This is a genomic window from Paenibacillus sp. Aloe-11 (assembly GCF_000245715.1).
GTDB lineage: Bacteria > Bacillota > Bacilli > Paenibacillales > Paenibacillaceae > Paenibacillus > Paenibacillus kribbensis.
Genome location: NZ_JH601050.1, coordinates 495,566 through 553,236, shown reverse-complemented (window position 1 = coordinate 553,236; position 57,671 = coordinate 495,566). Strand labels below are relative to the sequence as shown.

Below are 57,671 nucleotides of genomic sequence, written 5' to 3'. Positions count from 1 at the left end.
TGGCATCATTGATACGTCGAATCTCCTGTCGCAATCCCTTGTGATCCCATTCAGAAGGCAGCTGTGCTTGAAGTGCTGACAACGAGGTATATCCTGGTTTTACATTCATGTGATCTCCACCTTATTCAAATTCTTGATTAGCATGCTCTACCTACTCTGCTTTTACCTGTACACCTGCGAGTTTTTCAAAATATTGCACGATTCCGCCGTGATCATCCGCTGCTTTTCCATCAACCTTGAGTGTATGGAATATTTCCAGCAGTTGGCTGCTAAGTGGTAACGGTACGCCGATATCATGAGCGGTTTCCATGACATTCGTGATATCCTTGAGATTAATATCAATCCGTCCGCCAGCTACAAAATTGCGTTGTAGGATCAAAGGAACTTTAGCGTCCAGTACCGCACTGCCTGCCAATCCGCCACGGATTGCCTGAAACATTTTCTCAATATTGATGCCTGCCTTAGCTGCAAACACAAGCGCTTCAGACATGGCCGCGATATTCAGATTGACGATGATTTGGTTAGCCAGCTTTGCCGTTGCACCACAGCCGTTATCACCGACTAGAGTTACATCCTTGCCAAGCACATGCAGAACGTCCAGCACTTGCTCAAACACCGACTCCTGACCGCCAACCATAATCGCCAATGTGCCATCAATCGCTTTCGGCTCGCCACCGCTCACAGGAGCATCCAGCATATGCAGACCAGCCTCAGCAGCCTTAACCGACAGCTCTTTGGAGACGACGGGAGAAATAGAGCTCATATCTACGATAACGCTTCCAACAGCAGCCCCTTTTAAAATCCCGTTCTCACCCAAAATGACCTCCTTCACGTGATTGGAATTCGGCAGCATCGTAAAAATGATGTCACTGCGCTCTGCAACTTCCTTCGGTGATGCCGCTGCATACGCCCCTGACGCGACCAAAGCAGCAACGGCCTCCTGATTAATATCAAATACGGTAAGTTCGTAATCCGCTTTCATAAGATTCAACGACATCGGACGCCCCATAATGCCTAATCCGATAAATCCAATTTTCTTTGTCATCATAAATTCCCTCCATCACAAATTCAGATTTAGTTTTCGATTCAGATTTTTGTAAAAATCCATTTGTAAATGCTTTTTATCACTTGTAAGCGCTATTATTTTGTCTTTATGTCTGAAATTGTACACAATAAATTAATTTTTGTATACAAAAATTTAAAAATTGTATCAAATTTTCTTCAATACATAGGATAAACATTGTTTAACCTCCAGCTTTTCGCTAAAGTAGACGTAGAGGTGAATGACATGCAGTACAGCAGCAATAACTCCCGTACAGCGCACCAGCAATCCTATGAAACGCTACGTGACATGATCCTGAACGGAACTATCCCTCAGGGAACCAAGCTGGTCGAGGAAAAGCTTGCCACACAGCTCGGTGTGAGCCGTACACCTATCCGTGAATCCATCCGCAAACTGGAGCAGGAAGGGCTTATCGTGAATAAGCGTGTAGTCAAGCTATCCGAAACTGACCTGCGCAACACCTTTGAGCTGCGGATGCTGCTTGAAGGGCATGCGGCGCGAAGCGCGGCGGCCTACCTGTCCGAGACAGAACTGGTGGCCTTGGAGCAATGTGTAGATATTGGGCGAACTGGCTCGCTGGATGAAGTAATGCAGGCGAACAAAGAGTTTCACGAGATCATTATGAGAGCCAGCAATAACTCGATGATGATTGATTTATTTGACCGAATGCAATCGGTTATTTACTTATTCCGTCATACCGTTGTCTACTATCATCGCCCCTTTCTGATTGACGAGCATCAGCATATTTGTGAGGCTATCCGGGCACATGACGGTGATACAGCGGAACGGCTGATGAAGCAGCACCTTCAAGCCGATCTGGATTTTTGTCTGCATCTGATCAGATAGCCCTTCGCTTTATTCATCTCCATACCATGCCAAAAAAAACCGCCCAAACACTTGGAATCCCTTGTGCTTGGCGGTTTTTTAGTTAAGGCACCAGCATCAGCAATATATGTCTTCGTCCCGAAAACTACTTATGCAGCTGGTTAAGTAGCTTTATAGGCGATAACTCCAAACGATGTATAAGGAAAAAGCCGCCAAACACTCAGAAACCTGGTGTTTAGCGGCTTTACGATGATGAAAACCAAAGGAAGTGCGTTGATGCCGGTTATTTCGCTGCGAGAGTCTTTTTCCACAGTCCCAGAATGAACGCGGATATCACGGAGCCAATTGCCACTGCAAGCAAGAACAGCAAGGCATGATTGGCAAGAGCTGCTACAAAGATACCGCCATGCGGAGCTGGAAGATTGATCTGCCAGAACTGCGTCAGACCACCAGCAATCGCTGAACCTACGATACAAGAGGTTAGCACGCGCAGCGGGTCAGCAGCTGCGAACGGAATGGCACCTTCTGTAATAAAGGACAAACCGAGTACATAGTTCGTTAAACCGGACTTGCGCTCTTGCTCGGTAAATTTATTTTTGAAGAACGTCGTAGCAAGTGCGATTGCCAGCGGAGGTACCATACCGCCCGCCATAACAGCAGCCATCATAGCCCCGTTGGTGTTGCCACTGGAAGTAAAGACACCGATCGAAAATGCGTAAGCCGCTTTGTTGAAAGGTCCGCCCATGTCAATCGCCATCATTCCACCCAAAATGAGACCCAGAATGACTGCATTACCTGTACCCAAATTGTTCAGAACATTGACAAGCCATGTATTAATTCCGCCAAAAATCGGATCGAACAGATAGAACACAATCGCGCCAGCAATAAGGAGTCCAAATACCGGGTATAACAAGATTGGTTTTAAGCCTTCCAGCGCTTTTGGCAGACCTGCCAAAGCCTTGCGCAGGAAGATAACCACATAACCAGCCAGGAAACCTGCTGCCAGACCACCAAGGAAGCCTGCATTCGAGTTAACGGCCATCAGACCACCAACCATACCTGGCATCAGTGCCGGACGATCCCCTATACTCATCGCGATAAACCCGGCCAATATCGGAATCAGGAAGTGGAACGCACCTGTTCCGCCACCAATCGTTTGCAGCAGCTTGACGATCGGATTTTCTGTTCCCAATACCTGTTCGAACAAGAAGGAAATCGCCAGTAAAATCCCGCCGCCTACAACAAACGGCAGCATATGAGAGATACCATTCATTAGATCCTTGTAAATTTTACTTCCGACACTGGTCTTTTCTTCTTTCGTTTCCTGTGCGTTCCCCTTGCCTTCACTACGGTAGATTGGAGCATCGCCGTTGAGCGCTTTGCGGATCAGCTCTTCAGGTTTACGAATACCGTCACTTACCGGTCTTTGCAATACAGGCTTACCGTCAAATCTGGCCATTTCAACCTTTTTGTCAGCAGCAACGATTACACCTTTGGCACGACGAATTTCATCCGCTGTCAGTACGTTTTGCGCACCTTCTGATCCATTCGTTTCTACCCGGATGTTTACACCCATCTCTGTCGCTTTCTTAATGAGAGCGTCTTCAGCCATAAACGTATGCGCGATACCTGTAGGGCAGGCGGTCACTGCAACCACAAACTCATCTGAATTCGGGTTACCCACGATAACATCCGGCGTTTTCTGTGCTTTGGCAGCCTCTTTCTTCGCCTCTTTTGCTTCTTTAGCTGCTTCTTCTTCCGCTTGCTTGGCATCAAACAGCTCCGACACTTCGTCCGGTGTTTGCGTTTTCATCAACTTGTCGATGAAATCGGTATCAATGAGCAGCCGGGAAAGAGCTGCGAGTGTACGAAGATGTGTATTAGCTGCACCCTCTGGAGCCGCAATCATGAAAAACACTTTTGCAGGCTCTCCATCCAGCGATTCGAAATCTACGCCTTTACTGCTCTTGGCGAAAACCACGGTCGCTTCATTCACAGCTTTGGTCTTGGCATGCGGCATCGCAATGCCGCCACCAATGCCTGTGCTCGATTCTGCTTCGCGTTTGTAAATCATTTCCTTGAACAATGCCCGGTCATTAATGCGGCCACTTGCTTCGAGACTGGCGATGAGTTCCTCAATCGCCTCGTCTTTTGTCGTAGCCTGCAAATCCATGATCATCGTTTCTTTAATCATCAGGTCTGTTATTCTCATTTTTCACACTCTCCTAAGTTCGGTCAGCGTGTAGACACACGCATAATAAGCTCATGGTGTAGCGGGATTACCAATTTGAAATCGTGACTTGCGGCCGTAATTGTTCAATTTTCTCTCTAGTAGCCAGATCATCGGAGAACGCGGTTGCGCTTCCGGATGCCACTCCTGTACGGAATGCCTCGATCGGATCGCCAAGCAGAGCCAGCGTACCCACGAATCCAGCAATCATTGAATCACCTGCGCCTACAGAATTTTTAACCGTTCCTGCTGGTACATTTGCGTGATACACTTCATCTGCCGTAATGAACAATGCCCCTTCTCCTGCCATGGAAATCAGTACATTTTTTGCACCTGCTTCCAGCAGCTTACGGCCGTAAGTGACGATCTCCTCCTTTGAATGAATAGTTACGCCAAACAACTCAGCCAGCTCATGGTGATTCGGCTTGATGAGCAGCGGCTTATGAACCAGTGCCTTCATCAGCGCCTCACCTGTGGTGTCGATGACGAATTCAGCCCCGGTTTGCTGGCATACACGAATCAACCGACTATAGAAGTCTCCTCCAAGTGACGGCGGGATACTTCCCGACAAGACGACAATGTCATTTTTCTGGAGACCCGACAGCTTCTGAACCAACGCATTCGCCTCATGCTCATGAATTGCAGGTCCCAAGCCGTTAATTTCCGTTTCGTCGCCATGCTTGAGCTTTATGTTGATCCGCGTATCGTCTTCGATGATTACAAAATCAGTTTTAATGGATTCTTCCCGCAATGTATCATCGATAAACCTGCCTGTGAATCCGCCGAGAAAGCCAATCGCCGTGTTGTCTGCTCCCAATTGGTTCAGTATCCGGGATACATTAATTCCCTTGCCACCCGGCAATTTTAAATCTCGTTTCATCCGGTTCAAATCACCAAGCTTCAAGTCGTCAACTTCCACGATATAATCAATAGAAGGGTTCAGTGTTACTGTATATATCATTGTTATCCCTCGATTATCTTAGTTTTCTGAGCAATGGATCGGCGTGAGCGTTCAGGCACCGATTCGGTAATAAGGATAGCTTCCTTGAGTTCAAATAGTTTGGCGAAGGTAACCTCTCCGATTTTACTGGAATCCGCCAACACATAGGTTTTGCCGGACAGCTGGTGGGCTCGCCGCTTAATCAGCGCCTCTTCAGGATCAGGGGTGGTATACCCCATTTCCACATCTACCCCGTTCGTTCCAAGAAAGCACTTGTCGAATCGAAAATTGTCCAAATTCTGCAGGGCAATACTCCCGATTACCGCTTTGGTATGAGTTTTCATCATCCCTCCCAGTAGATAGCTTCTGATTCGCTTGCTTACCAGTGCCTCTACGTGGGATAGTCCATTCGTCACGACCGTCACGTCTTTAGCTTCAATGTAAGGAATCATCGCCATCGTTGTTGTTCCCGCATCCAGATAAATACATTCGCCATCCAAAATTTCTTTGGCTGCCATACGGGCGACTACATTTTTTTGTTGAACGTTTTTGAATGTTTTTTCGTCCATGCCAGGTTCCTGGCTTTTTTGATTCAGCAAGGTTGCCCCACCATGAATCCGCTTTAGCAACTGACGGCCTTCAAGATCTATCAAATCACGCCGAATCGTTGACTCAGAAGCTCCCAACAGATCAGCTAATTCCTGCAATTTTACAACACCACATTCTTGTAAGCGCTGTATTATCAACTTGTATCTTTCTTCCGTCAGCATCTTCATTCCTCCAACTGTTCATATCGTACCACAAACTCCACAAAAAACAATCATTTTTATTCAAAAAACTTCAAAAAACTTCATCTCAACTTCTTTTTTTTACAAAATGGTGAATTCCTGCTCCTATCATCATGGTTGCGTTTACATTGTAAGGAAAGGATAGCCATTTTTATGTAAATCCATTCTTTTTACATAAGAATTCAGCCATAAACGTTCAGAAACATTCTGAAAATGAACCAGCCCCATTTTACCACGATTTAAAAGCTGTTGTGGATTCCAATGACCAAGCCATCCTATCCTTTGCTCCCTACGGTCCTATGTCTATATGTAAAATGGATTCATACGAGTGTTTTTGGATAGGAAAAGACCCTGGCCGTCAGGCCAGAGCCGATTAAATCTCGTCCTATTTGGAATGATCCGTGCATGTGCGGAAGCTTTGGACTATTCAGCACTGATACCGTCCATCCAGTTAAAGAGCTCATCCAAGTCATAATCTCCTCTGTGTGGCACGCCCCAAGCTAACGCGAAGTCAACGTTCAGGCCGCTGTTCTTCAGATCCGCCGCCAGGATGGTTGGAATAGCCAGGGACGTATCACTGTCCATGGTGCCGAAGCGGATTCGCCAGTTGCTAGCATTGGTAGCCCCCTCTTTACCGATGTAATTCATAGGGTTCATCATCTTTATGATGTCCGCGTCGGCAAGGGTGCCGTTTACTTTGCTATGTGCCACGCCATACTGGGTAAAATGTTGTCCTTTGGTGGTTGCAATACCAAAAAGATCGTTCTCACCATTGCTTAAGTCCAATCCATCGAAGGCCGAAGGGGTCTTCATTCTGCCCATGTATGCCACGCATTGATCAAAGTCGATGTCTGTGACCCTTCCGTCTTGGACTGTAATCCAAGTCAGATTAGAAAGATCCGTACCGCCATCTAGCGCTTTTTGCGCTGATGCGATCAAAAAGGATTTAATGTAATCTTGAAACGTACCGCTACCGTCTGCTTTCAATGTCAACAAACTCCCTCTCGTATCGGTAAGATTCAGACTATTGACATATGCAGGAAACATTTTTTCCAGTTCATTGGAAACGCGGATTTGGTCCTCCGTCAAAGTACCTTCAACCCAAACTCTCTCTGCGTTAAAATCTGTATTTGCGGGCATTTGCAATTTTTTATAAGTATAAATGCCGCTGAACTGCCATTCATAGGCCATGTCCGCATATTCCAGATTCGTGATGGGAGTGTAGGCGGAGACAGCGAAGATGTCGTCACGCTTATCAGCTGCGCCAATTGCTTTCAGATAAGGCTCGTATTCTGCGCTGTTGCCAGTGGCGCCAAGCAGAGCAGAGAGTGCGCCTCCCGCACTGGTTCCATTGGAGATGATCTTCTCGGCATCACCCGGCATGGCCTCGTCATTATAGCGCAGATAGCGAACAGCGGCTTTCAGGTCCACTATGGCCGCAGGTGCTTTGCCGGTATATTGACCGTTCTCGTCCTGCGTCGTTCTTCCGCGCGCACCAGGCGCTGCCACCACATAGCCTTTTGATAGGGCAACCAGCGCCGCATTTGCCTTGCCATCACGTTCTTCGCCTGGGCTTCCTGGACCCGAGGGCATGTAGCCACCGACCGAATTCGGGAAGAAAATGGGGGCCGTGTCCGCAGTATAGCTACCGATGGCTTCACCTTCATAGTAAGCTTTGGGAATATAAATGTTCATGATCTCGTATTTCACATCCACAGGATTCTTTACATAAACAATGTTTTCATAGGCACGGTAGGTAATAGGCTTGCCATCCACTGTTAAGGTCTTTTCCGTGTAGTTGGCCGTGTTGAAATTAAGGCCATATTCCCCGGTTTTATCTGGGGCTGCAGTGGATACAGCGGCAAATGGCATGCTCAACAGAGAAAATATTAGAATAGAGGTAAACCATTTTCGAGTTTTCATTTTTTTGTCTCCTTTTTTTTAAAATTAAAAAAAATATTAGGAAGGATACACTCCCTACGTCATGAACAATAACAAAACATTGTGGCAAAAAAATGGCATTAAACCATTTTTTTCACTTATCTAAAACGCAGAATAATACTCGATTATCTTTCATTAAAATCTCCTAATAGTAAAAAGGAACGTCGTGCCTTCTCCCCATCTGCTTTTGACCTCCAACTTTTCACCTAGCCCATTTACGATTTCTCTAGCAATAGACAATCCAAGACCGCTTCCATTTCCATTGTGGGATTTTTCACTTTTGTAAAACCGTTCAAACATATATGTAAGGTCCTCTTCTGCAATTCCTGTTCCATTATCTGAGACGAAAATGGTAATATACTTGGAATGAATTGTGGCATCCAGGGTAATTTTCCCGTCCTCATGAACAAATTTCATCGCATTATCAATAATGATACTTAATAATTGTATGATTTTGTCCCAATTGGAATAAACATCTGGCAAATTCTTTGCCCGATCGGAAATCTCAAATGCGAGTCCCATTTCATCTGCCAGTAAGGAATACTTTGAGACTATAAACGCAATCAATTCATTGGAACTTAATTTTTGCTTATCCCAAAATTCCTTTTTATATTGCATTTTTGATAGTTCTAAAACATCACCAATTAATCTTTGCAGGCGAGCGCATTCGGTTAAGATTATGCTATAGTAGTTATTTTTTTTCTCTTCGTTTTGAATCATTCCGTCTGCCAACGTTTCTGTTAAAGCCCTTATAGAAGTGATGGGTGATTTTAACTCATGACTGATATTCGTAATATAATCTCTGCGTACATTTTCCAACAGCTTCATTTCTTTTACATACGATGACAAAAAATAGCCGATCACCATCGTCCCCAATAAAAGAGTGGCTGTAAACACCAAATAAAAACCGTTTAGTACAGCTTGGAATTCACTGCTTGGCTCCAATAAAAATACTACGCCGGTCGCTTTTCCGTTACGGACAATCGGAGTACCGACCACTACAGATTTACTTGGCAAGCCGCTAATATTTTTAAATTCGGCCCATTTATTTTCGATTAATACTTGCGGGATATACTCCGTAAGCGCATTTTTAAATACTTCTGGATCAATATCGAACAGAACGGGCCCTTTTTCTGCTTCTGTTTCAAATTCATTGCCATTAAGGTCATAAGCTTTCAAAATAAATGGATCAGCCTTTTTTGAAATCGTATTTTTTGCGCCTTCTGCCATATCAGCTGCTATTATAGACACCAAAGGAAACAGGTCCTTTAATTTATAATTCAAAAAAATTTGCTTAATGGCATAGGTCCCCCCAAGATGCCCTAAAATAAAACAAAGCAGTATAGCAATATAAATCCCTTTTTTGTTCGAGACAAACTTTTTCATGATAAATTCTCCATTCTATAACCCATTCCATAAACAGACTTAATTTCGAACCCGATATTTTCCTGCGGCAATTTTTTTCTCATTCTTTTTATCAGATGATCTACGGCTCTTGTATCGCCAAAATAGTCATAGCCCCATACTTTATTCAAAATTTGTTCTCTTGATAATACTTTATTTTTATTGATCGCAAAAAAAATAAATAATTCAATTTCTTTTGGTGTAAATTCCATTTTCTTACCCCGAATATGTACCTCAAAGGTGCTTTGGTCAATCTTCATTTCACCTATAGTCAAAATCTCTCCTTGTTTCGCTAATGCATAATTCACCCGCTTCAATATGGTTTTTACGCGAGCAATGACTTCCCGGGGTGAAAATGGTTTTGTAATATAGTCATCTGCGCCTAGCTCCAAGCCGAGTATGCGATCAAACTCTTCATCTTTCGCACTTAGCATAATGATAGGAACATCACTCTCCTTACGAATATTCCGACAAACTTCCGTACCAAAAAGTCCTGGAAGCATAACATCCAAAATCACCAAATCGAAACGTTCCTGTTTCAGTTGTATAAGTGCGTCCTCACCGTTGTATACCGATTCAAATTCCATGCTTTCTGCCAGCAAATAAGCAGAGATGCTTTCATGAACAGCTACATTATCATCACAAATTAATACTTTTACTTTTTCAAGCACACCATCACCTCTTTTTGTTATTTATTAGATTGAACAATTGTACACTTCTTTTTTTGTAAAATTCAAACATAATCCATAAAATAACCATAAAAAAAACCGCCAAACGTGATGGGCATATCCCTGTGTTTAGCGGTTTGTTTCTATAATCCAAGTAATTCATTGGAATTTTTATCCGTATCAAGATTGGCCCAATCAGGTTCTCTCCCGTCTCCGGTAGCTGTTTCTGGAACGGTACTGCTGCGGAGCTCTCGCCGGATAACGTGCGGGAAAAGAAAACATATGGACCAGATGGGTAAACGGAATGGAAGCGAACAGAAGAAACGCCAGGATGATGTGAAGCTGAAACACGAAAGGAACCATGGCCATCAACCCGTATTGCGGATTGAAGGTGAATAGGCTGCGAAACCAAGGCCCGATGGTCGTACGGTATTCATAAGTCACCACCGTCGTATTATACACGATGGTCATATAGGTTCCGATGGCAGCGATGATCAGGACTAAACTCACTGCAAAATAATCGCCAAAACCCGCATGAGTCCTTACCCGGCGGTTCAGGATTTTGCGCAGGAGCAGAAGAACCAGACCGACGACGACCATCAGACCGGCAAACCCGCCCCCCGCGATCGCAAATATATGATAGGTCTCATCGGATATGCCGAAGAAATGATAAACACTGCGCGGGATCAACACACCCATGATATGGCCAACAAACGCAAAAATGATCCCGTAATGGAACACAGTCGAACCGATTCTGAGCCATCTCTTTTCAAAAATCTCCGTGGAAGGCGCCGTCCAGCTGACCTGGCGAAAAGCAAACCGATAGAGCAAGCCGAAGATCATCACCGCCAAGGTGAGATAGGGAAACACGACCCACCAAAAGATACCAGTCATCACATTATACCTCCATTCCATTGCACGTTTTGTAGACGGGTAAATCCGAATCGCTACGAGCCGTGCCATCCATGCCAAACAGGATAGGGTAAGGCAGCTCATCCAGATCGGCGCTCTCCCGCTTGCTCTCCAGCATACGAATCTCTTCTTCCGTAGGGACCTCGAAAACATCGGTCATCAGAAAGTTCAACAACCCGGAATAGGGGCTGTCTTCAGACAGATGCTTCCGAATCCGCTCCGTGGCTGCGGCCAGCCGGAGTTCCAGCGCGCGCACATGAACATTGTCGGACCTTACCGCCAGCAGCTCGTACAGCAGCGGAATAAAGTCGCACAGCTCCCCGCTCGGCATCATAAAGCCCGCATCCCGGACAATATGCTGAAGCAGAATCAGAGCTGCCCCACGTTCCCGACTGTCACCCAATTCATGAGCGGTCAGATAGAGTCCGGTCTTTTCCTTCCAATCGAACGTCCACACATAAACTTCCTGAAGCTCCTTGGGAGGAACCGAGAAGATGGCCTCCGCCGCCTGGCCAAACCTGCTCGCCAGCTCATGATCCTTCATTTCCTCTCGGACAGCTGCAAGCAGTTCCTCCTTCATTTCCTGAAAATCCTCACAGGGATATCCAAGCAATCTGGCGCAGGCTGCGAGTAAAACGGGCTTATGTTCCATCATCAGTGATCCTCCCTTGGGAAAAGATGTGACATGACCGCGCTTGACGGGGTAATGGATTCGATGCTGCAGGCCCCTTGCTTGTAGTGAAGCTCTTTCGCGCCATCCATTTCCCTTCGGGCAGTTGGAATCACAAACCTTTCGTTATATTTGGCAACAGCGAACAATCGGGTCATCTCTTCAATTTCCTCCACCGTCATTCCCGCCTCCTCCAAAAGCTGACTGTGCCTGAGATCATCCATGCCGCCAACGGCTCGCTGCCGTCTGTGTACACGCATGGCGGTCATTTTAAGCAAAACCCTGCGGATGACGGAGGTGTCTCCTGCCGTAAGCAGAGATGCCAGATACTCCATCGGAATCCGCATCTGATCGACGGCGGGAATATAGTGATCGGTCTGCAGCTCGTCTTCTTCGATATGGTTCATAATCGGGCTAAGCGGCGGAACGTACCACACCATAGGGAGCGTGCGGTATTCCGGATGAAGTGGCAGAGCAACCTTCCACTTCATGGCAAGCTTATAGATCGGCGAGCGCTGTGCCGCATCGATCCAGGAATCGTTGATCCCGCTTCTTCTCGCCTCCTTGATCACTTCCGGCTCGAAGGGATCAAGGAACACCGAAAGCTGGGATTCATACAGATCCTGCGGATTCTCTACGGAAGCGGCCGCCTTGGCCCGATCCGCGTCATAAAAGACGACACCGATATAGCGGATCCGGCCCACACAGGTTTCCGAGCAAACCGTGGCCAGGCCCGCTTCTGTTCGCGGGTAGCAGAAATTGCATTTTTCCGCCTTGTGCGTATTCCAGTTGTAGTATACCTTGTGGTAGGGGCAGCCATTGGGACAGAATCTCCACCCCCGGCAAGCGTCTTGATCCACAAGTACGATACCGTCCTCCTCCCGCTTGTACAGAGCTCCGGATGGACAGGAAGCCACGCAGGAAGGGTTCAGACAGTGCTCGCAAATGCGGGGCAGGTACATCATGAACGTCTTCTCATACTCCATGGCGATGTGTTCCTGAAGCTGCTTGACATTCGGGTCCAGCGGTACGATCTCGCTTCCGCCGGCCAGGTCGTCATCCCAGTTCGGGCCCCAGTTCGGCTTGTCCATATATTCGCCGGTAATCAGGGATACGGGCCGCGCGACCGGAAGATGCTTCCGCTTGGGGCTATGAATCAAGCTATCGTAATCATAGGTCCACGGCTCATAGAAGTTGTCCAGACTAGCCATATTCGGATTGTAAAAAATATTCGCCAGCTTGGTGATCGGGCCCCCCGCCCGGAGTGACAGCTTTCCGTTTCGCAGCACCCACCCGCCTTTAAATTTCCTCAGGTCTTCCCATTCCCGAGGGTACCCGGGACCCGGACGGGTTTCCACATTGTTGTACCACATGTATTCCGTTCCGGGACGATTGGTCCACGTGTTCTTGCAGGTCACCGAACAGGTATGGCAGCCGATGCATTTGTCCAGGTTCATGACCATGGCGACTTGTGCTTTAATCCTCAAGCCAGTCAACCTCCTTCAGCGGTCGGATGATTGTCATCGTATCTCTCTGACTTCCTGTCGGCCCGTAATAATTGAACCCGTAGCTCAATTGGGCATATCCGCCGATCATATGTGTCGGCTTCATCGTAATCCGGGTCACACTATTATGGGTACCGCCGCGCTGCTTGGTGATGGAGGTGCCCGGCACGCCAAGCGTGCGATCCTGGGCATGGTACATATAAGCGATTCCCTCTGGAATCCGGTAAGTCAGCACCGCTCTTGCAGCGATGACTCCATTCCGGTTGTATACCTCAATCCAGTCGTTGTCCTTGATCCCGATCGAGGCCCCGTCTTTTTCGTTCAGCCAGACGACCTGCCATCCACGGAACAGCGTCGACATTTGATTGGTGTCGGTAAACATCGTATGAATTCCCCATTTTTGGTGCGGGGTCAAATAACGGATCGTCATCGTTTTCCCTTTCGCTGGCACTTCTTTTTCACCCTTAAAAAAAGGAATGTGCTCCAGCGGCGGCAAATAAAGCGGCAGCCCTTCACCAAAATCCAAAATCATCTCATGGTCCAGATAGAAGCTCTGCCGGCCCGTTAAAGTACGCCACGGAATGCTGTACTCCGTATTTAAGGTAAAAGGCGAATATCTCCGATTGTCCTTCTCCAAGCCGCTCCAGACCGGAGTTGAGATCGTATGCCGGGGCTGCGCAGTAATATCCAAAAGCGTGAAGGCCTCTTCTTCCCGCGGTTTGGAGATGTCCTCCAGCTTTTTACCGGTTTTGGCCTCTAGCGAACGCCAGCCTTCCACGGCCCGTTCCCCGTTCGTGGCGCCGGACATCAGCAGAATCGCTTCGATCACCTGTTTATCCCGGAACAAATCCGGCTGTCCTTTGCCAGTCCCCTCATGTTTCGATGCCCCCAGCCGCCCCATAAGCTGGTTGTAAACCTTGTCGCCGGGAATTTTAATCCCCTTTGTTCCATAGCCCTTTTTAATGTTCGGTCCGATGGTAATCATTTTTCCATACACGTTCGGATAGTCACGCTTTACCAATAAAAAACGGGGCATCGTTTTGCCGGGCACTGCCTCCGTCTCCCCCTTGCGCCAATCGCGGATTTTTCCGTGAACCTGGGCGATTTCATCCGGACTGTCATGGCCGAGCGGCGTCATGAGAACATCCTCGCAGGCTGGCAAATGTTTCTCCGCCAATTGGGAGAACGTTTTGGCGATTTCCCGAAAAGCGTCCCAATCGCTTTTGCTTTGCCAAGGCGGTTCAACAGCCGGATTAAACGGATGGACAAACGGATGCATATCCGTCGTGCTTAAATCGTATTTTTCGTACCAGGTCGCTGCTGGCAGCACGATATCCGAAAACAGCCCTGAACTCGTCATTCTGAAATCCATGCTGATGAACAAATCGGTTTTGCCTTCCGGTGGAACATCATCCGTCTTCACCGTCTCCGGCCGCCACGAATGGCTGGGGTCTGTCAACACCTGATTGTCCGCCCCGATCAAATGCTTGGCAAAGTACTCATGCCCTTTACCGCTATCGCCAAGCAGATTGGACCGCCAGTTGAAAAAGACACGCGGGAAATTATTCGGATCATTGGGGTGCTCCACCGCAAAATCCAGTTCTCCCGCTTTAACCATTCTCGCAATTTCCTGCACGGCTTCCTGGTCGTCCGAAAACCCTTTTTCCCGAACCTGTCTGGCCACATCGATGGAATTCTGGCTGAATTGCGGGAAGGAAGGCAGCCACCCGAGCCTTACGGCCAGCGCATTGACATCCGCAGGATGCATATGGTTAAACCGCCCGCCCCAGGATGGTTTCTGCTCCTCATTGGCCTTGGCCTCATAACGGAACTGCTCTGTCGCGAAGTAGAAGAAGGAGGTTCCGTTTTGTAACCGGGGAGGCTTGATCCAGTCTCCGGCAAAGGCGATTTGCTGCCACCCCTCCACCGGCCTTACCTTTTCCTGACCCACATAATGGGCCCAGCCGCCGCCGTTTACCCCCTGGGAGCCCGTGAGCAGCACCAGATTCAGAATGGACCGATAGATTTGATCGCTGTGATACCAGTGATTCGTTCCTCCGCCCATAGCGATCATTGATTTTCCGCCCGTCTTGGCCGCATTTTCGGCAAACTCCCTCGCTACCTGAATGCAATGGGATTTCTTAACGCCGGTAATCGCCTCCTGCCAAGCTGGAGTGTAGGGCTTCAGATCGTTATAATCGACCGGATAATCACCCGGCAGTTGCTGTCTAGGTACGCCCACATGAGCCATCATAAGGTCGTAAACCGTCACGACTTTGAGCGTCCTGCCTTCCTCACTCGGCAAATGTTTTACCGGAACCCCGCGCCGGACCGTCCCTCCTTCCGCTTCCGCAAAATAAGGAAAGTCAACGAGAGCCACTTCATCCGCTTCATCAATAAATGACAACAGGGGGTCCAGCGCTGTCCCATCGGGCTTTTCGAGATCCAGATTCCACCTGCTGTCCTGATCCCAACGGAAGCCCTGGCTGCCGCCCGGAACCGTTGGCGCTCCTGAAGCGGCGTCCCAGACTACCGTTTTCCATTCGGCCAGCTCCTGGGCATCGCCCAAGTCGGAGGCACGAAGGAAGCGGCCTGAACGAAGCGCATCGGCGTGTTCCTCCAGGATCACGAGGAAAGGCAGGTCTGTAAATTTTTTTACATAATTCATAAAATAAGGGACTTGCTGATCCACGTAAAATTCTTTGAGAATGACGTGGGTCATGGCCATGGCAAGCGCGGCATCGGTCCCGGCTTTAGCCGGCAGCCAAATGTCCGCGAACTTTTCATATTCGGAATAATCGGGGCTGACCCCGACCACCTTAGTGCCGTTATAACGGGCTTCCACCATGAAATGCGCATCAGGAGACCGGGTTTGCGGAATGTTGGTCCCCCAAATAATAAAATACTTGGTGTTATACCAGTCGCCGCTTTCCGGCACATCAGTTTGTTCTCCCCAAACCTGCGGCGAGGCAGGAGGAAGGTCTGCATACCAATCATAAAAACTGAGGATAGTCCCGCCAATCAGCGACAGGAAGCGTGTCCCTGCCGAATAACTCACCATGGACATGGCGGGGATCGGGCTAAAGCCAACGACACGATCCGGACCGTATTGCTGAATGGTATGGATAATAGAGCTGGCAATCATCTGACAGGCATCATCCCAATCCGCCCGGACGAAGCCGCCTTTCCCTCTGGCCTTGACATATCTGTCGCGCTTTTTGGGATCACTGACGATGTTTTTCCAGGCCATGACCGGGTCCCCCACAACTGCCAGCTCCTCACGCCACATGTCGTACAAATCGCCGCGGATATAGGGATACTTCACCCGGATCGGGCTATAGGTATACCAGGAAAAGCTTGCCCCGCGCGGACAGCCCCGGGGTTCATACTCGGGGAAGTCATCTCCCGTGGTCGGGTAGTCCGTTTTTTGTGTTTCCCAGGTGATAATGCCGTCCTTGACGTAAACATTCCAACTGCAGGAGCCGGTACAGTTGACGCCATGTGTCGACCGAACGACCTTGTCATGCTGCCAGCGTCCGCGGTATAGGCTCTCCCAATCCCGGGATCTGGGGCTTTCCTCAGTCCATCCCTCGTTAATGGCCTCTCCGCGCTGCAAGTATTTCAACGTTTCAAGCAGCTTGTTTTTATGCTCAGCCATTGTACAGATGCTCCTTTCCTTGCTGGTTTATCGGGTTAAACCTTTCCCCTGTCAGTTTGAAGCTGTCATGTCCCGACTGAAGCTCTTCCATAAACACTTCCCAATCCGCTGCGTTGCAAGCCGCGATCATCAGGCGCTGAAGCTCGTTCAGGTCCTGCAGCCGACAGATTTGTTCTTGCACAGGCTGCGGCACTCCGCCGAATCTCATCTCAAGCAAGGCAAGCAAATCATTCCGATCATCCCGGACAAACTGTTCCGTTTCCGCCTGATTCATCTGGTTCGCCTTCTTTCGTAGCCGTTTTTTTCAACTCATTTCGCCGACCTTTGTCAGAATTTCATCATTTTAAAATAATCGGCAATCATCGATTTCTTAATCTTTTCCGTCGCCTGTTTAAAAAAGGTCAAGATCTCCTCGTCGCCGTCTTCCATCGATGCCCAGGAAAATTTCCTGCTGGTGACCTGCCCCAATTCCTCGCCAAATCGGAGGTAGACGGTGATGCCGTGATCATCGGTCCGGCCACCCGCCTTCACATCATAAGGATGAAGGTGGAGCATCTCGAGCTCTTGTACAAGTAGTCGGTACAGCCTCGGCTCCACGGATTGAAGCGGTTTGTCGGGAAGCATCGCCGCCAGTGTATAGGTCTCATTTTTCATGAAGCAGTCCCTCCACTTCTTTTTCCAGCATGTTCATTTCATCCCGGTTATGCAGTTCATCAACGACAATCAAGGCTTGAAAACGGGAAAGAAGCTCGCCTCCCACCTTGCCTTGCGCCAGCAGTTCCTTAATCTCACCGACAATTTCCCGCATTAATTGATGATCGCGAGTCAGGGAAATAATGACGTTCTTCAACTCCGGCTTGATGCCGATAGCCTCCACATATAATCCTTCCTCTTCGCTGGCTGCGTGCTGAAGCGTGCGCCCCTCCCAATGCTCCACCGTGATGTAGGCGATTTCCTCCGCCTTGTCCAGTTCGCCTTTTTTTATACTTCTGTCCAACAGCTCGGTAAGTTCTCTTGCTTCGCCTAAGGCCGCCTCATGAATCATCGAATGACTGTCCACATGTCTTAGTGCGGGTCCTGACATTACTCCCCCGCCTCCTTTCTTGTTGCTTTTTTTGAGAATTGATTTTCCGCCAGCCTGTCGCCTTCACCTTCCCCGATTACGGAGTCAGCCTGCGAAAGGTCGCTGAATATAGCCACATAATGGGTGGCATTCTGCTCGTTCGTGATTGCCGTTACGGAAAGCCACTCCCGAAAAACCTCCCCGCTGGCCTTGCGGTTGACGATCTTTCCCTGCCATTTTCCGGTAGTCAGCAAGATGTCCCAAAAGGCTTTATAGAAAGAGCGATCATGGAAGCCGGAGCTGAGTATATTGGGAGTTTTGCCGATCACCGCTTCTTTCGGATATCCGGTGACCTCGGTGAAGGCGGCGTTTACGGTATGGATCACGCCCTTGGCATCAGTGACCATCACGGCATCGGCTGTGGACTTGATAATATCCGACGCAAACTCCAGCTTGCTGCTAAAAAATACCCACAAAACAAGTATCAGGCTGGCCAGCGAGGCCTCGGACAAGGCCATAAAGCCGATTGCATAGTGGCCTGTCCACCCAAACAGCAGGGTGAGCAGCAGTGGAGGAAAAAAGCCGCCCAGACCGCCCGCAGCAGAGACGATCCCGCTGGCAATGCCCCCCTGCTTGGAAAAGTAAAGCGGGACCAGCTTGAACACCGCGCCATTCCCGATACCAGCACACACGGCTACCATCAAACAGCCCAACGTAAAAAGAGGCATGGTCAATCCGAAAGAGAGCAAAACTCCTGACAAGGTTAGCCCGGAAAACACGAACATAAGAACGACAAAGGGATTAGACTTGTCGGACAGTATCCCGCCTACCGGACGGAGAAAGGTGGCCAAGGCGATAAAACCCGCTGTCCTGAGTCCGGCATCCACCTTGCTTAATTCAAAATAGCTGACCAGAAAACCGGGGAGATAGATCGTAAAAGCTACGAAGGAGCCGAAGGTGATGAAGTAAAATATGCTGAAAAACCACAGCTTTTCGTTGCGATAAACCTGCTTGAGCTGATCCTTCCATGAGCTTCGTACGCGTTCTTCGCGCTTATCGCCCAAAAACAGATTCAGCAGAGCGAAAAGGACCAGCAGAATCAAAAAAAGCTGAAGGGCTCTTGACCAGCCGATCGCATCAGCCACCCACGGTGCGCCGAAGGTAGAGATAGCCGTACCCAGGTTCCCGATCCCGTATATCCCGTTGATGGTGCCCTGCTTTTCTTTGGGATAATATCTGGGTAGTGAGGTCACACCGACCGAGAACGTAGCTCCGCCTATCCCAAGAAAGAAGCCCCCGACCGCCAAATCCAGAAAAGTATTGGCCTGGCTCAAGTAGTAGACGGGAGCAAGCAGAATAAAGAAGCTGACCGTATTCATCAGCCTTGCCCCGAAGCGGTTGGTCAGAATCCCCGCCGGAATTCGCAGCAAAGAGCCCAGAATTACCGGGATCGCGGTGGACCACGCTCTTTGTCCAGCCGTCAGCGGAATATCCTGACTTATGTAAGAAATCAGGGAAGAGATCAAGACCCAGGCCATAAAGGAGACAACCAGGCTTAAGGTTTGCAATGGCAACTGAATTTTTTTAACCATGTATAGCTCCCCTTTGGAGATTATTCTCATCACAAACATAGGATATAGTACCCATTTTTGACAAATTACTCACCTTTCAAACATGCGATATGGGGAGACGCCAATCATGCGATCCAAACGTTTTACATGTTCGGCTACACGTGGAAAAGTATTTTCGGAGGATGCTGTAGCTGTCGAGGCATAGATCAGGTCAACTTTTTTGGAGACAAAAAAGGACTATTATGGCAGCATCTGACCATAATAGCCCCGTTTTATAGCAACTGATTTATAAATATCCATATACTCAGGCAAAACCTCAAGCGAAATATTTTCAAATCCCTCTTTCATATTCAAACTATAACTCATTATAGTTGATAATTATTCTCACAGGCAATGAAGTGATTTCGTACAGAACCTCTACTTTGTACTATCCATTTTTCGAACCGCGTTCTCCGCAGCTTCCATGATTACTTCTCCCAGTGTGGGATGGGGATGAATGGTTAGAGCCAAGTCCTCCACAGTTGCTCCCATCTCGATAGCCAGAGCAAGCTCTGAAATGAGCGTTGACGCTTCGACTCCAACGATTTGCGCACCCAACACGGTTCCTGAACCCTGGGCTGCTACAATTTTGATAAATCCTTCTGCTGCTCTCAATGCCAATGCTCTGCCGTTAATTGTAAAAGAAGCTTTACCAATGACAATCGGCAGGGCTTTTTCCTTTGCTTCCGTTTCACTTAGGCCGACACTAGCCAGCTCTGGTTCAGAAAAGACAACGAGCGGCAGGGCTTTATAATCCACTTTAGCAGCTTGACCTTCAATCGCTTCTGCCGCAATCTTCGCTTCATAGGAAGCCTTATGGGCAAGCGCTGGACCCGCCGTAATATCTCCAATGGCAAAAATATGCGGAATAGCCGTTCTACACTGCTCGTCTGTCTCGATTAGCCCCCTGCTCGTCACTGGCAAGCCAATGTGCTCCAGTCCTAACCTGCCATCTGTATTGGGTCTTCTGCCTACAGTAACTAATACAAACTCTGCAGTAACATGATGCTGCTCCTGATCTTTTGAATAATGCAGCGTAATAGTATCCTCATTCTGCACGACTTTTTCGGCTGTCGCCCCGGTTACGATATTTACACCATCTGTTTTCAACTGCTTGACAACAGGGGCCACAAGGTCCGTCTCAAATCCCGGCAGCACCCGCTCCCCTCCCTCTAAAATCGTTATTTTTGTTCCAAATTTGGCATACATCTGTCCAAGTTCAATGCCAATATATCCACCGCCTATCACGATCAGACTGGACGGAACCCCGGGGAGTGAAAGCGCTTCTGTAGAGGATAAAATACGCCCGCCGAAGGGAAATGCTTTTAGCTCGATTGGACGGGAACCGGTTGCTAATATGGCATACTTAAAGGAAATGGTTTGTTCCGCTCCATTTTGCTTGATGATGGCTGTATGCTCGTCAACCAAGCTTGCCTCCCCTTCCAGAACACTCACACCTGCCGTTTTCATTAAATAGCCGACTCCGCCTGCCTGCTTATTCACAATCCCCTGTTTCAAAGCCTGAGCATTCACGAAGGACGCTGCTGCATCTGCCTGATTTAACTGCCTGAGTACCTCATAGCGATGTGCTTCGGCAATCAAAGCTTTGGATGGAATGCAGCCAACATTTGTGCAGACTCCACCTAGCTGACTGCGTTCAACAATCGCTGTTTTCATTCCAAGCTGCGAAGAACGCAATGCCGCCACATAACCTCCCGGACCCGATCCAATGACCAGTGTATCTACAGATTCAAGCTTGCTCATAACCTAATACCTCCTGTTAAAATAGCTTGGTTTAAAATATGATGACTATAATATATTATAGTCATCATATTTAAAATGCGTCAATAGTCGTGACCAGCCATGCTGAAGTTATCGTTGCAGGAAGACAAATTGACACGTTTTATTATGATGATTATAATATTTTGATGTTAGCATTATAAATCCATGGAGTGATTACAATGCCTTATCCAAAAGGCCATAAGATAAAAGTGCGGAGTAAGATCGTTGAAAGTGCTGCCCAGGCTTTTCGCGCCAACGGTATTCACGATGTAAGTGTGCCCTTTATTATGAAAGGGGCCGGACTAACTCACGGCGGGTTTTATTCACACTTTGACAACAAGGAACAGCTAGTCGCCGAAGCCTGTCGCTATGCCGTCAGTGATACCCTCGCACTGCTTCAGGAGGCCGTTGACCAAGAAAAGCAAGCTCCCAAAATCAATCTTGTCATAGACTACTATTTAAGCACCCATCACCGTGATCGCACAGAAATTGGCTGTATTATTCCTGCCCTTTCCGTAGAAATAGCCCGTTCTTCCGAAGAAATCCGGCAGATATTCACGCAGGAGCTGGAACGTATGATTACGTTTATCTCCAATTTGGCGGGAATAGATCTATCAAAGGGTCGCGCATTGTTCAGCAGTATGGTCGGTTCTCTTGTGCTTGCACGTTCTGTCAATGATCCTGAACTGAGCGACAGCCTTCTCTCGGCCGGCAAACAACACGCCAAAGCGCTGGTTAATGCCTGAACAGATGCCTTTTCAAAAAAAACCGCTAAACACCAATCACTCCTTGGTATTTAACGGCTTTTTCCTATGGGTCTAAGCTCAAAACGGGGATAGCGATTTGTCAGAGATTCGAAATCTGCACTCGCCAAATGTCCATTAGGTCCCAAATCGTTTACGGTATCCACACTTCCGGCACAGCTCTTCCACCGCTTCTCTCCTGGAGAACCCGTAATACAAACGGTTTGCACGCTCCCCTTCCACAATATCGGTAAAAGATTGCTCGTGCACATTACCCAAATTAATAACGCCTTCGCCATCAAGACAGCATGGGACAACCGTTCCATCCACTAATACCGCCGCCTGGCTGCGAAGCGCATGGCAAAAGCCTTTGCCATCATCCTCCGGGGCACTCAGGCTAGGCCATTCAAATTCGTGATCCTGATTCAAATAAATATTGGGGGCAATTTTAATCCCGCTCCCAGGTATCACCTTTTCCTCAATCCGGTAATCCAGCCCAAACTCCTGCTCCAGCTGCTCAAGTGTCGCCCGGTTGCGCTGACGCTCCACATTGGTCAAATTATCCGGCGTCAGGTTCCAGAGACGGAACGAAATAATGACATTATGCTTCACAGCTTCTCTGACAAACGTGAAAATATGGCCCAGATATCCTTCCCGGTCCACGGAGCCTTCATGCCCGTCAAAGCTGTGAAGAGAAAAGTTCATCTGCCGCAGCGCCGGTTGCCCAAGCAGCTTATGTCCGGTCTTGGGCAGCAAAGTACCATTGGTCGTAATATTGACCTTTAAGCCCTTCTCATGAGCGCTTTCCAACAAAAGATCAATTTTCGGATGAAGCAGCGGCTCTCCTTTTACATGCAGATAAATGTAATCTGTATGCGGCTTGACCTGATCAAGCACATTCCGAAAGACTTCCGGATCAATAAATTTTTTGACACGCTGTGTCTGAGGGCAAAAGCTGCATGCAAGATTGCAGATGCTTGTGATCTCAATGTATACCTTTTTAAAATTTTTCAACATGATTTCCCCATTCTAGCCTTCATCCTGAACATCTTGTTATGCTCATTCATCCAAGTCCTATGATTATAACGGGTTATCATGAACAGGTAAATCATTTATGCTCGTTCAACAGTAACTTTGCTGTTCTCAAATTGCCGTTGACCTTAGGTCTGACCTAAGGTTTATAGTGAAGTTATTCAACTACACAGTAAGGAGTCCTGTCATTGAAAGAACACATTACGATTAGCCAGCTTTCACAGCTTATGAATGTATCTGTACATCAGCTGCGATATTTTGAAGAAAAGGGTATCCTGTATCCGTCATACACAGAAAAAAATCAATATCGAATGTACGGACTTCATGAAATTTATCAGCTATCCCATATTTTATTGCTGCGTAAATTAAATATCCCTGTCGGACAGATTGAAGAATGCCTGACTTCGTACGATGCCGATGATTACAACCAGCTTTTAGAAAATTCGTTGCAGAGGGTACAGGATGAAATAGCTAGCTTGAAGCTGCTCGAACAATTTATTCACAAGGTGCTAAAAGAACATCATAACCTCACCCAGCAGGACAATGAATATCAGATCGGTCTATTAGGCACTCGACATTTAAAGCTGTGGTTTGCATTTGAAAATGATCAAGAGCTCACTGCCAGGGGTCTATTCGAACAACGACCCGCCCCGCCTCAATTATTTGAAAATGATCTGCATTATCTATCTGATTCTGGACAGGTGAAGCTATGTTATGAAACGACAGAAATGACGGATACGGCTGACTATATTCTGGAAGAAGGCAGCTATCTTTATAAACATTTTTCCGTCACTGAAGACGACGTGATTGAGCATGAAATCCAACAACTGGAGCGTTATGCGGCTGAGCAACAATATGAATGCCTAAGCAAAATCATTTTAGTAGAAAAATCCTATCTTTCCATGTTTGACAACAGCAAGCTGCAATATGAGATACAAGTCAAAGTAAAATAAACTTCTTCTTGGAGTCCGGGAGGCCGTTACATGAATCCAGAATCAATTGACATTGTTCCTTATCAAAAGCAAGATTATGAAGCTGTATGTAAGCTCTTAGTGGAATCATTTAAGGCAAAATTTCAAGCTCTTGTTGCACTGGAGGATCAGGATATACAGCAGTTACTCATGAAGGTCTGGCTTCAAGCCCCTAATCCTTCAACGATGAAGCAATTTGTAGTTAAAGAGAATGTGGAAGTGGTCGGTGTCCTCTGCCTCAAATGGAAATCACCCTCCTCTCCGCTCCCTGCAACCAAAAAATCCATTTCCTTGACTCCGCTCATAAAACAGTTTGGCTGCTTCAATGTATTTAAATTTTTGACAGGTATGCATGCGCTGGATTATGAACCTGCCGCAGATGAGTGTTACATTGATCATTTGGCGATTCGCTCAAGTCATCGCAATCAAGGAATAGGACGACGTTTTCTAGCTTTTGCACAGCAATTTACGGTTGATTCCGGCTTTCATGTGTTAACGCTTCATGTAGCGAACAAGAACCAAGGGGCTATCCATCTGTATCACAAACTAGCGTTTGAAATAGAACAGTCCAAATATAATTATTTGCGGCATTTTTGGTTTAAGGAGCCGGTATGGCACCTGATGAGTTGGAACGGAACGAAGTTGCATTCGAGGAGAGAGCATCATTGAAAAAGACATTAATACCTCGCTCTAATTTTTAAAATATTACTGAACTCTCCCAATACTTATTTGCTTAATTTACAGAATACAAAAAACTGCAATCTCCTGATAGTTATAAAGTATCCTATCTCGGAAATCGCAGTTATTGCAACACTTTGAATTCTTGGCTACACATCAGAGCTACTTCCTAAGCAGCAAATAAGCGAAGTAAGGCACACCGATTAATGATACCATAATCCCCGCGGGAATACCGTCGGGATCGACGAGATTGCGGCCAACGGTATCCGCCGCTAACAGCAGCCATCCGCCGAGCAGAACGGCGACGGGAATGAACAACTGATTGCGCGGGCCGACCAGTGCCTTGGCAATGTGCGGAGCCATTAGGCCGATAAACGCAATACCACCTGTGACGGATACCGCCGATGCAGCCGCAGCGACTGCGGTCAGAATGAGAACGAGGCGTTCACGTTCAATTTGCACACCGGCGCCAATCGCCGACGCCTCGCTCAAAGCAAGTAGATTGAGACGTTGAGACTTGTACAGGGTAAACGGGATCAGCAGGATCAACCAGGGAAGCAGAGCCCAAATGAATGGCCAGTCCGTCCCCCAAATATTGCCCGCAATCCATTTTGCGATAAAATCGACCTTTGAGCGTTCTGCCGAGGAGATAATGACGATCATAATCCCCGACAACGCGAGGGAGAATCCAACCCCGACCAACACCATTCGGATGGGATCAAGCCCGCTCGTTCGGCTATACGAGAAGACATAGATCAAAGCTGCTGTTACCAATGCCCCAATAAAGGCGACAAGCGGCAAAGCATACACGAACGATCCTGCGTCGATCGGGAAATACAGGAAGAAGCACGCGATCGCTACGCCCGCACCGGAATTAATGCCGATTAGACCCGGGTCGGCCAAATCGTTGCGGGTGATACTTTGCAGAATGGAGCCTGACAAAGCAAGCGCCATGCCCGACAGCAACGTAATAAAAATCCGTGGCAATCGGACAGAGAACAGGACAAATTCTTCCTTGAACGTACCTTGACCGAACAAAACAGGAATCAGTCTATCAAGCGACAAAGACGAGTATCCCCAAGCCATGCTGGCTATAGCGGTAAGAACAATTAGCCCTAAACTGACCAGCAGAATCAGACGCTGTTTTCGAACGAGCGCGGACAGAATCATAAGCGAGCTTTACCTCCTCTACGCACGACGAGCAGAAAAAAAGGCAGGCCCAGCATGGCCACAATAGCTGCCACAGGTGTCTCGTAAGGTGCATTAATCGTGCGGCCCAGCGTATCTGCAAGCAGCATAAATGCAGCTCCCGCAAAAGCCGAGAAAGGCAGGATATATCGATAATCAATGCCAACCATTTTGCGGACGATATGAGGGATCATCAGCCCTACGAATGCCATGTTTCCGACAAGCGCGACCGATGCACCCGTAATCACAATGACAAGGACGAACAGAATGCCTTTGATCCACACCAGATTTTGCCCCAATCCGGTCGCTACCTCATCGCTCAAGCTGAGAATACTCAGCTGATTGGATAGCATCAGAGCTATTATAATTCCGAGTAAGATCACCGGTGCAATGGCTTGTAGTTGTCCCCACGTCGTTCCGATCAAGCCCCCGGCAGTCCACATGGATACATCCTTGGAAATTTTGAAAGCGATGCTGACACCATCCGAGATGGCATACAGAAACGCAGAAACAGCCGCTCCCGCCAGCACGATTCGGATCGGGGACAAATTGCCTCGGCGCATCGAGCCCAGTAAGATGACCAAACCCGCTCCCAGTGCGGCGCCAAGAAAGCAAGCTACCATGATGCCAAAGTAGTTTATCCCCGGGATGAATACAAAAGCCAGCGCGAGCGCCATATTAGCACCTGAAGTCAGACCCAGCAAGCCCGGATCGGCCAGTGGATTGCGAGTGACCCCCTGCATGATGGCCCCAGACACGGCAAACGCGGCCCCAACCAAAATAGCCGCCAGCTCGCGGGGCAGTCGAATCTCGCGCAGGATGAGAATTTTATCATCCTTGGCACTGGAGGCCAGTGCAAGCCATAGATCGTGTAGTGTCGTTTCTGCTGCACCGAATATCATGGAAATGACGAAACACAAAACGAGCGCCAACGCGCTGCCAAGGAGCTTATACGAAAAAGGAAAAGCACGTTGTTTATTCTTCATGGACTCTCATCTTTTCTTTAATGAAATATGTGAAGGAACTGTTGGATAACCAGTTCCTCCACATCCTACTGACCAAGAAAGTGTTGAATGAAAAATTTCAGCTGGTACTCCATGCTGAGCGGATCGTTAAAGTAGAACGCCTTTGCATCGGCCTCAAAGACACGTTGATTCTTGACTGCTGGAATGTTCCTATACGTTTCGGTGTTCTGGAACGAATTGTCCTCATCCGCGTTTTTACTGAAAATGACGTAATCACCCAGGTAATCTTTCATCACCTCTGTCGATAAAGCAAAATAACCTTCTTTCTGTGTCGCTTCCTTCACTTTTTTCGGCATAGGAAGTCCAAACTCCTGATAGAGAATTTCGGTGCCGCGGCCAAAGTTATCACCATATACATAGAGCTGCTTATTGAACGTCTCGATGACCGAAACTGTTGCATTGGCTCCGATCTTCGCCTTGATTTCTTTTCCGGCTTTTTTGGCCCGAGCATCAAAATCATCAATCCAGGCTTGCGCTTCTTTTTCTTTGTTTAACAATTTTCCAATTTCCCGTTGCTGTGTCAAGAAATCCACTTTGCCATATGTATAAGTGACAGTAGGCGCAATTTGCTTGAGTTTATCGATGTTTTTAATATCTGACAGTCCAATAATAAGATCCGGATTCAGCTCGATGATCTTCTCCAGGCTTTCGTCCGTAACAGCCTCGGCATCTTTTAGCTTTTCTTTAAAATTCGGATTCGTTTTGGACATTTCATCTACGCCAACCAGAGGGACACCAAGTGCCATCACATTACCTGTTAAAAATCGGGTAAGCACAACAACGCGCTGCGGATGAGCCGGAACCTCTACGGGCCCATTCTCGGATTGATAGGTAAATGTGGAAGATTTCGCTTCCGAAGAAGATGCAGGGGACGAACTTTTACCATTGTTGGCATTGTTCGCTTGATTTCCGCTGCATGCACTTAATACAATCACAAGAACAAGTACCAGCGGAATAAAAAGCTTTTTCATAAGATGACTCTCTCCCTTTCCAAACGCTAGGTTTTAATGAATAATCGTATCGCGCAAAGGATGCTATTAGCATCCTTTGATTGATTATGAAATTCATTCTCATTGGTATAAACTATTATATGGGTCAACTATATACCCAACCATGGCTTTTTGTTTGGAAAATGACTTGGATTATTGGTTACTTGTAAATAAATCTACTGCGCGTTGAAGTTGCAAACGAATAGAAACCGGGTTGTAAGGCACCCATTCATCCCGATCCAGCAGATGAACACAGTTTCTTTGTACGGCGGGAAGTCTGCTCCAATAAGGAGACTTGAATATCACTTCCGTATGTGCGGTGGAACCTTTTTCATCTGGAAATATGACAACTAATAATCGGGACCCCGCATAATCTGCGAGTTCTGATATTTCAATCGAAACGGAATGGAATTGATCCCCCAGCCTCTTTATCTCCTGCCCGATCAATTCAGGGGGCTTTAGGCCTAGAGATTGATAGATTACATATCCGACATTCCGCGCTCCATACACGAACAGTCCCTCTGGCTTCATCACCACAATCGTTATGATTTCATTAACCATTGTGCTTTGCTGCACCAGTGAACGGGCTACCCGTTCCTCTTCCTCAAAAGAGGCCAACCACCGCTCCGCCTGCTCGCTCCTCTGAACAGCATGAGCGATACGACGCAGATGCTCCTTCCATCCCAGTTCCATCCATGAAATTTCCACGATAGGTGCTATAACTCGCAAATGCTCAGGATTCAGCCCATATTCATGCAAATGCTGTTTGGCCGCAATGATCAACTCGATGTTGGTATCAAGCAATACCGAGTTCACCTGTTCAGCAGAACAGTTCGTATTGATAAACATCATCGTTTGTGGCGGCTCCAGACCATTCGTCTTCACATATTCGCTGCTCTCCGAAATAGTGACAGCGGGCTCTAAACCAAGCAACAAGAGATGGCTGGCGTAAGGTGTAAGCAATACGGCCACACACTGAAATGGTCTGCGGTTGTAGCTTGAAGGTGATGCTCCCGTATGCTGCTTAAAACGACGGCTCAGATAAAATTCATCCTTGTACCCTACCTTAAGGGCAATTTCCCTGAGCGTGCCTGATCCGCTAATTAATAGCTCCTTGGCTCGGTGAACACGCAGCCGTGACAAGTATTCGTTGGGAGAAAAGCCGGTGAGCTGCTTAAACTGGATCGAATAGTGAGATCGGCTTACGCCTGCAATCGCAGCTAACTGCTCACGCGTTATTTTTTCGCTATAGTGGTTTTCCAAATAAGCAATGCTACGTTCCATGGACGGCTGCTCATCAGCAGCATACTTGGCTTCCATTCGCTCCAACAGTTGGAGAATGATTTGGTGAAATATAATTTGGTTCTGCACATGGCGGGCTTCACCAGCCGGAAAACGATGGATATACAGTTCCTCCACATGGGTCACTATTACAGGTTCACAGGGAAAGAACTGAATATTGGGATTGGAGACCACTTCGCTTTTACGTATCATTGCACTTTCGGGAAGAGTAGTCCTCTGCTCTCGTGTACGAATTGAAAGCTTATAAGCATGAAGGGGTTGCAGGAGATTCGTAATTACAACGGCATGGCTATGCGCCGGGAGCAGCATGACACTACCTTCTACAAGTTCGTAAGTTTGATCATCGACCTGAAGAGTGCCCTTGCCGCTGGCAATTGCAATCAATAGGGTTACATTCTCATGAATAGTGTACATCGGAAAATTCGAGGTGCAGTACAGCGAATAAATGCTGTCAGCAGTATATAAAGGAAAATGGGACTCTGCCCACTCCGAAACAGCGTTGTTCACAACCCAAGCCCCCATTATCATAAAAGTGAGAAACGTTTTTCGTTTTTCGTTCCTCTGCATCTTATTAAGCAAAAAAGCTAATGATTTAGCATAAAAACGATATCTATACTATAAATGATCAAACCTAGACTGGGTATTTTTTTCTATCTCTTCATTTACTCAATAACATGAAGACATAACAAAAAAAACGGCATCTCTGCCGTTTTTTCAAAAAAGATAGACCAAATGGGCTAAAAGTCCATAATCAAAATTTTGGTGGAGTCTAGGGGATACCGACATAGCCACTGACCGCGGACATATTGATGTAACTGCTTTCAACTTAATATAACCCATTTATATAAGCAATGCTCTTGTCGATATCCTGTTCCTTGGTTTCTTCTAATAGAATATTTAGATAAGGTTTCTTATCTTTTAACAATTTCAGTAGAAAATGATAGTTTAATATCCCTGTTCCAACAGGCACGAACTTTATCGCATGATTTTCAATAATTAAATCCTTTGCATGCATAATCACGATTCTGTCGCCAAAAAGATCAAATGCTTCTTGGAAAACAGCTTCCTGGTTTTGATAGTTATTTAGGGAAATAAAGTTAGCCGGGTCAAAGATGACCTGAAGATTATTAGACGGAACACTGTCCAGCAATCTTCTCATCCGCTCCGGTGTATGAATAGGATGATTAATTCCTCCCTCAATTCCCACGATTACACCAAACTTTTCTGCTTCTGCGACAAGCTCTCTGACACTTTCCACTACAGCAAAAAAAGGCTTTTCAGTAAAATTTTCTTCAGTATAGACAATCTCCGGGTTTACATTTCCCGTCTCGGTTCCAACAATGCTGCAGCCAAAATCACGGGCAAACCGGATATGCTCCTTGAATCGATCCAATTCTTTTCTTCTTTGACTTGGATCAGGATGGATCATGTTGATGTAGCAGCCTAAAACCGCTATTTGCACATCTTTTTTCCGAAAAATACTACTTATATAGTGAGCAATGCCAGGGCTAAAACTTCCTAGTTTTGTATTTACATCATGTAGCGATTTACTTACGGCTAGCTGAACGGATGTCAATTCTTTACTTGATATGATATTCACTGCTTCTTGTAAAGGAACGTTTTCAATATCATGTGCTCGAATTCCTAAATTTGCATTCATAACCGTCCTCCATTTGATATAAAGCCGCATCACATGAAATCCATATGATACGGCTTTATTGACTTGATCATTTCAATTCACCCATGTTCACACTTATACAATAGCTTCATGTTTGGTTTTATGATTATCTTTATATTTTACAAGATTTTCATACCCGACCGTGTTATTTCCCCATGTTTTTTCATATTCCCAACCTGTTAATTGTTCAAAAACTTGTCGGGCTTCCGGTGTAACCTCTTGTTTAGAGCCGCCATTTTTCAAGCGTTTAATTTCATCCAACAAAACGACATGATTTTCTTTAGTTAATTTATACCGATAAGAGATGATCAAACCTCCCACCAAAAAGAAGAGCGTACCAAACAGCAAGATCGAAATAATTGCTGTTACAGCTGAAGCCGGTTGTGATGCTTGCCCGGATACAAAGCCTGCTTCTTGCAATGCAACACCTACTAAAAAGACTGCTAACGCCTGTGTCCCTTTTCTGATCAAACTCATTACACCGGCGAACACACCTTCACGTCTTTGACCCGTTAAAGCTTCATCTACGTCTGGAATAAATGCGTAGTTGTTCCAGGGAATATAGTTCAAGCCACCGCGTCCCAACCCGCAAATTCCAATCATAGCAAACAATAAAATGGTGTTATTTAGCGTTCCAGTGACCTTTAATATGATAAATCCGACAACTCCTGCGATAAAGAGAGAAATTGCTGTTCTATACGCCGGGGCAGGATTCAATTTAATCGTTAGGGTAAGAGCAATCCATACGCCAAAAAGCTGCATAACATACATAAAGGTTAATAAGTTGGATGCGGCAACAGCATTTTGCAGGAGAGCAAACACAACAAAATAAGTAAATACGGCGTTGAATACATCCTGACTTAAATATCCACCCAAATACATACCCAGATGGTGGCGGAATGTTTTTACTCGTAAAGTCGAGAATAAATCCGCATAGATCTTATGCACGTTTTGTAAAAAAGTTCTATTATCAATCACTTTTTCTTCAGGTATTTCTTCGAGAGGACGTTCCCATGTATTTTTGTACAGCAGTGACAATACCACTATAAATATGACAGTAAAAATAATACCCGAGTACAGGAATGTAAGAGGATCATCCTTACCCAATGCTTCCACAAGACGGCCAGGAATAAATGCAGCGAATACAGCCGAAGCCTGAGCAACAAACATTCTTGCACCTGTAAACTTCGAACGTACTTTATAATCGTTGCTCATTTCAGCGGCAAGTGTGTCATAAGGAATTAAAATCATGGAGTACACAATTTCAAACAAAATATAGGTTATTAAGTAATACCAGTAAGAAAAACCGGAAACCCAAATGGCTGTATAGACAAGTACAAGTGGAATGGCGGCTAATATAAAGAATTTTCGTCTTCCAAAGCGTCGGCCAAGTTTTGTTTTATGAAAATTATCTGTAATATATCCCATCGTTGGTGCTGCAATCGCATCAACAATCCGGGCAATAGCGAAAATAGAACCTGCTTCAATGGCGGTTAGGCCACAAAAAGTTGTTAAGAAAAAAAGCAACCATGCTGCTGTCAATGCAAACGCGCCTGCCCCTAAGAAATCACCTAACCCATAGGACAAATAATTAATAAATTTGGGTTGTTTAACCACTTTATTCTCCTCCATTTTGTGAATTTAGCAACCGGAGATTTAGATCAGTATTTTGCAAAATCCTCAGATATACGTATGAAGATATTCGGATAGGCAAAGCACAGCCAGCGATTGTCCATAAGGCATGGTCGTCTTTCTGATTTCCTTGTAAAATTCCAAAGTATCTCCCATACCTGTTCCTACAGATACGTTTTGCAATGCTCCTACTTTATTAATTTCATTGATAATTCCGCAAATAGCCCGGTGGGCGACTTCTTTATAGTCCTGACTGATATACCGCTTATGAACGGATTTTAAAATTCCATATGCAAAACCAGCTGAAGCCGAGGCTTCCAAATAAGAGGTCTGATCATTAATGAGTGTATGCCATAATCCGCTTACATCCTGATAGTCAGCAAGAGCTCCAATTTGTCTGTTCAATGTATCAATCAGGAATTCACGGAGAAAATCTCCCTTTTCCAATTCCAATATTTCAATAATCTCGGGAATCGCAATCGTAATCCAGCAATTACCTCTTGCCCAAAGCGCTTCGGCATAATTATGGTTTTCTTCGAATGTCCAGCCGTGGAACCATAAGCCTGTCTTTTTGTCCGTTAAATATTTGATATGGATTAGAAACTGCTTTTTGGCTTCTTCCAGGTATTCAGGTTTGTTGAGCAGCTTACCGATTTTCGCCAAAGGCAGCACGGTCATCATCAAGGTATCGTCCCAAAGCTGATTTTTATTCTCTGGTCCATAGGTCATATGCTGTAACCCATCTTCTTGGGTACGAGGCATATCATACATTACCCATTCAGCCCAATCCTCCAGATAGGGCAAGTATGTCTGGTTTCCGGTATCCTCATATAAAAATGCCAATGTTAATAGCGGCGCCATCGTATTGACGTTTTTCGGCGGTGCGCCTTCTTGGATTCTTGCATTGAACCATTCATTAACAATGTCCAAAGCTTTTTGGTCATTAGTTAATTTCCAATATTTATATATCCCATACAACCCCACACCCTGAGGCCAGTTCCAAACATTCCAGCTTTTATCATCCACAATTAACCCGTCAAAATGGAGTAAAAATTCACCGCTTTGGTCTTTGATTTCTGTGAGATTATTCATTAATAAATGAATACGATCCATGACCTCTTTCTTTTCGAAAGCTTTTACCTCCAACACAGCAATCCCTCCAAATAATGATCTCTTTCTCTTGATTTGTCACCGCTTACACTTATACTGTTATTGTATTGAAAGTGCTTTCTTGAAACCATAAAAAAAACAGTGGATTACGTTTAAAAAACATACTTGTTTCAATCCATTGTTATATCCACGGGATAACTCACGCTGATTGCCAACGCAAAAACACCTCCAAGATTATCTCCATAGCTGACGATACGGAGGAGTTCTCTTGAAGGTGTTTGGATTACTTATTTTTGCCTAAAATCGTTTCAGCTTGTTTTCTAAAGGACCTTGCTCCATCTTCCGGCGTCATTTTCTTAAATAAAATCTGTTCGGATAAATTATCAAGCGCTTTCATTATTTCCGCGTTGCCTAGTGGTTCAATCGGATCTGTGGTGCGTACATTTTGAGACGCTTTTTCAACATAATCAAAGATTTTGGTTTCAGCTTCGGTTAATTCGGGCTTGATTCCTTTGATCACCTTTGAAGATACCGGGACACCTCGATCACCTTTGATCAACTTATTGGCTTCCATATTATTTACAAAGAAATTAATGAACTTGGCCGCTTGTTCCTTTTGTTTTGAACTCTTAGGGATTGAAAAGAACATACTCGGCCTTAAAAATAAAGCCGTTTCGTTCGCGTACTCAGGAGGCAGTTTGATGGATAAGGGTGATTTAGCCGATTCGGCAAATCCTGAGTATTGATTGGACCAGTTCCAACTCATTGCTGCCTTTCCTGCTACGATAAGTTCATCATTAATTCCTGCTATATGCGCTCGAACGTCTGGAGTCGGGAATGCCTTTGCATCAACTAGCCTCAGCTGCCTTTTAAAGTAATCAACAAATAATTGATCGTCTGTATAGGCAAGGCCTGTACCGTTTTCATTATAAAGACGCGAGCCTTGTGTTCTTAAATAGTAAGGGAAAAATACATCGGCAGGGTACATTCCATTTGTACCATACACGTCTGTAGCATTTTTGACCTTGATGGCTTCTTTTTCGAAGTCATCCCAAGTCCAGTTTTCATCTTCAATTTTAATACCGGCTTCTTTTAACAGATTATCATTTGTAATCACAGAAAGAACATTCGATCCAAGGGTGAAGCCATATAATTTACCTGCAATCCTTCCACCCGAAATGGCGTTTTCATCAATGGAGCGAGTGTCAATCATCCCATTTTTTAGATACGGAGTTAAATCATCCAGTCGGCCTTTTTCACCATATTGAAACAGGTAGGCTCTATCCATTTGAATTACATCTGGCAATTGGCTAGCGGCAGCCATGGGAGCAAGCCTCTTCCAATAATCATCCCAGTTGGCATATTCCTCTACAATTTTTACATTTGGATTTTCTTTCTCATACATTTGAATCACTTTTAAGGTATAGTCATGTCTGGATTGGTCACCCCACCAGGCCACGCGCAGGGTCACTTTTTCACTTTCTTCTTCATGATTGCCTTTATCGTTTAAATCGCAAGCAGCGACTGAAAGGAGCATTATAAAAGCTAATAATACCAAGCCAAACTTTTTCAAGCTTTGACCTCCCTTTTACGAGTGAGCTTATGGATTCATGTACCTTTCCGGTATTCAGATGGTGTATAACCAGTATATTTTTTGAAAACCTGACTAAAGTATTGGGGGTTGTCACCAAAACCGATGATTTTGGCCAACGTTCCCACCTTCACATCGTCCATTGTTGAAATGTACTCCACTGCCTTTTCAATTCTTAATTTGGTAAGACAGGTTGAGAATCTCTGGCCAGTCTCCTGTTTGAACAGTTTTCCCAGATAATCTGGATTCATATATAGAATGTCATTAGCTACCATTTTTAGCGATAGATCAGGATTGCCCAGATTCTCGACTAAAATTTCTATTACTCTGCTAATTAAGGAAGACTGCTTTGACTTGAAACGATTATAGTACTCATTGGTCATTTTTTGGGCTGTTGCTTCGATATAATCTTTCATCTGCTGGACCGTTTCCATCTCTAACAGTGCAGATGTTCCCATGAGGTAATCCTGCATGCGGTCTGTATCTACCGTCTGTACAATTGCCATATAGAGCTGTATACAATAGGATTTTGTCAAGTCAATCCCCAGCCGTAAATCCGTCATTTTTTCAAAAATACTGGTAATTCCGTTGCATACATCCTGAATATGCCCGGATTTGATTTTTAGAACAAGTTGCTGCTCATCGATCATAAAATCATGGGGGACGGCTGTATTTGCCGGTAAAATATCTTTTCTCGTTATAATGCTTCCTTCCCCCAAATAAAAGCGATGTTCCAAACACTCCATGGCCTCACGGTACAAGTTCCTGGCGTTTCGGAAATAGTTTCCTTCACTTATGGCAACCGTTGTATCTCTTTTGAAATATTGATGAATGGTTTCTCTTATTTGTATAATTCTTTGATGTAGTTTTTCCGAGTCATGATCATCCTCGATCAGAAACAGTGCATATTCACCAATATTGGTTGTTACCAAGACGGAGTCAAGGATCTCAGCTCCAATATTTTTAATGGCAAACAAATGCTCATAAGAAAAATAACCTTCCATCATAAAAAGAACGATTCTGACCTGCTGATTATTTATTTCAAAATCAAAAAGCTGCTCATAGAATGACAAATCATTGTCCAAGTAGCTTTTACTAGTTAAGAATTCGGTTAACAGATGTGATTTGATATAGGGCTGAGCATTTTGATATTTTTCCTGGAGCTCGCTAATAAAGGTTTCCTGAACCTTTTCTTCGTTTAGTTCATTAACGGTATCGTTAAGCGCAGCTGTGATTTTATCCTCATTGCATGGCTTTAACAAATAATTTTTAACATCATAGTGCATGGCGGTTCTCGCGTATTCAAACTCACCGTATCCGGACAGCAGGATAAATTTTATAGAAGGATATTGCTGATGCGCCTTTGAAACAAGACTAAGTCCGTCCATACCAGGCATTTTGATATCACTGATCACAATATCAGGTTGTAGTTCAACAATTTTCTCATACGCATCGATCCCGTTTCTCGCCGTTGCTACAAGCTCCGTATCCAATGCTGCCCAATCGACCACATTGGAAATACCTTCGACAATAATCCGTTCGTCATCTACCAATAACACTTTATATGACATTCTATCCCCCCGTTTGAACAGGTAAAACTACCGTAATTGCGGTCCCTTTTCCCGAAAGATTTTCAATTCTTAAACCATACTGTTCGCCAGCATAAAGCTTGATCCGATCATCGATATTGTTCAATCCTATTCCAGTACCATTAGGATTTACTTTTCCTTCTTTTACTTTTTGAAGGATTAGGGGATCTATGCCAGGCCCGTTATCTTCAATCCGAATAAATAGCTTGTCCTCTTCCTGATAAACATGCAATTTAATAATTGACAAATAGACGGAAGGCTCAACTGCATGCTTGAACGAATTCTCCAGAAGGGGCTGCAATATTAATTTTGGAATCTTATATTTTGCAACATGGCAGGGGAAGTCTATTTGAACATCAATCCGGTCGTCAAACCGGTATTTTTGGATGGTTAAATAGCTATTCAAAATATCAAGTTCTTCCTTAAGCGTAATAATATCCCGGTTAAAATTGGTGGAGTATCTCATGAGATGACCCAGGGCTTCCACCATGCTTGAAATTTGCTTCTGTTTATTTGTTTTAGCCAACCAATTAACGGACTCCAGTGTATTGTATAAAAAGTGCGGGTTGATTTGAGCCTGCAATGCTTTAAATTCAGTTTCCTTGATCAGCAGCTGCTTGGAAAAGTTCTCCTGGATCAACTCATCAATTCTTTGGATCATGGTTATAAAATTCCGATAAAGAATCCCTATCTCGTCTTCATGAATCATAGAGGGATTTAATTGATTTACGGCGTGAAAGTTCCCCTTTTGGACTTCCTGCATGGTAGATGCTAATTCTTGAATGGGATTTGTAAACTTTCTTAAAAATTTAAAACCAAGGGAAATAAGAAAAACGAACATTAACATAAAAACCAGCACCAAGGTATATTTTGCAGCAGTAATCTTGGAAAACATCATGTCAAATGGAATGATGCTCCAGTATGTCCAGTCTTTAAAATCAGTTGTAATATGGCTGACAAAGCTTCTTTCCCCATGAATGTATTCGATACTATAGCCCTGATCATCTTTTGCATTGAAATGATATTCTTTTAAATTATCTATTTCTTTTTCCGAATAAAAAATCTCATCCTCTTTTGTAATCACAATATTTCCTGCTATTTCTCCGTGAGGCTTTGGTAAACCGCTTACAATCTTGTCTAAATGAACACGAATAAGCAGTTTGCCGATGGTTTCAAAGTTTAAGTTCCCATAAGACTGGATAAGGCGAACAGAAATTAAATCCCCATTGCTCCCTTCCAGCTCCATCCAATGGTTTTTACCCTCATACTTATCCGCCTGACTAAGTGCAAGCTCCTTATCTTTATTCTTTATTGGTTTGCTGCTATCCCCGGCTAAAAACTCCCTTCCTGCTGAATCATACAGATAAATAGAATGAACGTAATTTGCCGGATCTATATATTTTTCCAATTCATCTCCAATTTTCTGTTCAAGACGATAGAAATCATAGCCTTTTACATTTCCTTGAAGATCTAATAAAATTTTTTGAATATACGGGTCGACTGCTATGTTATAACTGACTTCTTCTACTCTTTCAAGCTTCTCTTCTACGTTGTTGGACGACATCATCAGCACTTGTGCGGATTTTGCATAGATTTGTTCATCATAGAGGGAAAAAGCATATTGAAGCCCCCCTAATACAAATACTAGCGTTGTCATCATAATCAATGTAATCGTTAAGAAAAGCTTTACGTTTAGCTTTGAATGTATATAAATATTCGCAAAGTAAAACCATATCTTCTTCATATTTGTTATTCCAAATAAAATACTTCCTTTAAATTTCTTGACACAGGACTGTTATCAGGGTTTGTCTCCATTAAAGGCTCCATATAGGCCCACCATTTTTGGCAAATATCGGTTTGAGCAATTTGTTCCCATTTTTCTTCATCTTCAATTTCCAAGAAAGCAAATAAGCTCCCCGTTTCTTCATCAAGAAATATGGAATAGTTGTGCGCACCGTGCCTTTTTAGCACTTCAGCCATTTCCGGCCAAAGTTTGTCATGGCGGCGCTTGTACTCTTCATAATAATCAGGAAAAACATGCATAATACTCGCTTTTCTAATCACTTTTCAACACTCCAGACTTTAAAAACAATTTTGTCTTTTGCAGTATTTTAGGATGAATTTGTTTATCTTTCTTATTTATCTAAATTACACTAGAATACGATAGATGCCCTATGACGCAATTCACTAAAATATTGTTTTTCACATCTTTTCATTGAAATCAATAATAAACAAATAAGTGGATCATAAATATGGATCAATAGTTGGCCTAAGACTCATTTTGTTACTAATGTTAATATTGAGAACAACAAAAAAACGGCATTTCTGCCGTTTTTCTAAAGGATGGACTCTCAGGGACTCGAACCCTGGACCAATTGATTAAGAGTCAACTGCTCTACCAACTGAGCTAAGAGTCCATAATCAAAATATTGGTGGAGCCTAGGGGGATCGAACCCCTGACCTCATCGCTGCCAGCGATGCGCTCTCCCAGCTGAGCTAAGGCCCCATTTTTTGTAATTAAAAACGTTTCAAGCGACTTCTATATCATATAAAATATTGTACCCTTTGTCAATACTTTTATAAAAAAATTATAATCATCTCCCACCATTACCCAAGATACAGGCAGCGATCAGTCGCTGGCTGTATCTTTGGATAACAGTGTTTTCAGTTCCTTCATAAACATGTTAATGTCTTTGAACTGTCGATAGACGGACGCAAAGCGTACGTAAGCGACTTCATCCACAGGGTAGAGCTGTTCCATGACAAGCTCACCAATCTGCTGGCTGTCCACCTCGGTGGCGGCCGTGTTGCGGATGGCATTTTCCACCTGGGACACGATTAAATCCAGTTGCTCGACCGATACAGGACGCTTCTCACAGGCACGGATAAGACCGCGCAGCATTTTATCACGACTGAACTCTTCACGGCTTCCATCCTTTTTGATAACCATCAAAGGGGTCTCCTCCACCATTTCAAAGGTGGTAAAACGCCTGGCACACTGCTCACATTCACGACGGCGGCGAATGGACTTGTTATCATTCGCAGGCCGCGAATCCAACACCTTCGTCCCATTGTAAGCACAATACGGACATTTCATAATATCATCACTTCCTTTTTCCAGTAAATTCCCGTTACTTTACAGTAATAATTTTGTCGAAACAGATCATAATATGTTTACCACGTCGCGAGGAGGTGAACAACAATGGCACAAGGAAACTCTGGCAACTCCAACAACCTGGTAGTCAACAAAGCCTCCGGCGCTCTGGAGCAAATGAAATATGAAATCGCTCAAGAGCTGGGTATCAGCATTCCTCAAGATGGATACCAAGGTAACATGACTTCCTATGAGAACGGTTCGCTCGGGGGCTATATCACAAAACGCCTCGTAACGATCGCCGAACAACAATTGGCAGGTCAATACCAATAATCTCGGTATCAATGTAGATGTTACCAAAAAGTGTACGGATAGGCTGTGAAGTACAGCCTGTCCTGCGCTTTTTTCATTTTAAAGGCAAAAGGCCCATATTGTCATTCACTTGTCACTCAAAACTCATTATAAATTTTTGTATATTGCCTGTAATAGTAAATGACTCGCTGCACATAATGCCGTGTCTCACCAAAGGGAATTTGTTTAATGGACTCTTCCTTTCCATCCCACACTCCCTTGTTCAGCCACTCTTGAACTTTTCCTGGTCCTGCATTGTAAGCAGCTACGACCGCTACCGGATTATCTTGAAATTTAGTAGACAGATTATGCAAATACCAGGTTCCGAGCTCAATGTTGGTCCCCGGCTCATGCTTTACGTTGTCGAGCGGCACCTTCTGAACCTGAGCACTGTCCATAATCCAATTGGCGGTATCAGGCATAATCTGCATAAGCCCCAATGCGCCTTTGTTTGACTGCTTACTGGTTTTGAAATTCGTTTCGACACGGATAATAGACGCCACCAAGAAAGGGTCTACTTGATACGTCTGCGAATACTGCCGAATTTCATCCTTATACTGAATCGGATAAAACCACGACATCCAATTGGAACTGAAAAACAGAATCAAAACAAAACCGACAAACAAAGCGAGCAGGACTCTTTTTTTACGCAGTATGTTCATGCAAGTCCCTTTCGCTGCCAAAATAGCTCAATTTGCCGTTCTGTTTCAGCCAGTGTTCCACTGTTATCAATGACGATATCGGCCAACCTTCTTTTTTGTTCGATATCCATTTGCGCAGACAATCGAAGTCCGGCTTGTTCCTCTGTCAGTCCATCTCTAAGCATCAGACGCTGGAGCTGGACTTCACGCGGTACATACACAACCATAATTTCCTCGTACAAGCTCTCTAGCCCGGACTCGTACAATAACGGGATATCCGCCAACACAAGCTTGTCCGACTGCTCCCGTTCATAAGCTACCATACGCAAACGCATCTCCTCACGTATCGCAGGATGAGTAATATCATTAAGCGCCTGTCGCTGAACAGGGTCTGCAAATACAATCTCGCCCAGCTTTTTGCGATGCAGAGTTCCGTCGCTGTTCATAACAGCTTGTCCAAAATGCTGTATGACCGCCGCCAGCACCGGATGCCCCGGAAGCATGACTTCCCGGGCAATGGCATCTGCGTCGATCAGCAGCGCACCCTTGGCGACCAAAAGAGCCGACACGGTGCTTTTTCCGGTAGCAATCCCCCCGGTTAATCCGATATTCATGCTCTTTCACCTCATAACAGCTTCAATATGCCCATCATAATCAGTAACAATGCGGGTAACACACCCAGCGCCTTCATAAATCGGAATGCCGACAGGAAGAAGCCTGCCTTCATTCCTACGATCAAAAACGTCCCGCTGAATAATGTAATAGCCATCGCTGTAGATAGGGGTTGGAAACCCAGCATGGCTGCCCCTAACCCTGCTCCAAACGCATCGACCGATAAGGCGATGCCTAGCCAAACCGCTTCCATGGCAGATATACTGCCGGAACGGTCCGTATCTGCCGCAGACGGACTTCGAAGAATACGAATAACAAGGCCCCATTTGCGGAACTCCAGAGAAAATACGGTTCGTTCCTGCTGTATCTCTAAAGTTTCCGAAGGAGCTTCGGCTGTTTCCGTACCCTCTACATTTTTATTCTGGTCCAGAACAGATCCGCTCACAGGATCGTCCGTCAAATCCTCTTTGCGATGCAGGGCTTGAATCAAAGAATAGCAGCCGATACAGATCAGAATAACAGCACCGAGAACAGTCGTATATACAGGAGACAGGACACGGGATAGTAATGCGCCGAGCTGCATCGATAGGCCAATCACCAGACCTGAACATACAGAAATGATGGCAATCGACAACAGTGGAATTTTCATCTTGCGCAGACCATATGTAACACCGACTCCAAAACTGTCCAAACTTAGTGCAAATGCCAGTAACAGCAGGGCCCCCCAATGATTAGGCACTCCAATTCCCTCCCATGCGAAGGAAGGGCCTTACAACACCCGAAGCCCTTCGCAGTATTGGTACTTGGAACAATATATGAGAAGGATGGGCTTGGTGTGACTGTACCTGCTTAACGCAGAGGCTGGCAGACCGGGCAATGATGCGTGCCACGTCCGGCCACGACAGATTTTTCGATCAATGTACCACAGTTTACACACGGCTTTGCATTACGTCCGTAAATTTGCAGCTGATGCTGAAAGCCGCCCGTTTTACCCTGTCCGTTAACGAACGATTTGATGGATGAGCCTCCAACCTGAATCGACGCGCCCAGTGTGGAGACAATAGCTTCATGCAGAACATGAAATTGACTATCAGTCAGGCTTTTTGCCGGCTGTGCCGGATGAATGCCCGCCTTAAACAACGATTCATCTACATAAATATTCCCGATACCTACAACATATGACTGATTTAACAGCGCGGCCTTGATCGAAGTCGAACGAGTTCCGACAGCGTCACGCAGCATTTCCGGTGTAAAGGACTCGTCCATCGGCTCCAAGCCGAGCTTGTTCAGCGGCTTTTCCAGCAAATCCTGTCCTGCTGGAAATAAGTGCATCGTACCAAACTGGCGCACATCCTGATAACGCAGCTCCGTACCATCTTTAAAATGAAAGATGACATGGGTATGCTTTTCCACAGGATCATCCTGTGAATAAAGCCCATAGCGCCCTTCCATTCTAAGATGGGAGACCAGCACCAGCCCGTCCAGCAAAATCCGCAGAAACTTCCCGCGTCTCTCTACGCCCGTAATCCGGTGGCCGGCCAATTCCATCGCAAAAGTATGGATATCATCGGGCTTTTGAATGATGCGCGGCAAATTTACGGTCACATGATCTATATATTTATCAACGATAAGCTCGTTAAGTGTTCGTTTAATGGTTTCTACTTCCGGTAATTCCGGCATGATATTTTCACCTCACCCTATATTATAGCGGAAGTAGCGTCAAAATGGGACTATCTACTCATTGAAAAATCTTACTTCGCTTCATACCAATTGGAACCGTAGCTTACTTCTGCTTTAAGTGGCACAGACAGCTTCAATGCAGCCTCCATTGTAGCCGGGACAAGCTCTTTCATCGTCTCTATTTCCTCAGGCGGGACCTCGAACACAAGCTCATCATGCACTTGAAGCAGCATACGGCTGCGAAGACCGCGTTCTCGAAGCGCTGCATCCATCTGCACCATCGCGAGCTTGATAATATCGGCGGCTGTACCCTGAATCGGCGTATTCATCGCTGTACGCTCCGCGAATGAACGCAGGTTAAAATTGCTGGCGTTGATTTCCGGCAAATAGCGTCTGCGCTCCAGCAGCGTTTTTACGTAACCGTCCCGCTTCGCATCCCTTACAATATCATCCATATAACGGCGAACGCCTTGGAACACGTCAAAATACTGGTCAATAAAGCGAGCCGCTTCCTTGCGCGTAATATTCAGGTTTTGCGACAGGCCGTAGTCGCTGATCCCGTAAACAATCCCAAAGTTAACCGCCTTGGCAGAACGCCGCATATTCGAGTCCACATCTTCCGCCGGAACACCGAACACATCGGATGCAGTCTTGGTATGGATGTCCATATCGTGGACAAAGGCTTCCTTCAAACGCTCATCATCCGAAATATCAGCCAGCACCCGCAGCTCGATCTGAGAGTAGTCTGCTGCCAAAATAGACCAGCCCGGCTCCGACGGCACAAATACTTTGCGAATTTTGCGTCCTTCTTCGAGACGAATCGGAATGTTTTGCAAATTTGGAAATTGACTGCTCAAGCGTCCGGTTGCTGCAACCGTCTGCCGGAAATACGTATGCACTTTACCCGTTTTCTCCGAAATTTCTTTCAGCAATCCTTCGACATACGTCGATTGGAGCTTCGCAATGGTGCGGTACTGCAAAATGTTTTGCACAATATCATGGTAAGGGGCCAGCTTTTCCAGCACCTCCGCATCGGTCGAGTAACCGGTTTTCGTCTTTTTAATGACAGGCAAGCCAAGTTTATCAAACAAAATCTCACCCAGCTGCTTGGGCGAATTTAGATTGAACTCTACACCAGCAATGCTGTAAATCTCACCCACCAGCGTTGCAATCTGGGCTTCAAATTCTTTACCCAAAGCGCGCAGTTCTTCTACGTTCACCATAACCCCCTGCTTTTCCATATCCGCCAAAATGCGGGACAGCGGCATCTCCAGCTCATGGAAAAGCTTGTGCATTTCCGTTTTTTCCAGCTCCGCCTGCTGCACGGGCACCAGCGCTTCGATCACCGCCGCCTTTCGTGCTACATGATCGGACAGTACATCCACTTCAGGAACTTTATATTTAGCGCCTTTACCGAACACTTCTTCATCTGGACGGATGGAGGACAGACCGTATTTGGCTGCCAATCCGCTGAGCGTCTGGTTCGCATCGGTTGGGTCCAGCAAGTATCCGGCCAACTGCACATCAAATTCGGCTCCGGCAAACTCAATTCCGTGCCAATGCAGGGCCAAATCCGTACGATGCAGATCATGACCGCGTTTTTTGCATTCAGCGTCAGCAAGCCATTCGCGTACAGGCGCTGCTGCATCATTTTGCAGTACGTCCAGTGTCATAAAAAACTGCCGTCCCGCTGCGGCAAATATCAGCCCTACGATTTCAGCACTATGCGGATTGTCACCATGCGTCTCAACATGCAGCAGATCCACATGATCCAGTACTTCTATCAATTCGCTCATCCGCTGTTCATCCAGCACGGTCACGTCAGCCACAGCTTCCTCTACGTCTACCCCTGCACTGCCAACCTCACCCGAAAGGGATAAGCGTTCCAGCAAAGACTTGAACTCCAGCTTCGCCAGCGCAGGTCCGGCCGTTTCTGTCTTTAGCCCGCTGAAGACGACATCTTCCAGCTGCTTGTCCAGCGTTACATCTCGATAAATGGTGGCTAATTCCTTGCTCATTCGCGCATCGTCTGCATGCGTTTCAACGCGCTCTTTCATTTTGCCTTTCAGCTCGTCCGTATGCGCCAGCACTTCTTCGACCGATCCATATTGGTGCAGCAGCTTGAGCGCTGTTTTTTCCCCTACACCCGGAATTCCAGGAATATTGTCTGACGTATCGCCCATCAGACCCTTAAGGTCGATAATTTGCAGCGGCTTCAAGCCGTAGCGTTCCTGAATCTGTTCAGGTCCGTACGTCTCCACCTCAGTAACCCCTTTGCGGGTCAAGCCGACTGTAACATGCTCCGAAGCCAACTGGAGCATATCCTTATCCCCGGTCACGACGAGCACATGGACACCCGCTTCGTCCGCTGTTTTGGACAGTGTGCCAATAATATCGTCTGCTTCATAGCCATCCAGTTCGAACTGGGCAATGCCGAAGGCAGTCAACAGCTCTTTCAGCAGCGGAAATTGCTGGGACAGCTCCGGCGGTGTTTTTTCCCGTCCGCCCTTGTAATCCTCGTATCCTTTATGGCGAAAAGTTATTTTCCCGGCATCAAAGGCAACCAGGATATGTGTCGGTTTGTGCTCCTCCAGGAGCCGCAATAACATCGTTGTAAATCCGTACACCGCGTTCGTCTGCTGTCCGCTCGAATTCGTTAACGGCGGCATTGCAAAAAACGCCCGGTATATAATACTGTTGCCATCTATAAGCATGAGTTTATCCATTTTGCACCTCGCAAGTTCATCAATACATTTGAAACGTTCATACGTTTTACGCATTCCTCTTCTATCTTAACATACAAGCCCCCTTTTTCAGAAAAAAAACGGCTGTTTCCTAACCAAATTCGCCTTTGCTCAAAGACAAGTCTGGGTCAGAAACAACCGCTATATACCCGATAGCTTTACTGGTTCAAATCTGGTCGCTCCCCTGTCACGAGATATACAGTGCTTTCACCGATATTCGTAGCATGGTCACCAATCCGCTCAATATATCGCCCTACGAGCAGCTGCAGCATGGCTTGTGAAGCCTCTGCCGGTTTTTCCACCATAAAAGCATACAAATCGCTAATCATGTTGCTGTACATGGAATCCACACGGTCATCCTCTTTGGCCATTTTATAGGCCAGATCCGTATTTTCATCCAAATACGATTGTATAGCATCGTCAATCATTTCTTTAACAATGGAAGCCATATGTGGAATATCCACCAACGGCTTCATCATCTGCTGCCCTTCCAATCGAAGCGTAACTTTGGCAATATCAAGTGCCAAATCGCCCATCCGTTCCAGATCACTGGAAATTTTAAAAGCAACAATAATCCGGCGTAAGTCCTTGGCTACCGGCTGCTGGGTAATGATGAGCTTGGAACCCATATCGAGAATGCTCTCTTCCAGCGCGTTCAGGGATGCATCATTTTTGACCACCTGCTGAGCCAATTCTGTATTTTTGGTCTGCAAGCATTCAATAGCCTGATCAAGCGCCTTCGAAACATGTGCACCCATTTCGCGCAGTACGGCTCTCAGCTCAGCTAATCCCTCATCAAAACCTTTTCTACGTATCATTTCGAAGTCACCCCTTCTGGCATAATCATCTGGTTGGCTTTAGCCAAATCGCCCGGAAATATAATCTTCTGTGCGGGAATCCTGTGGCGTGGAAAACATCGCCTCTGTATCCGCCGCCTCCACCACGACACCATTCAAAAAGAACGCAGTTCGACCGGACACACGCGCCGCCTGATGCATGTTATGCGTCACCATGACGATGGTATATCTGTCCCGCAGTTCTTGAACCAGCTCTTCAATCTTGATCGTGGAGATCGGGTCCAGCGCAGATGTCGCCTCATCCATAAGCAAAATATCCGGCTGTACTGCAAGCGCTCTGGCAATACACAGTCGCTGCTGTTGTCCACCGGACAAGCTCAGAGCTGAACGCTTCAGAAAATCCTTGACTTCTTCCCAAAGTGCAGCCTGCCGCAAGCTTTGCTCGACCAGTTCGTCCAGCTTTTCCTTTTGCCGGATTCCATGCAGACGCGGTCCGTAGGCCACGTTATCATAAATGGATTTGGGAAACGGGTTAGGCTGTTGAAAAACCATCCCTACCTGCTTGCGCAGATTTTCTACCTCCATCGTATCGCCATATATATCCTGACCTGCGATACTCACGGTGCCTTCAATACGCGTTCCCGGTATCATATCATTCATCCGGTTTAGCGTACGAAGTAAAGTTGATTTGCCACAGCCGGATGGACCGATGAAGGCTGTTACCGTTTTTTCAGGAATATCGAGGTTTATATTTTTAAGCGCATGAAATTTCTCATAATACAAATTCAGCTTATCAATCCGGATTACGGAATCATTCATTGATTTATGATCTCCTTCGTGTTGCAGTTATGGTCCTCAAGCATTGCACCTGATTTGCACAATATGAAGATTATATAAGCTGTGTGTAAAATCAGTGTGATTGATTTGTTAACGGTATGTAAAATGATCAGGGATTCAGCATCAACTCAAGCTCCTGCGCAATTCCGGCTGCGTTCAAGGCCGCTTCCTCTGCGGAACGGGACATTTGGCTGTTTTTAGCCTCAATTTCCGTAACTGCCTGCAATAGCTTGGCAAAGGTTTGGGTTCCGGCTGATATATATTGAGAGCCCGTATGAATCTGCTGCAGGCTTGTATCTGTCAGTTCCACGGTATCACGCAGCATTCGTTCAATGTCCGCTAGCAAGCTGGTGATCTGTTCGGAAAAGACTTTCGTCTGCAGTGACATATTCCGCACCTCCTGCGACACGATCTGGAAGCCACGTCCGTGTTCACCGGCATGTGCAGCCTCAATGGATGCATTGATCGCCAGCAGTCCGCTGTGATCTGCCAGTGCGCGAATCGACGAGGCCATGCCTGCAATGTCATTCAGCGATTGAGTTAGCGCCGTCATCTGCTCATGCTGGCGCTGCATTTGCTCAGTCACTGCACGATAGGAGAGCAGAACATCCTCCAGCTCTACTTTGCCACGGTGGGATAATTCACTCATCGTGCGAGTGAGCCGCATACTGTCATCGGCTTCTTTGGCGGCATCCTGCACCGTCGTCTGAATACGGTGGACACCGTCATAGCTATGCTGGACCACATTACCGCGGTGTTCATCTGCTTCTTTTTGCATGCGCTGAACGACAGACAGGATATCGCGAATCGTGAGCACACCGAGTAGCCGTGTACCTTCTTTAAGAAGCAAGCAATCGTAAAAACGTTGATCCTCGCGCAGCATCGCCAGTTCTACAATGTCCGATGCCGGGCTTTTCAGATCTACAATGAGTGTGTTGGGGTCCGCAAATATCGCCGCAGGCTTGTCATAAAAGAGGGCCGCAGCAAACCTGCCTGTAAAATGGCGATTATAGGCATCCCTCATAATAATACCCAAAGGAAGTTCATTTTTATCAACGACGATGACACAAGGAATTTCTTCCTGCGTCTTCATCAGGGCTAGCAGTTCCTTGCAAGACATATCCGTACCAATAATCGGAACCTCCCGGCATGGCACGTAAGTAGTAATTGGCTTGTATGTATCACGTTCAATCACGGCAGTGGAACTCGGCTGGGTCTTTGGTTCCGTTATCATCGTTCTGAAGTCCCCTTTTTTTAACTACTTGGAGTGACGGGAACATCATATCGGTCATTTATTGATTGTAACGTCTATGTTTGTTAACGGAGTGTAAAATCACAAATTGGACACAAAGAAAACGCTCCTCATTTATAGCAAATGAGAAGCGCTTCTTTTTTTATTTACAACCAGTTTGTACCCTACTCCGCGGATCGAATCAATATGAACGGAGTCGGGATCGAGCTCCAGCTTTTTGCGTAATGAGCTGACATGTACATCCACCGTCCGTTGACCGCCAATGTAGTCAAAGCCCCACACCGCGTTCATCAGATCATCCCGAGTGAGCACCACACCTGGCTTACGGGACAAATAGAGAAGCACCTCGAATTCCTTGGGCCTTAAGCTGATAGACTGGCCTCCAAGAATGACTTCATATTTTTCTGGGTAAATCTCCAGCTCGCCTAGCTGAATTTTGGAGCCATCCTTCTGATCGGACAGCACACCTTCATCCCCGCCGGATGTTCTTCGCAGCACAGCGGTTACACGGGCCAGCAGCTCAGAAACGCCGAAAGGCTTGGTGATGTAATCATCCGCACCCGACTTCAGACCCTGAACAACCTCGGCTTCACCGTTTTTGGCAGTTAAAATAATGATTGGCGTCGTCAGCCCCTGATGGCGTAGTCTGCTCAGGATATCCATTCCATTCATGCCGGGCAGCATCAAATCCAGCAGAATCAAATCATAGGACTCTCTGGAGGCTTTTTCAAACCCTGCACTGCCATGATCCTCCGTATCCACTTCGAAACCTTCCTGTATCAAATTGTAGGATAGCAGTCTGGCAAGCGTTGGTTCATCCTCAATAACCAGCAAGCGTTGTCCCATAAAATAACTTCATCTCCTGTTTACCTGTTAAAGGCGCATTGGTCAAAATTCCAAAATCTTTTCCATACTCATGCGACACTCGTTTATTTTATCACGACATTGTTAACAGAATGTAAAAACGATTATAGTTCATTCTTCCTGTTGCAATAATGGCAATTCAATCGTAAATGTGGTCCCCATGCCTAGCTCACTTTCCACCGAAAGTGTTCCATGATGCAGGTCAACCAGATGCTTGACAATGGACAATCCCAGACCCGTTCCGCCCGAGTTGCGCGAGCGTCCTTTATCTACCCGGTAAAAGCGCTCAAAGATACGTGGCAAATCCTTTTTCGGAATCCCGATGCCTGTATCGCTGACCGTAAATACTACTTTTTCCGTGTCGTTCTCGCGCTGGACTGTCACAACCTTGACCTTCACCTTGCCGCCGTCCAGTGTATAATTGATACCATTAGACAAAAGATTCAGAAAAATCTGCTGGAGCTTATCTTCATCTGCCTCCATAAACAGTTCATCCGGAACGTCCATATGCAGTGTAATTCGTTTTTTTGCAGCTACATTGTTCAGTTTCTCCAGCAATGATTCAACGAACGACGATACGTGCACTGGAGAACAATCCAGCGGAGAACGCTTGGACTCGATTTTGGACAGGACCAGAATGTCGCCGATCAGCCGATTCAGCCGTTCACTTTCATCATAAATAATTTGTAAAAATGAACGGGCTGTCTCCTCATCCTTAACCCCGCCGCTAAGCAGCGTTTCGGCAAAGCCCTTGACCGCAGCAATCGGTGTTTTTAGCTCATGAGAAACATTCGCCACAAATTCGCTCCGCATATTTTCCAAGCGACGAATCGCCGTAATATCCTGCAAGAGAAACAGCATCCCGCGGTATCCGCCGTCATCCTCGTACATAGGTACACCATCCAGCAAAATCAGTCGTTCCTCAGGATTGTACAAATGGACCTCACCATGCAACCGTTCACGGCTTTGTATGCTGCCCTCGATTAGCTTGGTCAGCTCGTAATGCTTCTTTAGCTCATGATACGGTTTATCTGTCACCCGTTTACCCAAGACACCAAGCATCCGCTCAGATTCACGGTTTACAAGCGCAATGTGCTCACTGGCATCAATCATCAGAATCCCGCCGGTCATATTGCTCATGACACTCTGGAGTAAATCCTCGTTATCACGGATTGTTTTCATTTGGTTTTGGAGACTGTCTGCCATGCGATTAATGGCTTCACCCAGTTGCCCCACCTCATCCCTACGCTGTACGCCCACCCTGGCGTCATAATCCAGTCCGGAAATACGATTGGCAACACCCGTAATATGTTCAATAGGTGAGGTCAGGCTGCGGGCGATACGATAGCTAACCAGCCCGGCTGCGAGGAACAGCAGCACGAGCCCAATTCCAATGGCCGTCCAGCCGCGTTGTACCCCCTCCTCTACCGCTTGCAGGTTCATCGACAAACGGATATATCCGTCAAAGCCCTTATCCGATACAACAGGCTCTGCAACGTATAGCATGTTTCGCTGCAAGGTTTCGCTGTAGCGTATCGTGCGTCCAATTCCTTCTGTCGAGGCTTGCTGAATTTCTTCGCGAGATGCGTGGTTTTCCATCTTGCGCGGATCGCTTAACGAATCGCCAACCACCGTCCCATCCTTGCGAATGAAGGTCACCCGCGATTCCGTCAGACGGGCAATTTCCTTCGCCTTTTCGGAATAATAAGACACATAATCTGTGCTGGAAAGAGCGTCTGCATTGACAAAAGGAAATGTAGCGCGAAGCAGGTCGATTTCCCGGCCCATGTTCTCCTCAAGTACTTTCATGTTTGAATTTTTAAAAATTTGTCCCATGGTAATTCCCGCAGCAAGGACAGATACACCAATCAAAATCAGCATGATCAGGGTAAGCCTGAAACGAAACGATTTCATAACATATGCCCATCCTTTATATAAGTTAAGTCCCATTCTACAGGCTGCCTGCTTTTTGTTCCACTGCTAAAAAAGAAAAAGGTCAGGGCATAAACTGCCCCAACCGTTTGCTTATCCGTTAATGATTTCACCGCCGTTGATATGAATAACCTGCCCGCTTACATAAGAAGAGTCATCTGAAGCAAGGTACACATAGGCTGGTGCCAGTTCTTCCGGCTGACCCGGACGCTTCATCGGTTGTGCTCCACCAAACTCGCTGACGGTTTTGGCATCGAACGTGGACGGGATCAGTGGTGTCCAGATCGGACCGGGTGCTACAGCATTCACCCGAATGCCCTGTTCCACCAGATTGAGTGAAAGGGAGCGAGTGAATGTAGTAATCGCTCCTTTGGTGGATGAATAATCGATGAGCGTTTTATTCCCGGCATACGCAGTAATCGACGTTGTGTTGACGATGGCGCTCCCTTTCTTCAAATGCGGCAATGCCGCTTGCGTCAAGAAGAACATACCGAAAATATTCGTTCGGAAAGTACGTTCCAACTGTTCTTTGGTGATATCCTCCAGCTTTTGCTGCGGATGCTGCTCTGCCGCATTGTTCACGACGATGTCAAGCTTGCCCAACTCGTTAACTGTCTGTTGAACCGCCTTTTTGGCAAATTGGTCATCTCCGATATCACCAGGGATCAGCACGCATTTGCGTCCCTCCTGTTCTACCTGACGCTTCGTTTCTTCCGCATCCTTATGCTCATTCAGGTAGACGATGGCTACGTCAGCCCCCTCTTTGGCATACGTCACAGCTACAGCCCGCCCAATTCCGCTGTCTCCGCCAGTAATCATCGCAACTTTGCCTGTCAGTTTGCCAGCCGCTTTGTAAGTCGGCTTTTCAAATTGAGGTGCAGGCGACATTTTCGACTCGATTCCCGGTTGCTGTTCCTGATGCTGTGGGGGCAGGGTTTGCTGAGTTTGGTTGCTTTTTGTCATTATAAATTCTCCTTTCAGAATCAGATATCCCATAGGATGCAACATTTGCCTCCACTCTACTCCTGATTTACCCATCAGCTTTCGGATTAAACGAAAAAAGATGGTTATAATATGGAATCGTTAAAAAATAAGGGGTATCCCAACTACTTTTGGTCTGCTAGACTATGGATGGCACCGTGTATACGGATAGCAAACAAGAGATTCAGAGAAAATTGCATGAGGGGGTTTATTGAACAAAATGCTGGAAAAAAAAGTGACCTGGCTAGAGCTTTTTTATGACTTGCTCTTTGTGGCCGCTGTTTCCAAAGCCACTCATGTTTTATTGCATGTGGAGCACGGTAGTATTGCGATAGAACATTTGGCCAAGTTCGTTCTTATTTTCATTCCCATTTGGTGGGCCTGGGTGGGACAGAGTGTTTATAACAACCGTTATGGTCAAGACACGACAACACATCGGATCTTCATGATCCTGGAACTATTTTTTGTTCTGATCATGACAGCCAGTCTGGATGCAGATTTCGACGCTAATTACGCACCATTTCTGATTGGATATATCGGGCTAAGGGGCTTAACTGCGATTCAATATTTGGTATCAGCTCGAAGAGAAAAGCATCATAGACAGGACACCGCACGCTTCTTTGCAACCTACTTCTGGCTTGGAATCATCATCTCATGCTGCTCTATCTTTTTTGATTCACCGCTTCGATATGTCATTTTATATGCAGGTATTGCGATTGACATCCTTGTTCCATTAATAGGCCGTAAAAACCTGGTAAAAACGCCAATCCATACAGCACATTTATTAGAGCGCTTTGCCTTGTTTACCTTGATTTTACTGGGTGAATCGGTCGTCAGCATGCTGTCTGTGTTAAAATCCGATAAATTCACACCTTCATCCATTGGTTTCGCGGCTTTGGCCTTTATATTAGTCATTGCGATTTGGTGGCAATACTTCGAAAATGTAGAAAAACGTATCGATAAGACAAAGCAAACAGCCGGACAAACGATTATCTACGGACATTTGTTCATTTATTTCTCACTCAGCATGATTGCGGCTTCCATACAGCTCTTATTTCTGGAGCAGTTGGCATACTTGTTTATCGTTTGTTTTACTTTTGCCTCTGTTTTGATTTACTTCTTATCCGTCATGCTTGTATTTCATCAGTATCGATTTCATCATCTCAAGCCAAGCTTCAAGAAAATGCTTTTATTATTGGGTCTGTTATGTATCTTGTTCATCTTCAATCTCGTTATTGTGGTCTCTCCTCACCTCATCGTAGCTGAACTCATGTTGTTTTTTATTATTTTTGCCAAAGCAACTGCATGATGTGATCGGGATTAGTGAAATTCAGCCATGCAGCTTGATATAACAAAACGGCCTGCGCTAAGAAGCGCGGGCCGTTTGGCTGTAATTCAGGACTTCGTAAAATCCGTTTACTTATACCTTTAAATAATGTGACTGTACACCATTAAAAAGGTGATCAGGATCAGGAATACTGCGAGCAGTGTACTGAATGTACGCATTTTGCCAATATAGCCGTTAATCGGCTGATTATTGCGGAGTGCTTCCAGCGCTAAACGTAATGGCTTGCCCATAATGCCACCAATGGCGGAAATGGCCAAAAACAGTACAAGCACGATGATGATCCATGCCAGAGAATATGTGCCGCCAATGGTTAAAAATAAACCACTAACCAACAGTATGATGAGCGCAAATTGGGCGATACGGTTCAAGAGCTGAACAGCCGCCACCATACCTTCCTGCGCTGCGGGAGAAGACAAGCTTCCGATCTTACCCACTAAAAAGGGCAGCACCAGATAAAAGCCCAGTGCCAATGTTCCAATCATGTGTAGAAAAAACATTCCTCATTACCTCCGTTTTCTTGTTCATTTATCCATTTAGTCTTTAAGTGTTAAACGGTATGAAAATATGAAACTCAAATCTATTATATAGGGCAAAAGGGACAAAGAGAAGCGGGGAAAGTTTTAGATTGGGGGCTTGGGAGGCTCCGCGAACGAAACGTTGCTACCATCGCTGTTGTCTCCGGATTTTTTGAATATAGCTTTATGGTAATAATCCGGAGACAAAGGCGAGCGCTTACGCTGTGGCACGACAGGTAACTTTTAAAATCAAAAAAAGTGCCCCACAGCCATGACTATGACCTTGGAGCACCTTTTTCACAAATCTATACAATCTTACCAGATAACCGTATTAGACGTTGACTACTTTAACTACATTGCGTACTGATTCGGCGGATTGATCAAGTGCTGCTTTTTCTTCAGCGTTCAATTCCAGCTCGAACACCTTCTCAATGCCATTGCCGCCCAGAAGGGTCGGTACACCGAGGAACAAGTCCTGATAACCGTACTCTCCCTCCAGATAGGCGATGACCGGGATAATGCGTTTTTTGTCTTTTACAATCGCTTCTGTCATCTGTGTAAGCGAGGCTGCCGGGGCATAGTATGCACTACCGTTACCCAGCAGGTTCACAATCTCACCACCGCCGACACGTGTCCGTTGTACGATTGCTTCAATACGTTCCGGCGGAATCAAAGCTTCAATAGGGATACCACCGACACTGGAATAGCGTACCAGTGGCACCATATCATCACCGTGACCGCCCATAACAAAGCCGCGCACGTCTTCAACGGATACGTTCAACTCCTGTGCGATAAAGGTACAATACCGCGCTGTATCCAGCACACCCGATTGGCCGATAACCCGATTTTTCGGGAAACCAAGCGTCTGGTATGCCGTATAAGTCATCGCATCAACCGGATTACTCAGAATGATAACGATAGATTCCGGTGCATACTTCTTTACGTTTTCGCACACAGATTTTACGATTCCTGCGTTGGTATTGACCAAATCGTCACGACTCATGCCCGGCTTGCGTGCAATTCCGGCTGTAATGATAACAATGTCTGAATTGGCTGCATCCTCATAATTGGAAGTACCTGTGACCAGGCTGTCAAAACCCTGTACCGGACCGGCCTCTAAAATATCAAGCGCCTTGCCCTTGGTCGGATTCTCAAGTTGCGGAATATCGATCAGCACGATATCGCCCAGTTCCTTTTGAGCCAACATCAATGCGGTAGTGGCACCGGTAAAACCAGCGCCAACAATAGATATTTTTTTTCGTTGAATGGTCACGTGGCATTCCCCTTCCTACAGGTTACTAATAATAGTATCTGCAAATTCGGAACATTTTACTTGTGTAGCACCATCCATCAGACGGGCAAAGTCATAAGTTACGATCTTATCATTGATGGACTTTTCCAGCCCTTTATAGATCAGGTCAGCTGCTTCCTTCCAGCCCAAGTGCTCAAGCAGCATGACGCCGGACAAAATCACAGAACCAGGGTTCACAACATCCTTGTCTGCATATTTTGGCGCCGTGCCATGTGTAGCTTCAAAGATGGCATGCCCAGTTACATAGTTAATGTTAGCGCCTGGAGCAATACCGATTCCACCGACTTGGGCAGCCAAGGCATCGGACAAATAGTCCCCGTTCAGATTCAGCGTAGCGATTACATCAAATTCGGACGGACGTGTCAGCACTTGTTGCAGTGCAATGTCAGCAATCGCATCCTTGATGATGATTTTGCCTGCATCTTCAGCGGCTTTTTGAGCTGCATTGGCTGCATCTTCACCGTCTTTTTCCTTAATTTGATCATATTGAGCCCAAGTAAATACTTTATCTGCAAACTCTTGCTCAGCTACTTCATAGCCCCAGTTTTTGAAAGCACCTTCGGTAAATTTCATAATGTTGCCTTTGTGTACAAGCGTTACGCTCTTGCGTCCGTGATCCACAGCATATTGAATAGCTGCACGCACCAGACGCTTGGAGCCTTCGGAGGAAACCGGTTTAATCCCGATACCCGAGGTTTCAGGGAAACGGATTTTATTCACACCCAGCTCTTGCTGGAGGAACTGAATGACCTTTTTCACATCTTCAGAGCCTTCGGCATACTCGATACCTGCGTAGATATCTTCTGTGTTCTCACGGAAAATAACCATGTCTACCAACTCAGGCCGTTTTACCGGAGAAGGTACGCCGTTGAAGTAACGAACAGGACGCAGACATACGTACAGATCCAGTTCTTGACGCAATGCCACGTTCAAAGAACGAATGCCACCGCCAATAGGTGTCGTCAGCGGGCCTTTAATAGCTACAATATACTCACGGATGGCTTCCAATGTATCGTTAGGCAGCCACTCGCCGTATGAATTGAAAGCTTTCTCACCAGCAAATACTTCATACCAGGCAATCTTTTTGATGCCGTTATATGCTTTATCTACAGCTGCATCCAGTACGCGCTTGGATGCTTTCCAAATGTCGCGTCCTGTGCCATCACCTTCGATAAACGGAATAATCGGATGGTTTGGAACCTGCAGCTGACCGTTATCAATCGTAATCTTTTCGCCTTCAGTTGGGAGCTCAAACTTTTCAAATTTCACCATAAGTTCCTTTTCCTCCTCAGATATGAATGGGTACAGGGCGAAAGACGTGATCGTCATCACAGACAAAAACGTCCATCTCTCGCCGTCCCCTTTATTGTACCTTATTTTTTAAATTAAGGGTACATACCCTCAATATTCCTCCGACATGCGATTAGCGCAGCTCTGGCGATACATATTTTTGATCCAATGGTCCTGTGTACTCGGCACGTGGACGGATCAGACGGTTATTTTCGTACTGCTCCAAAATGTGCGCGGTCCACCCGGATACACGGCTCACCGCAAAGATCGGCGTAAACAAGTCTCTCTTGATACCCAGCTGGGTATAAACGGAAGCAGAATAAAAATCCACATTCGGTTTCAAGCCTTTTTGCCCTGTCACAATTTCCTCAATGCGGACCGACATATCGAACAGCGTGGTGTCACCGTTCATTTGACCCAGTTCACGGGACATTTTGTGCAGGTGCTTGGCACGCGGATCACCGTTTTTATAGACACGGTGCCCAAAGCCCATGATTTTTTCGCGGTTATCCAGTTTGGCCTGGATATACGAGTCCACCTGATCCAAACCGCCAATTTCCTCCAGCGTTTTGGCAACAGCCTCATTGGCTCCGCCATGCAGCGGCCCTTTTAAAGCGCCAATGGCAGATGTAATTCCTGAATAAATATCCGACAATGTAGCTACCGTTACGCGCGCAGCAAAGGTCGAAGCATTTAATTCATGATCGGCATGCAGCACAAGGGCCTGATCGAAGGCTCTGATAGCCGTCTCTTCCGGATCCTTGCCAGTGAGTTGATACAAAAAGTTTTCGGCGATGGAAACACCTTGTTTAGGCGCAATCGGCTCCAAGCCCT

General features: G+C 46.0%; 51 protein-coding genes and 2 tRNA genes (1 of these 53 cut by a window edge). 6 read left to right on the top strand and 47 right to left on the bottom strand.

The annotated features are described in order from the left end of the window. Both WG8_RS08630 and garR read right to left on the bottom strand, forming a co-directional pair. A protein-coding gene (locus WG8_RS08630) for a four-carbon acid sugar kinase family protein (RefSeq protein WP_007429745.1) crosses the window boundary here: on the bottom strand, positions 1 to 109 show its 5' end (the start). The gene continues 1,328 nt to the left of window position 1, outside the view; the window shows 109 of its 1,437 coding nt (coding positions 1-109); its start codon is at positions 107 to 109; its stop codon lies beyond the left edge, outside the window. Between the two features lie 42 nt (positions 110 to 151). After that, the gene (garR, locus tag WG8_RS08625) at positions 152 to 1,045 is read right to left on the bottom strand and encodes a 2-hydroxy-3-oxopropionate reductase (protein ID WP_007429744.1); all 894 of its coding nucleotides are present in this window, start codon (positions 1,043 to 1,045) and stop codon (positions 152 to 154) included. A gap of 243 nt (positions 1,046 to 1,288) precedes the next feature. On the opposite strand from garR, the gene WG8_RS08620 reads away from it, so the two are divergent. Next, entirely contained in the window at positions 1,289 to 1,909 is a 621-nt protein-coding gene (locus WG8_RS08620; protein WP_007429743.1) for a GntR family transcriptional regulator, read from the top strand. Positions 1,910 to 2,171: 262 nt separating this feature from the next. Here the strand turns inward: WG8_RS08620 and WG8_RS08615 are convergent, their stop codons facing one another. The 15 genes from WG8_RS08615 to lpdA all read right to left on the bottom strand — a co-directional run bounded on the left by WG8_RS08615 (position 2,172) and on the right by lpdA (position 21,041). Then, complete coding sequence (locus WG8_RS08615) at positions 2,172 to 4,100, bottom strand: PTS fructose transporter subunit IIABC (protein WP_007429742.1); 1,929 nt, start codon at positions 4,098 to 4,100, stop codon at positions 2,172 to 2,174. 67 nt (positions 4,101 to 4,167) lie between these two features. After that, entirely contained in the window at positions 4,168 to 5,079 is a 912-nt protein-coding gene (gene pfkB, locus WG8_RS08610; protein ID WP_007429741.1) for a 1-phosphofructokinase, read from the bottom strand. A 2-nt stretch (positions 5,080 to 5,081) separates the two neighbouring features. Next, complete coding sequence (locus tag WG8_RS08605; RefSeq protein WP_007429740.1) at positions 5,082 to 5,828, bottom strand: DeoR/GlpR family DNA-binding transcription regulator; 747 nt, start codon at positions 5,826 to 5,828, stop codon at positions 5,082 to 5,084. 441 nt (positions 5,829 to 6,269) lie between these two features. Then, positions 6,270 to 7,769, bottom strand: coding sequence for a subtype B tannase (locus WG8_RS08600; protein ID WP_007429739.1), 1,500 nt, complete (start codon positions 7,767 to 7,769; stop codon positions 6,270 to 6,272). 153 nt (positions 7,770 to 7,922) lie between these two features. Next, positions 7,923 to 9,173 (bottom strand): sensor histidine kinase, encoded by a 1,251-nt coding sequence (locus WG8_RS08595; protein ID WP_007429738.1) that lies wholly within the window; start codon positions 9,171 to 9,173, stop codon positions 7,923 to 7,925. Further along, entirely contained in the window at positions 9,170 to 9,862 is a 693-nt protein-coding gene (locus tag WG8_RS08590) for a response regulator transcription factor (protein ID WP_007429737.1), read from the bottom strand. Before WG8_RS08590 ends, WG8_RS08595 begins: the two co-directional genes overlap by 4 nt. Before the next feature lie 192 nt (positions 9,863 to 10,054). Next, positions 10,055 to 10,753: a respiratory nitrate reductase subunit gamma gene (gene narI / locus WG8_RS08585; RefSeq protein WP_007429736.1), complete on the bottom strand. Its 699-nt coding sequence runs from the start codon at positions 10,751 to 10,753 to the stop codon at positions 10,055 to 10,057. A 4-nt stretch (positions 10,754 to 10,757) separates the two neighbouring features. After that, positions 10,758 to 11,426, bottom strand: coding sequence for a nitrate reductase molybdenum cofactor assembly chaperone (narJ, locus tag WG8_RS08580; RefSeq protein ID WP_007429735.1), 669 nt, complete (start codon positions 11,424 to 11,426; stop codon positions 10,758 to 10,760). After that, the gene (gene narH, locus WG8_RS08575; protein WP_007429734.1) at positions 11,426 to 12,928 is read right to left on the bottom strand and encodes a nitrate reductase subunit beta; all 1,503 of its coding nucleotides are present in this window, start codon (positions 12,926 to 12,928) and stop codon (positions 11,426 to 11,428) included. Before narH ends, narJ begins: the two co-directional genes overlap by 1 nt. Next, a complete protein-coding gene (locus tag WG8_RS08570; RefSeq protein ID WP_007429733.1) occupies positions 12,918 to 16,604 on the bottom strand; it encodes a nitrate reductase subunit alpha in 3,687 nt (1,228 codons plus the stop codon). Before WG8_RS08570 ends, narH begins: the two co-directional genes overlap by 11 nt. Beyond that, entirely contained in the window at positions 16,597 to 16,878 is a 282-nt protein-coding gene (locus WG8_RS08565; RefSeq protein WP_007429732.1) for a hypothetical protein, read from the bottom strand. The genes WG8_RS08570 and WG8_RS08565 overlap by 8 nt, the downstream gene beginning before the upstream one ends. 53 nt (positions 16,879 to 16,931) lie before the next feature. Beyond that, complete coding sequence (locus WG8_RS08560; protein WP_007429731.1) at positions 16,932 to 17,258, bottom strand: hypothetical protein; 327 nt, start codon at positions 17,256 to 17,258, stop codon at positions 16,932 to 16,934. Next, positions 17,248 to 17,688 (bottom strand): hemerythrin domain-containing protein, encoded by a 441-nt coding sequence (locus tag WG8_RS08555; protein WP_007429730.1) that lies wholly within the window; start codon positions 17,686 to 17,688, stop codon positions 17,248 to 17,250. The genes WG8_RS08560 and WG8_RS08555 overlap by 11 nt, the downstream gene beginning before the upstream one ends. After that, positions 17,688 to 19,259, bottom strand: coding sequence for a nitrate/nitrite transporter (locus WG8_RS08550; protein ID WP_007429729.1), 1,572 nt, complete (start codon positions 19,257 to 19,259; stop codon positions 17,688 to 17,690). Before WG8_RS08550 ends, WG8_RS08555 begins: the two co-directional genes overlap by 1 nt. A gap of 396 nt (positions 19,260 to 19,655) precedes the next feature. After that, the gene (lpdA, locus tag WG8_RS08545; RefSeq protein ID WP_007429727.1) at positions 19,656 to 21,041 is read right to left on the bottom strand and encodes a dihydrolipoyl dehydrogenase; all 1,386 of its coding nucleotides are present in this window, start codon (positions 21,039 to 21,041) and stop codon (positions 19,656 to 19,658) included. Positions 21,042 to 21,238: 197 nt separating this feature from the next. Between lpdA and WG8_RS08540 the strand changes: the two genes are divergently transcribed. Then, positions 21,239 to 21,805, top strand: coding sequence for a TetR/AcrR family transcriptional regulator (locus tag WG8_RS08540; protein ID WP_007429726.1), 567 nt, complete (start codon positions 21,239 to 21,241; stop codon positions 21,803 to 21,805). A 135-nt stretch (positions 21,806 to 21,940) separates the two neighbouring features. Here WG8_RS08540 and WG8_RS08535 read toward each other — a convergent pair whose 3' ends face one another. After that, on the bottom strand, positions 21,941 to 22,819 hold the full coding sequence (locus WG8_RS08535; protein ID WP_007429725.1) for a radical SAM/SPASM domain-containing protein: 879 nt from the start codon (positions 22,817 to 22,819) through the stop codon (positions 21,941 to 21,943). A 203-nt stretch (positions 22,820 to 23,022) separates the two neighbouring features. On the opposite strand from WG8_RS08535, the gene WG8_RS08530 reads away from it, so the two are divergent. Together WG8_RS08530 and WG8_RS08525 are read left to right on the top strand one after the other, a co-directional pair. Continuing rightward, positions 23,023 to 23,787, top strand: coding sequence for a helix-turn-helix domain-containing protein (locus WG8_RS08530; protein ID WP_007429724.1), 765 nt, complete (start codon positions 23,023 to 23,025; stop codon positions 23,785 to 23,787). 30 nt (positions 23,788 to 23,817) lie between these two features. Continuing rightward, positions 23,818 to 24,474: a GNAT family N-acetyltransferase gene (locus tag WG8_RS08525; RefSeq protein WP_007429723.1), complete on the top strand. Its 657-nt coding sequence runs from the start codon at positions 23,818 to 23,820 to the stop codon at positions 24,472 to 24,474. A 171-nt stretch (positions 24,475 to 24,645) separates the two neighbouring features. Here WG8_RS08525 and WG8_RS08520 read toward each other — a convergent pair whose 3' ends face one another. From WG8_RS08520 to nrdR, 14 genes are all read right to left on the bottom strand, one after another. Next, entirely contained in the window at positions 24,646 to 25,653 is a 1,008-nt protein-coding gene (locus WG8_RS08520) for a FecCD family ABC transporter permease (protein ID WP_007429722.1), read from the bottom strand. Then, positions 25,650 to 26,657, bottom strand: a complete 1,008-nt coding sequence (locus tag WG8_RS08515; protein ID WP_007429721.1) for a FecCD family ABC transporter permease — start codon at positions 26,655 to 26,657, stop codon at positions 25,650 to 25,652. Before WG8_RS08515 ends, WG8_RS08520 begins: the two co-directional genes overlap by 4 nt. A 65-nt stretch (positions 26,658 to 26,722) precedes the next feature. Continuing rightward, a complete protein-coding gene (locus WG8_RS08510) occupies positions 26,723 to 27,667 on the bottom strand; it encodes an iron-hydroxamate ABC transporter substrate-binding protein (protein WP_007429720.1) in 945 nt (314 codons plus the stop codon). A 171-nt stretch (positions 27,668 to 27,838) separates the two neighbouring features. Beyond that, positions 27,839 to 29,494, bottom strand: coding sequence for a helix-turn-helix domain-containing protein (locus WG8_RS08505; RefSeq protein WP_007429719.1), 1,656 nt, complete (start codon positions 29,492 to 29,494; stop codon positions 27,839 to 27,841). Positions 29,495 to 29,813: 319 nt separating this feature from the next. After that, entirely contained in the window at positions 29,814 to 30,647 is an 834-nt protein-coding gene (locus tag WG8_RS08500; protein WP_007429718.1) for a sugar phosphate isomerase/epimerase family protein, read from the bottom strand. A gap of 93 nt (positions 30,648 to 30,740) precedes the next feature. Beyond that, positions 30,741 to 32,282 (bottom strand): MFS transporter, encoded by a 1,542-nt coding sequence (locus WG8_RS08495; protein ID WP_007429717.1) that lies wholly within the window; start codon positions 32,280 to 32,282, stop codon positions 30,741 to 30,743. 63 nt (positions 32,283 to 32,345) lie between these two features. Continuing rightward, positions 32,346 to 33,446 (bottom strand): beta-galactosidase BglB, encoded by a 1,101-nt coding sequence (gene bglB, locus WG8_RS08490; RefSeq protein WP_007429716.1) that lies wholly within the window; start codon positions 33,444 to 33,446, stop codon positions 32,346 to 32,348. 244 nt (positions 33,447 to 33,690) lie between these two features. Further along, positions 33,691 to 34,980 (bottom strand): ABC transporter substrate-binding protein, encoded by a 1,290-nt coding sequence (locus WG8_RS08485; protein WP_007429715.1) that lies wholly within the window; start codon positions 34,978 to 34,980, stop codon positions 33,691 to 33,693. Positions 34,981 to 35,015: 35 nt separating this feature from the next. Further along, entirely contained in the window at positions 35,016 to 36,569 is a 1,554-nt protein-coding gene (locus WG8_RS08480) for a response regulator (RefSeq protein WP_007429714.1), read from the bottom strand. 1 nt (position 36,570) lies between these two features. Further along, positions 36,571 to 38,331 carry a sensor histidine kinase gene (locus WG8_RS08475; protein WP_043890885.1) on the bottom strand — a complete coding sequence of 587 codons (1,761 nt, stop codon included), beginning with the start codon at positions 38,329 to 38,331 and terminating at the stop codon, positions 36,571 to 36,573. A gap of 5 nt (positions 38,332 to 38,336) precedes the next feature. Further along, positions 38,337 to 38,651, bottom strand: coding sequence for an L-rhamnose mutarotase (rhaM, locus tag WG8_RS08470; protein ID WP_007429712.1), 315 nt, complete (start codon positions 38,649 to 38,651; stop codon positions 38,337 to 38,339). A 280-nt stretch (positions 38,652 to 38,931) separates the two neighbouring features. Next, positions 38,932 to 39,004: transfer RNA gene (locus WG8_RS08465), tRNA-Lys, on the bottom strand. Positions 39,005 to 39,017: 13 nt separating this feature from the next. After that, a tRNA-Ala gene (locus WG8_RS08460) sits at positions 39,018 to 39,093 on the bottom strand. A 123-nt stretch (positions 39,094 to 39,216) separates the two neighbouring features. Further along, complete coding sequence (gene nrdR / locus WG8_RS08455; RefSeq protein ID WP_007429711.1) at positions 39,217 to 39,684, bottom strand: transcriptional regulator NrdR; 468 nt, start codon at positions 39,682 to 39,684, stop codon at positions 39,217 to 39,219. Between the two features lie 105 nt (positions 39,685 to 39,789). Between nrdR and WG8_RS08450 the strand changes: the two genes are divergently transcribed. Beyond that, on the top strand, positions 39,790 to 40,014 hold the full coding sequence (locus WG8_RS08450) for an alpha/beta-type small acid-soluble spore protein (RefSeq protein ID WP_007429710.1): 225 nt from the start codon (positions 39,790 to 39,792) through the stop codon (positions 40,012 to 40,014). 116 nt (positions 40,015 to 40,130) lie between these two features. On the opposite strand, the gene WG8_RS08445 is transcribed toward WG8_RS08450, so the two are convergent. The 11 genes from WG8_RS08445 to WG8_RS08395 all read right to left on the bottom strand — a co-directional run bounded on the left by WG8_RS08445 (position 40,131) and on the right by WG8_RS08395 (position 52,354). Next, positions 40,131 to 40,694 carry a lytic transglycosylase domain-containing protein gene (locus tag WG8_RS08445; RefSeq protein ID WP_007429709.1) on the bottom strand — a complete coding sequence of 188 codons (564 nt, stop codon included), beginning with the start codon at positions 40,692 to 40,694 and terminating at the stop codon, positions 40,131 to 40,133. Then, positions 40,691 to 41,287, bottom strand: coding sequence for a dephospho-CoA kinase (coaE, locus tag WG8_RS08440; RefSeq protein ID WP_007429708.1), 597 nt, complete (start codon positions 41,285 to 41,287; stop codon positions 40,691 to 40,693). Before coaE ends, WG8_RS08445 begins: the two co-directional genes overlap by 4 nt. 11 nt (positions 41,288 to 41,298) lie before the next feature. Further along, complete coding sequence (locus tag WG8_RS08435; RefSeq protein WP_007429707.1) at positions 41,299 to 42,024, bottom strand: MntP/YtaF family protein; 726 nt, start codon at positions 42,022 to 42,024, stop codon at positions 41,299 to 41,301. 110 nt (positions 42,025 to 42,134) lie between these two features. Continuing rightward, positions 42,135 to 42,965, bottom strand: a complete 831-nt coding sequence (gene mutM / locus WG8_RS08430; protein WP_007429706.1) for a DNA-formamidopyrimidine glycosylase — start codon at positions 42,963 to 42,965, stop codon at positions 42,135 to 42,137. A 71-nt stretch (positions 42,966 to 43,036) separates the two neighbouring features. Then, positions 43,037 to 45,691 (bottom strand): DNA polymerase I, encoded by a 2,655-nt coding sequence (polA, locus tag WG8_RS08425; protein ID WP_007429705.1) that lies wholly within the window; start codon positions 45,689 to 45,691, stop codon positions 43,037 to 43,039. Positions 45,692 to 45,867: 176 nt separating this feature from the next. Then, a complete protein-coding gene (phoU, locus tag WG8_RS08420) occupies positions 45,868 to 46,527 on the bottom strand; it encodes a phosphate signaling complex protein PhoU (protein ID WP_007429704.1) in 660 nt (219 codons plus the stop codon). A 39-nt stretch (positions 46,528 to 46,566) separates the two neighbouring features. Beyond that, on the bottom strand, positions 46,567 to 47,325 hold the full coding sequence (pstB, locus tag WG8_RS08415) for a phosphate ABC transporter ATP-binding protein PstB (protein WP_007429703.1): 759 nt from the start codon (positions 47,323 to 47,325) through the stop codon (positions 46,567 to 46,569). Positions 47,326 to 47,452: 127 nt separating this feature from the next. Beyond that, the gene (locus WG8_RS08410; protein ID WP_007429702.1) at positions 47,453 to 48,577 is read right to left on the bottom strand and encodes a methyl-accepting chemotaxis protein; all 1,125 of its coding nucleotides are present in this window, start codon (positions 48,575 to 48,577) and stop codon (positions 47,453 to 47,455) included. 132 nt (positions 48,578 to 48,709) lie between these two features. Then, positions 48,710 to 49,441: a response regulator transcription factor gene (locus WG8_RS08405; protein ID WP_007429701.1), complete on the bottom strand. Its 732-nt coding sequence runs from the start codon at positions 49,439 to 49,441 to the stop codon at positions 48,710 to 48,712. Between the two features lie 129 nt (positions 49,442 to 49,570). Then, on the bottom strand, positions 49,571 to 51,373 hold the full coding sequence (gene pnpS / locus WG8_RS08400; RefSeq protein WP_007429700.1) for a two-component system histidine kinase PnpS: 1,803 nt from the start codon (positions 51,371 to 51,373) through the stop codon (positions 49,571 to 49,573). A 111-nt stretch (positions 51,374 to 51,484) separates the two neighbouring features. Beyond that, positions 51,485 to 52,354, bottom strand: coding sequence for an SDR family oxidoreductase (locus WG8_RS08395; protein WP_007429699.1), 870 nt, complete (start codon positions 52,352 to 52,354; stop codon positions 51,485 to 51,487). Between the two features lie 238 nt (positions 52,355 to 52,592). Here WG8_RS08395 and WG8_RS08390 point away from each other — a divergent pair, with 238 nt between their 5' ends. Further along, positions 52,593 to 53,681 (top strand): low temperature requirement protein A, encoded by a 1,089-nt coding sequence (locus WG8_RS08390; RefSeq protein ID WP_007429698.1) that lies wholly within the window; start codon positions 52,593 to 52,595, stop codon positions 53,679 to 53,681. A 119-nt stretch (positions 53,682 to 53,800) separates the two neighbouring features. On the opposite strand, the gene WG8_RS08385 is transcribed toward WG8_RS08390, so the two are convergent. The 4 genes from WG8_RS08385 to WG8_RS28200 form a co-directional block, all read right to left on the bottom strand. After that, complete coding sequence (locus tag WG8_RS08385; protein WP_007429697.1) at positions 53,801 to 54,217, bottom strand: hypothetical protein; 417 nt, start codon at positions 54,215 to 54,217, stop codon at positions 53,801 to 53,803. 349 nt (positions 54,218 to 54,566) lie between these two features. Continuing rightward, entirely contained in the window at positions 54,567 to 55,508 is a 942-nt protein-coding gene (gene mdh / locus WG8_RS08380; protein WP_007429696.1) for a malate dehydrogenase, read from the bottom strand. Positions 55,509 to 55,523: 15 nt separating this feature from the next. After that, positions 55,524 to 56,819 carry an NADP-dependent isocitrate dehydrogenase gene (gene icd / locus WG8_RS08375; RefSeq protein WP_007429695.1) on the bottom strand — a complete coding sequence of 432 codons (1,296 nt, stop codon included), beginning with the start codon at positions 56,817 to 56,819 and terminating at the stop codon, positions 55,524 to 55,526. Positions 56,820 to 56,970: 151 nt separating this feature from the next. Next, positions 56,971 to 57,671: citrate/2-methylcitrate synthase (locus WG8_RS28200; RefSeq protein ID WP_007429694.1), on the bottom strand; the 701-nt coding region annotated here is incomplete at its 5' end.

Bases quoted from the DNA above. Each gene is read 5' to 3' on its own strand.
- WG8_RS08570 (WP_007429733.1), bottom strand. From the start codon at position 16,604: ATGGCTGAGCATAAAAACAAGCTGCTTGAAACGTTGAAATACTTGCAG.
- WG8_RS08405 (WP_007429701.1), bottom strand. From the start codon at position 49,441: ATGGGACAACGCTTGCTGGTTATTGAGGATGAACCAACGCTTGCCAGA.
- nrdR (WP_007429711.1), bottom strand. From the start codon at position 39,684: ATGAAATGTCCGTATTGTGCTTACAATGGGACGAAGGTGTTGGATTCG.
- pstB (WP_007429703.1), bottom strand. From the start codon at position 47,325: ATGAATGATTCCGTAATCCGGATTGATAAGCTGAATTTGTATTATGAG.
- WG8_RS08510 (WP_007429720.1), bottom strand. From the start codon at position 27,667: ATGAAAAAGCTTTTTATTCCGCTGGTACTTGTTCTTGTGATTGTATTA.
- WG8_RS08475 (WP_043890885.1), bottom strand. From the start codon at position 38,331: ATGAAGAAGATATGGTTTTACTTTGCGAATATTTATATACATTCAAAG.
- WG8_RS08620 (WP_007429743.1), top strand. From the start codon at position 1,289: ATGCAGTACAGCAGCAATAACTCCCGTACAGCGCACCAGCAATCCTAT.
- WG8_RS08395 (WP_007429699.1), bottom strand. From the start codon at position 52,354: ATGACAAAAAGCAACCAAACTCAGCAAACCCTGCCCCCACAGCATCAG.
- WG8_RS08600 (WP_007429739.1), bottom strand. From the start codon at position 7,769: ATGAAAACTCGAAAATGGTTTACCTCTATTCTAATATTTTCTCTGTTG.
- mutM (WP_007429706.1), bottom strand. From the start codon at position 42,965: ATGCCGGAATTACCGGAAGTAGAAACCATTAAACGAACACTTAACGAG.
- WG8_RS08535 (WP_007429725.1), bottom strand. From the start codon at position 22,819: ATGTTGAAAAATTTTAAAAAGGTATACATTGAGATCACAAGCATCTGC.
- WG8_RS08385 (WP_007429697.1), bottom strand. From the start codon at position 54,217: ATGTTTTTTCTACACATGATTGGAACATTGGCACTGGGCTTTTATCTG.
- WG8_RS08555 (WP_007429730.1), bottom strand. From the start codon at position 17,688: ATGTCAGGACCCGCACTAAGACATGTGGACAGTCATTCGATGATTCAT.
- WG8_RS08500 (WP_007429718.1), bottom strand. From the start codon at position 30,647: ATGAATGCAAATTTAGGAATTCGAGCACATGATATTGAAAACGTTCCT.
- coaE (WP_007429708.1), bottom strand. From the start codon at position 41,287: ATGAATATCGGATTAACCGGGGGGATTGCTACCGGAAAAAGCACCGTG.
- WG8_RS08560 (WP_007429731.1), bottom strand. From the start codon at position 17,258: ATGAAAAATGAGACCTATACACTGGCGGCGATGCTTCCCGACAAACCG.
- WG8_RS08550 (WP_007429729.1), bottom strand. From the start codon at position 19,259: ATGGTTAAAAAAATTCAGTTGCCATTGCAAACCTTAAGCCTGGTTGTC.
- narI (WP_007429736.1), bottom strand. From the start codon at position 10,753: ATGACTGGTATCTTTTGGTGGGTCGTGTTTCCCTATCTCACCTTGGCG.
- pnpS (WP_007429700.1), bottom strand. From the start codon at position 51,373: ATGAAATCGTTTCGTTTCAGGCTTACCCTGATCATGCTGATTTTGATT.
- phoU (WP_007429704.1), bottom strand. From the start codon at position 46,527: ATGATACGTAGAAAAGGTTTTGATGAGGGATTAGCTGAGCTGAGAGCC.
- lpdA (WP_007429727.1), bottom strand. From the start codon at position 21,041: ATGAGCAAGCTTGAATCTGTAGATACACTGGTCATTGGATCGGGTCCG.
- WG8_RS08525 (WP_007429723.1), top strand. From the start codon at position 23,818: ATGAATCCAGAATCAATTGACATTGTTCCTTATCAAAAGCAAGATTAT.
- WG8_RS08390 (WP_007429698.1), top strand. From the start codon at position 52,593: ATGCTGGAAAAAAAAGTGACCTGGCTAGAGCTTTTTTATGACTTGCTC.
- WG8_RS08515 (WP_007429721.1), bottom strand. From the start codon at position 26,657: ATGAAGAATAAACAACGTGCTTTTCCTTTTTCGTATAAGCTCCTTGGC.
- WG8_RS08480 (WP_007429714.1), bottom strand. From the start codon at position 36,569: ATGTCATATAAAGTGTTATTGGTAGATGACGAACGGATTATTGTCGAA.
- WG8_RS08615 (WP_007429742.1), bottom strand. From the start codon at position 4,100: ATGAGAATAACAGACCTGATGATTAAAGAAACGATGATCATGGATTTG.
- WG8_RS08520 (WP_007429722.1), bottom strand. From the start codon at position 25,653: ATGATTCTGTCCGCGCTCGTTCGAAAACAGCGTCTGATTCTGCTGGTC.
- WG8_RS08410 (WP_007429702.1), bottom strand. From the start codon at position 48,577: ATGATAACGGAACCAAAGACCCAGCCGAGTTCCACTGCCGTGATTGAA.
- WG8_RS08450 (WP_007429710.1), top strand. From the start codon at position 39,790: ATGGCACAAGGAAACTCTGGCAACTCCAACAACCTGGTAGTCAACAAA.
- pfkB (WP_007429741.1), bottom strand. From the start codon at position 5,079: ATGATATATACAGTAACACTGAACCCTTCTATTGATTATATCGTGGAA.
- WG8_RS08540 (WP_007429726.1), top strand. From the start codon at position 21,239: ATGCCTTATCCAAAAGGCCATAAGATAAAAGTGCGGAGTAAGATCGTT.
- WG8_RS08565 (WP_007429732.1), bottom strand. From the start codon at position 16,878: ATGAATCAGGCGGAAACGGAACAGTTTGTCCGGGATGATCGGAATGAT.
- narJ (WP_007429735.1), bottom strand. From the start codon at position 11,426: ATGATGGAACATAAGCCCGTTTTACTCGCAGCCTGCGCCAGATTGCTT.
- WG8_RS08595 (WP_007429738.1), bottom strand. From the start codon at position 9,173: ATGAAAAAGTTTGTCTCGAACAAAAAAGGGATTTATATTGCTATACTG.
- WG8_RS08605 (WP_007429740.1), bottom strand. From the start codon at position 5,828: ATGCTGACGGAAGAAAGATACAAGTTGATAATACAGCGCTTACAAGAA.
- garR (WP_007429744.1), bottom strand. From the start codon at position 1,045: ATGACAAAGAAAATTGGATTTATCGGATTAGGCATTATGGGGCGTCCG.
- WG8_RS08445 (WP_007429709.1), bottom strand. From the start codon at position 40,694: ATGAACATACTGCGTAAAAAAAGAGTCCTGCTCGCTTTGTTTGTCGGT.
- polA (WP_007429705.1), bottom strand. From the start codon at position 45,691: ATGGATAAACTCATGCTTATAGATGGCAACAGTATTATATACCGGGCG.
- icd (WP_007429695.1), bottom strand. From the start codon at position 56,819: ATGGTGAAATTTGAAAAGTTTGAGCTCCCAACTGAAGGCGAAAAGATT.